This is a genomic window from Acinetobacter tandoii (assembly GCF_008867985.1).
GTDB lineage: Bacteria > Pseudomonadota > Gammaproteobacteria > Pseudomonadales > Moraxellaceae > Acinetobacter > Acinetobacter tandoii.
In genome coordinates this window covers 1-54764 of the sequence record NZ_VXLD01000014.1, presented here as the reverse complement: position 1 = coordinate 54764, position 54764 = coordinate 1, and the positions used below count along the sequence as shown (strand labels likewise).

The 54764-nt window shown below is 39.6% G+C and carries 70 protein-coding genes and 2 pseudogenes (1 of these 72 running past the window's edge); 21 read left to right on the top strand and 51 right to left on the bottom strand.

All coding sequences use genetic code 11. The annotated features are described in order from the left end of the window. Positions 1–4, bottom strand: the start of a protein-coding gene (locus tag F4W09_RS15085) for an aminotransferase-like domain-containing protein (RefSeq protein WP_151505265.1). Its footprint begins 1439 nt before the window's first position; the window shows 4 of its 1443 coding nt (coding positions 1–4); the start codon lies at positions 2–4; its stop codon lies beyond the left edge, outside the window. A 140-nt stretch (positions 5–144) separates the two neighbouring features. Here F4W09_RS15085 and F4W09_RS15080 point away from each other — a divergent pair, with 140 nt between their 5' ends. Next, positions 145–1008 (top strand): DMT family transporter, encoded by an 864-nt coding sequence (locus F4W09_RS15080; RefSeq protein ID WP_151505264.1) that lies wholly within the window; start codon positions 145–147, stop codon positions 1006–1008. A 33-nt stretch (positions 1009–1041) separates the two neighbouring features. On the opposite strand, the gene F4W09_RS15075 is transcribed toward F4W09_RS15080, so the two are convergent. The 3 genes from F4W09_RS15075 to F4W09_RS15065 form a co-directional block, all read right to left on the bottom strand. Further along, positions 1042–1632: a uracil-DNA glycosylase family protein gene (locus F4W09_RS15075; RefSeq protein ID WP_151505263.1), complete on the bottom strand. Its 591-nt coding sequence runs from the start codon at positions 1630–1632 to the stop codon at positions 1042–1044. Between the two features lie 292 nt (positions 1633–1924). Then, positions 1925–4222: a YadA-like family protein gene (locus F4W09_RS15070; protein ID WP_151505262.1), complete on the bottom strand. Its 2298-nt coding sequence runs from the start codon at positions 4220–4222 to the stop codon at positions 1925–1927. 683 nt (positions 4223–4905) lie between these two features. Beyond that, a complete protein-coding gene (locus F4W09_RS15065) occupies positions 4906–5778 on the bottom strand; it encodes a hypothetical protein (protein WP_151505261.1) in 873 nt (290 codons plus the stop codon). A gap of 798 nt (positions 5779–6576) precedes the next feature. Here F4W09_RS15065 and F4W09_RS15055 point away from each other — a divergent pair. After that, positions 6577–6906 carry a hypothetical protein gene (locus tag F4W09_RS15055; RefSeq protein WP_151505259.1) on the top strand — a complete coding sequence of 110 codons (330 nt, stop codon included), beginning with the start codon at positions 6577–6579 and terminating at the stop codon, positions 6904–6906. Between the two features lie 74 nt (positions 6907–6980). Here the strand turns inward: F4W09_RS15055 and F4W09_RS15050 are convergent, their stop codons facing one another. Next, on the bottom strand, positions 6981–7745 hold the full coding sequence (locus F4W09_RS15050; protein ID WP_151505258.1) for a COG4705 family protein: 765 nt from the start codon (positions 7743–7745) through the stop codon (positions 6981–6983). Positions 7746–8018: 273 nt separating this feature from the next. Between F4W09_RS15050 and F4W09_RS15045 the strand changes: the two genes are divergently transcribed. Together F4W09_RS15045 and F4W09_RS17350 are read left to right on the top strand one after the other, a co-directional pair. Then, the gene (locus tag F4W09_RS15045) at positions 8019–8414 is read left to right on the top strand and encodes a hypothetical protein (RefSeq protein WP_151505257.1); all 396 of its coding nucleotides are present in this window, start codon (positions 8019–8021) and stop codon (positions 8412–8414) included. 206 nt (positions 8415–8620) lie between these two features. Further along, positions 8621–8782 (top strand): hypothetical protein, encoded by a 162-nt coding sequence (locus F4W09_RS17350; RefSeq protein WP_244948583.1) that lies wholly within the window; start codon positions 8621–8623, stop codon positions 8780–8782. Positions 8783–8897: 115 nt separating this feature from the next. Here the strand turns inward: F4W09_RS17350 and F4W09_RS17175 are convergent, their stop codons facing one another. Then, positions 8898–9059, bottom strand: a complete 162-nt coding sequence (locus F4W09_RS17175) for a hypothetical protein (protein WP_171492447.1) — start codon at positions 9057–9059, stop codon at positions 8898–8900. A gap of 58 nt (positions 9060–9117) precedes the next feature. Here F4W09_RS17175 and F4W09_RS15035 point away from each other — a divergent pair, with 58 nt between their 5' ends. The 4 genes from F4W09_RS15035 (at position 9118) to F4W09_RS15020 (ending at position 12050) form a co-directional block, all read left to right on the top strand. Further along, a complete protein-coding gene (locus tag F4W09_RS15035) occupies positions 9118–9762 on the top strand; it encodes an SOS response-associated peptidase (protein ID WP_151505256.1) in 645 nt (214 codons plus the stop codon). 128 nt (positions 9763–9890) lie between these two features. Then, positions 9891–10517, top strand: coding sequence for a LexA family protein (locus F4W09_RS15030; protein ID WP_151505255.1), 627 nt, complete (start codon positions 9891–9893; stop codon positions 10515–10517). Positions 10518–10532: 15 nt separating this feature from the next. Further along, on the top strand, positions 10533–11828 hold the full coding sequence (locus F4W09_RS15025) for a Y-family DNA polymerase (protein ID WP_151505254.1): 1296 nt from the start codon (positions 10533–10535) through the stop codon (positions 11826–11828). 3 nt (positions 11829–11831) lie between these two features. Then, the gene (locus F4W09_RS15020) at positions 11832–12050 is read left to right on the top strand and encodes a hypothetical protein (protein ID WP_151505253.1); all 219 of its coding nucleotides are present in this window, start codon (positions 11832–11834) and stop codon (positions 12048–12050) included. A 191-nt stretch (positions 12051–12241) separates the two neighbouring features. On the opposite strand, the gene F4W09_RS15015 is transcribed toward F4W09_RS15020, so the two are convergent. From F4W09_RS15015 to F4W09_RS14810, 42 genes are all read right to left on the bottom strand, one after another. Then, complete coding sequence (locus F4W09_RS15015) at positions 12242–12853, bottom strand: hypothetical protein (protein ID WP_151505252.1); 612 nt, start codon at positions 12851–12853, stop codon at positions 12242–12244. Next, the gene (locus F4W09_RS15010; protein ID WP_151505251.1) at positions 12832–13971 is read right to left on the bottom strand and encodes a hypothetical protein; all 1140 of its coding nucleotides are present in this window, start codon (positions 13969–13971) and stop codon (positions 12832–12834) included. The genes F4W09_RS15015 and F4W09_RS15010 overlap by 22 nt, the downstream gene beginning before the upstream one ends. A gap of 223 nt (positions 13972–14194) precedes the next feature. Further along, positions 14195–14740, bottom strand: a complete 546-nt coding sequence (locus tag F4W09_RS15005; RefSeq protein WP_151505250.1) for a glycoside hydrolase family 108 protein — start codon at positions 14738–14740, stop codon at positions 14195–14197. Between the two features lie 57 nt (positions 14741–14797). Then, positions 14798–15190 (bottom strand): hypothetical protein, encoded by a 393-nt coding sequence (locus F4W09_RS15000; protein ID WP_151505249.1) that lies wholly within the window; start codon positions 15188–15190, stop codon positions 14798–14800. 60 nt (positions 15191–15250) lie between these two features. Continuing rightward, entirely contained in the window at positions 15251–15481 is a 231-nt protein-coding gene (locus F4W09_RS14995) for a hypothetical protein (protein ID WP_151505248.1), read from the bottom strand. Beyond that, complete coding sequence (locus F4W09_RS14990; RefSeq protein ID WP_151505247.1) at positions 15474–17375, bottom strand: hypothetical protein; 1902 nt, start codon at positions 17373–17375, stop codon at positions 15474–15476. Before F4W09_RS14990 ends, F4W09_RS14995 begins: the two co-directional genes overlap by 8 nt. A gap of 14 nt (positions 17376–17389) precedes the next feature. Next, entirely contained in the window at positions 17390–17791 is a 402-nt protein-coding gene (locus tag F4W09_RS14985; RefSeq protein WP_151505246.1) for a hypothetical protein, read from the bottom strand. Then, positions 17788–18081: a carboxypeptidase regulatory-like domain-containing protein gene (locus F4W09_RS14980; RefSeq protein WP_151505245.1), complete on the bottom strand. Its 294-nt coding sequence runs from the start codon at positions 18079–18081 to the stop codon at positions 17788–17790. The genes F4W09_RS14985 and F4W09_RS14980 overlap by 4 nt, the downstream gene beginning before the upstream one ends. After that, positions 18081–19325: a hypothetical protein gene (locus F4W09_RS14975; protein ID WP_151505244.1), complete on the bottom strand. Its 1245-nt coding sequence runs from the start codon at positions 19323–19325 to the stop codon at positions 18081–18083. The genes F4W09_RS14980 and F4W09_RS14975 overlap by 1 nt, the downstream gene beginning before the upstream one ends. 54 nt (positions 19326–19379) lie before the next feature. Further along, positions 19380–20996, bottom strand: a complete 1617-nt coding sequence (locus F4W09_RS14970; RefSeq protein ID WP_151505243.1) for a hypothetical protein — start codon at positions 20994–20996, stop codon at positions 19380–19382. A 3-nt stretch (positions 20997–20999) separates the two neighbouring features. Continuing rightward, complete coding sequence (locus F4W09_RS14965) at positions 21000–22967, bottom strand: hypothetical protein (protein ID WP_151505242.1); 1968 nt, start codon at positions 22965–22967, stop codon at positions 21000–21002. After that, entirely contained in the window at positions 22957–23376 is a 420-nt protein-coding gene (locus F4W09_RS14960; protein ID WP_151505241.1) for a hypothetical protein, read from the bottom strand. The genes F4W09_RS14965 and F4W09_RS14960 overlap by 11 nt, the downstream gene beginning before the upstream one ends. A 5-nt stretch (positions 23377–23381) precedes the next feature. Next, complete coding sequence (locus F4W09_RS14955) at positions 23382–26873, bottom strand: tape measure protein (RefSeq protein WP_151505240.1); 3492 nt, start codon at positions 26871–26873, stop codon at positions 23382–23384. A 73-nt stretch (positions 26874–26946) separates the two neighbouring features. Beyond that, complete coding sequence (locus F4W09_RS14950) at positions 26947–27363, bottom strand: hypothetical protein (RefSeq protein ID WP_151505239.1); 417 nt, start codon at positions 27361–27363, stop codon at positions 26947–26949. Further along, positions 27360–28439, bottom strand: coding sequence for a hypothetical protein (locus tag F4W09_RS14945; RefSeq protein ID WP_151505238.1), 1080 nt, complete (start codon positions 28437–28439; stop codon positions 27360–27362). Before F4W09_RS14945 ends, F4W09_RS14950 begins: the two co-directional genes overlap by 4 nt. Positions 28440–28513: 74 nt before the next feature. After that, positions 28514–29107 (bottom strand): hypothetical protein, encoded by a 594-nt coding sequence (locus F4W09_RS14940; protein WP_151505237.1) that lies wholly within the window; start codon positions 29105–29107, stop codon positions 28514–28516. Positions 29108–29175: 68 nt separating this feature from the next. Then, the gene (locus F4W09_RS14935) at positions 29176–29913 is read right to left on the bottom strand and encodes a phage tail tube protein (RefSeq protein WP_151505236.1); all 738 of its coding nucleotides are present in this window, start codon (positions 29911–29913) and stop codon (positions 29176–29178) included. Continuing rightward, positions 29906–30094 (bottom strand): hypothetical protein, encoded by a 189-nt coding sequence (locus F4W09_RS14930; protein ID WP_151505235.1) that lies wholly within the window; start codon positions 30092–30094, stop codon positions 29906–29908. The genes F4W09_RS14935 and F4W09_RS14930 overlap by 8 nt, the downstream gene beginning before the upstream one ends. A gap of 8 nt (positions 30095–30102) precedes the next feature. Next, on the bottom strand, positions 30103–30534 hold the full coding sequence (locus F4W09_RS14925) for a phage tail terminator protein (RefSeq protein ID WP_016166760.1): 432 nt from the start codon (positions 30532–30534) through the stop codon (positions 30103–30105). After that, complete coding sequence (locus F4W09_RS14920; protein ID WP_151505234.1) at positions 30527–31072, bottom strand: phage virion morphogenesis protein; 546 nt, start codon at positions 31070–31072, stop codon at positions 30527–30529. The genes F4W09_RS14925 and F4W09_RS14920 overlap by 8 nt, the downstream gene beginning before the upstream one ends. A gap of 7 nt (positions 31073–31079) precedes the next feature. Then, entirely contained in the window at positions 31080–31517 is a 438-nt protein-coding gene (locus F4W09_RS14915) for a gp436 family protein (protein WP_151505233.1), read from the bottom strand. An 11-nt stretch (positions 31518–31528) separates the two neighbouring features. After that, positions 31529–31888, bottom strand: a complete 360-nt coding sequence (locus F4W09_RS14910; protein WP_151505232.1) for a hypothetical protein — start codon at positions 31886–31888, stop codon at positions 31529–31531. Positions 31889–31898: 10 nt separating this feature from the next. After that, on the bottom strand, positions 31899–32972 hold the full coding sequence (locus F4W09_RS14905) for a major capsid protein (protein ID WP_151505231.1): 1074 nt from the start codon (positions 32970–32972) through the stop codon (positions 31899–31901). Between the two features lie 6 nt (positions 32973–32978). Further along, the gene (locus tag F4W09_RS14900; protein ID WP_151505230.1) at positions 32979–33362 is read right to left on the bottom strand and encodes a hypothetical protein; all 384 of its coding nucleotides are present in this window, start codon (positions 33360–33362) and stop codon (positions 32979–32981) included. Continuing rightward, a complete protein-coding gene (locus tag F4W09_RS14895; protein WP_151505229.1) occupies positions 33359–34315 on the bottom strand; it encodes a hypothetical protein in 957 nt (318 codons plus the stop codon). Before F4W09_RS14895 ends, F4W09_RS14900 begins: the two co-directional genes overlap by 4 nt. 53 nt (positions 34316–34368) lie before the next feature. Beyond that, entirely contained in the window at positions 34369–34800 is a 432-nt protein-coding gene (locus F4W09_RS14890; protein ID WP_151505228.1) for a hypothetical protein, read from the bottom strand. Then, on the bottom strand, positions 34801–36006 hold the full coding sequence (locus tag F4W09_RS14885; protein WP_151505227.1) for a phage head morphogenesis protein: 1206 nt from the start codon (positions 36004–36006) through the stop codon (positions 34801–34803). Then, positions 36003–37463: a phage portal protein family protein gene (locus F4W09_RS14880; protein ID WP_151505226.1), complete on the bottom strand. Its 1461-nt coding sequence runs from the start codon at positions 37461–37463 to the stop codon at positions 36003–36005. Before F4W09_RS14880 ends, F4W09_RS14885 begins: the two co-directional genes overlap by 4 nt. A gap of 11 nt (positions 37464–37474) precedes the next feature. Then, positions 37475–38881, bottom strand: a complete 1407-nt coding sequence (gene terL / locus F4W09_RS14875) for a phage terminase large subunit (RefSeq protein ID WP_151505225.1) — start codon at positions 38879–38881, stop codon at positions 37475–37477. Next, complete coding sequence (locus tag F4W09_RS14870) at positions 38871–39335, bottom strand: DUF2280 domain-containing protein (RefSeq protein ID WP_151505224.1); 465 nt, start codon at positions 39333–39335, stop codon at positions 38871–38873. Before F4W09_RS14870 ends, terL begins: the two co-directional genes overlap by 11 nt. Before the next feature lie 58 nt (positions 39336–39393). Further along, positions 39394–40035: a putative metallopeptidase gene (locus F4W09_RS14865; protein WP_151505223.1), complete on the bottom strand. Its 642-nt coding sequence runs from the start codon at positions 40033–40035 to the stop codon at positions 39394–39396. Next, positions 39995–40471: a hypothetical protein gene (locus F4W09_RS14860; RefSeq protein ID WP_151505222.1), complete on the bottom strand. Its 477-nt coding sequence runs from the start codon at positions 40469–40471 to the stop codon at positions 39995–39997. The genes F4W09_RS14865 and F4W09_RS14860 overlap by 41 nt, the downstream gene beginning before the upstream one ends. A 47-nt stretch (positions 40472–40518) precedes the next feature. Continuing rightward, positions 40519–41274: a hypothetical protein gene (locus tag F4W09_RS14855; protein WP_151505221.1), complete on the bottom strand. Its 756-nt coding sequence runs from the start codon at positions 41272–41274 to the stop codon at positions 40519–40521. Between the two features lie 315 nt (positions 41275–41589). Beyond that, the gene (locus F4W09_RS14850) at positions 41590–42189 is read right to left on the bottom strand and encodes a hypothetical protein (RefSeq protein ID WP_151505220.1); all 600 of its coding nucleotides are present in this window, start codon (positions 42187–42189) and stop codon (positions 41590–41592) included. A 155-nt stretch (positions 42190–42344) separates the two neighbouring features. Beyond that, positions 42345–43103 carry a hypothetical protein gene (locus F4W09_RS14845; RefSeq protein ID WP_244948582.1) on the bottom strand — a complete coding sequence of 253 codons (759 nt, stop codon included), beginning with the start codon at positions 43101–43103 and terminating at the stop codon, positions 42345–42347. Between the two features lie 50 nt (positions 43104–43153). Next, a complete protein-coding gene (locus F4W09_RS14840) occupies positions 43154–43552 on the bottom strand; it encodes an antiterminator Q family protein (protein ID WP_151505218.1) in 399 nt (132 codons plus the stop codon). A gap of 9 nt (positions 43553–43561) precedes the next feature. Then, positions 43562–43975 (bottom strand): DUF1064 domain-containing protein, encoded by a 414-nt coding sequence (locus F4W09_RS14835; RefSeq protein ID WP_151505217.1) that lies wholly within the window; start codon positions 43973–43975, stop codon positions 43562–43564. Then, on the bottom strand, positions 43972–44925 hold the full coding sequence (locus F4W09_RS14830; RefSeq protein WP_151505216.1) for a helix-turn-helix domain-containing protein: 954 nt from the start codon (positions 44923–44925) through the stop codon (positions 43972–43974). The genes F4W09_RS14835 and F4W09_RS14830 overlap by 4 nt, the downstream gene beginning before the upstream one ends. After that, the gene (locus tag F4W09_RS14825; protein WP_151505215.1) at positions 44922–45230 is read right to left on the bottom strand and encodes a hypothetical protein; all 309 of its coding nucleotides are present in this window, start codon (positions 45228–45230) and stop codon (positions 44922–44924) included. Before F4W09_RS14825 ends, F4W09_RS14830 begins: the two co-directional genes overlap by 4 nt. After that, on the bottom strand, positions 45227–45487 hold the full coding sequence (locus F4W09_RS14820; RefSeq protein ID WP_151505214.1) for a hypothetical protein: 261 nt from the start codon (positions 45485–45487) through the stop codon (positions 45227–45229). The genes F4W09_RS14825 and F4W09_RS14820 overlap by 4 nt, the downstream gene beginning before the upstream one ends. A gap of 47 nt (positions 45488–45534) precedes the next feature. After that, positions 45535–46035, bottom strand: coding sequence for a phage regulatory CII family protein (locus F4W09_RS14815; protein WP_151505213.1), 501 nt, complete (start codon positions 46033–46035; stop codon positions 45535–45537). A 57-nt stretch (positions 46036–46092) separates the two neighbouring features. Next, entirely contained in the window at positions 46093–46323 is a 231-nt protein-coding gene (locus F4W09_RS14810) for a Cro/CI family transcriptional regulator (RefSeq protein ID WP_151505212.1), read from the bottom strand. Positions 46324–46448: 125 nt separating this feature from the next. Here F4W09_RS14810 and F4W09_RS14805 point away from each other — a divergent pair, with 125 nt between their 5' ends. The 4 genes from F4W09_RS14805 (at position 46449) to F4W09_RS17170 (ending at position 48483) form a co-directional block, all read left to right on the top strand. After that, complete coding sequence (locus tag F4W09_RS14805) at positions 46449–47138, top strand: LexA family protein (RefSeq protein WP_151505211.1); 690 nt, start codon at positions 46449–46451, stop codon at positions 47136–47138. Between the two features lie 77 nt (positions 47139–47215). Continuing rightward, positions 47216–47740 (top strand): SPFH domain-containing protein, encoded by a 525-nt coding sequence (locus F4W09_RS14800; RefSeq protein WP_151505210.1) that lies wholly within the window; start codon positions 47216–47218, stop codon positions 47738–47740. 116 nt (positions 47741–47856) lie between these two features. After that, on the top strand, positions 47857–48195 hold the full coding sequence (locus F4W09_RS14795) for a hypothetical protein (RefSeq protein WP_244948581.1): 339 nt from the start codon (positions 47857–47859) through the stop codon (positions 48193–48195). 114 nt (positions 48196–48309) lie between these two features. After that, the gene (locus F4W09_RS17170; protein ID WP_171492446.1) at positions 48310–48483 is read left to right on the top strand and encodes a hypothetical protein; all 174 of its coding nucleotides are present in this window, start codon (positions 48310–48312) and stop codon (positions 48481–48483) included. On the opposite strand, the gene F4W09_RS14790 is transcribed toward F4W09_RS17170, so the two are convergent. Beyond that, entirely contained in the window at positions 48480–48659 is a 180-nt protein-coding gene (locus F4W09_RS14790) for a hypothetical protein (protein ID WP_151505209.1), read from the bottom strand. The genes F4W09_RS17170 and F4W09_RS14790 overlap by 4 nt on opposite strands. Before the next feature lie 217 nt (positions 48660–48876). Between F4W09_RS14790 and F4W09_RS14785 the strand changes: the two genes are divergently transcribed. From F4W09_RS14785 to F4W09_RS14750, 9 genes are read left to right on the top strand one after another with little or no spacing between them, the layout of a single operon-like run. Then, a complete protein-coding gene (locus F4W09_RS14785) occupies positions 48877–49107 on the top strand; it encodes a hypothetical protein (protein WP_151505208.1) in 231 nt (76 codons plus the stop codon). Next, entirely contained in the window at positions 49104–49394 is a 291-nt protein-coding gene (locus F4W09_RS14780) for a hypothetical protein (protein ID WP_151505207.1), read from the top strand. Before F4W09_RS14785 ends, F4W09_RS14780 begins: the two co-directional genes overlap by 4 nt. Positions 49395–49406: 12 nt before the next feature. After that, positions 49407–50162, top strand: a complete 756-nt coding sequence (locus F4W09_RS14775) for an ERF family protein (RefSeq protein WP_151505206.1) — start codon at positions 49407–49409, stop codon at positions 50160–50162. Between the two features lie 20 nt (positions 50163–50182). Beyond that, on the top strand, positions 50183–51358 hold the full coding sequence (locus F4W09_RS14770; RefSeq protein WP_151505205.1) for a hypothetical protein: 1176 nt from the start codon (positions 50183–50185) through the stop codon (positions 51356–51358). Further along, complete coding sequence (locus tag F4W09_RS17165; RefSeq protein ID WP_171492445.1) at positions 51355–51501, top strand: hypothetical protein; 147 nt, start codon at positions 51355–51357, stop codon at positions 51499–51501. Before F4W09_RS14770 ends, F4W09_RS17165 begins: the two co-directional genes overlap by 4 nt. Beyond that, positions 51498–51740, top strand: coding sequence for a hypothetical protein (locus F4W09_RS14765; RefSeq protein WP_151505204.1), 243 nt, complete (start codon positions 51498–51500; stop codon positions 51738–51740). Before F4W09_RS17165 ends, F4W09_RS14765 begins: the two co-directional genes overlap by 4 nt. A gap of 3 nt (positions 51741–51743) precedes the next feature. Next, positions 51744–52355, top strand: coding sequence for an HNH endonuclease signature motif containing protein (locus F4W09_RS14760; protein ID WP_151505203.1), 612 nt, complete (start codon positions 51744–51746; stop codon positions 52353–52355). After that, entirely contained in the window at positions 52343–52549 is a 207-nt protein-coding gene (locus F4W09_RS14755) for a hypothetical protein (protein WP_151505202.1), read from the top strand. Before F4W09_RS14760 ends, F4W09_RS14755 begins: the two co-directional genes overlap by 13 nt. A 2-nt stretch (positions 52550–52551) precedes the next feature. Then, positions 52552–53682 carry a phage integrase Arm DNA-binding domain-containing protein gene (locus F4W09_RS14750; RefSeq protein WP_151505201.1) on the top strand — a complete coding sequence of 377 codons (1131 nt, stop codon included), beginning with the start codon at positions 52552–52554 and terminating at the stop codon, positions 53680–53682. A gap of 137 nt (positions 53683–53819) precedes the next feature. On the opposite strand, the pseudogene F4W09_RS14745 reads toward F4W09_RS14750, so the two are convergent. Beyond that, a pseudogene (locus F4W09_RS14745) lies at positions 53820–53954 on the bottom strand (uracil-DNA glycosylase family protein); the annotation flags it as partial. A 201-nt stretch (positions 53955–54155) separates the two neighbouring features. Continuing rightward, a pseudogene (locus F4W09_RS17440) lies at positions 54156–54298 on the bottom strand (transcriptional regulator); the annotation flags it as partial. Positions 54299–54764: the final 466 nt, after the last annotated feature.

Here is a 54764-nt window from a genome sequence, read left to right as displayed (position 1 = left end):
GCATGATAACTAATATTCAACTTAATAGATTTCTGACAGTGGGAATTGTATACCAATACAGTTATTTAAAATTGTACTGGATTGTATCTGTTTAGAGCTTCTCATTTGGCATGTAATTGAATTATAGAAAAATGAGATTTAAGCATGAAGCAAAGTAATATGGGTTGGATACATGGCTTTCTAGGTATGGTCATTTTTGCAGGTTCTATGCCTGCTACACGTCTTGCTGTGGTGGGATTCAGTCCAGAATTTCTCACAGGTGCTCGTGCTGTCATCGCCGCTGGACTCGCAATATTTTGCCTTCTATTATTTAAACAACCCATTCCTAACCTTAAACAAATCAAATCTTTAATTGTAATTGCATTTGGTGTTGTGTTCGGTTTTCCATTTTTTACAGCTCTTGCTTTAGAACACATGACTGCGGCACGTGCCCTTATTTTTGTTGCATTACTCCCTTTAGCAACCGCCATTTTTGCAGTGTTACGTGCAGGCGAAAGACCTTCAAATAAATTTTGGCTTTCTGCAATCATAGGTAGCAGTTTTGTTGCCATCTTTATGTGGTTTCAAGATCAGCAAAGTTTTCATCTTAGCAGTGATCTATATATGCTTATTGCTGTATTGGTTTGTGGTTTAGGCTATGCCGAAGGTGGACAACTCTCAAAACAGCTCGGTGGTTGGCAAGTCATTTGCTGGGCATTGATTATTGCTTTACCTTTAATGTTGCTGTTATTTGGCATTTATTATCCTAAAAATTGGGCATCAATTCCTGTTACAGCATACGCAGGATTGTTCTATGTTTCCCTTTTTAGCATGCTGATTGGTTTTGTTTTTTGGTACAAAGGTTTGGCATTAGGCGGCGTTGCACGTGTTGGGCAAATTCAACTTTTACAACCTTTTTTGGGGCTCATACTTTGTACTCTAGTACTTCATGAATCTATCGATTTTGCCATGATTTTCGTGTGTTTCGCCGTCATTATATGTGTCTTCTATGCCAAAAAGTATGCCTAAGACTCTAGGCTCTAACTTGAAAGATACATCTATTTAAATTAAACCAATTTTTTGGAAAAGCTGTTCATAGGCTTCAGCTTTTTTCTCTAATGCTAATGGGTACGCGCGCGAAGATGATGGCATTCGAGATAAAGTTAACTCCCGATCTGCAAAAAATGTCTGTGAACTTGTCCCAATTATAGGTTTTTCCGTGCCTTCAGGCATGGATAACATAAGCGTGTCTGTCGCTTTATCCCCTGTAGTAACAATGTTTTGACAAAAAGGAATCTTGGCTAATAAGGTCGTTAGATCGGTCGGAGTTTCTATATGCAAAAATTTATCTGAGGCATTATCTTTTAAACGAACAACTTGATATGCCGTATCAAAAATAGCGATCCCTTTTTCAGTTAAGAAATCACGGATTTGCTGCTCATAAAAATTCTTATTTGGAAGATCTAGAAAATACGCTTTGTCTTGAAAAAAGATAAGACCAAAGATTCGCCACATGTCGTTCTGATAATTCGGATAATAAAAATCCATTTTCCAACGTGTTTTCGGTGGCGGAAAACTACCCAGCATCAGTAATTTTGCATTTACTGGTAAAAATGGTTCAAGTGGATGGGTTTCTATTTTAAATTCAGACATTTAGTTCAATATATAAAAGAGATTTTTACTCACCAATCTTAGCATAATTGTATGAAATTTATCGAATGAGCTTTTCAGATTCTTGAGTTCTAAAGAATCATTCACAATATTTTCACAAAATTTTCACAATATCATTTACAAAAATATTTGTTAGATTGACCATTTTGACACGCTTACATCTTAAAAATTAGCACTCATTTTCTTTTAATATGTAAAACAGCAAAATACAGACAAATAAAAAAGGCATGCCTTAATTTGAGGCATGCCTTTTTAATGATTTTAATTAACTAAATTATTTCCAAGTATAAGAAACACCAGCGCCTACTGTCGTTGTGTTTCCATTATTGAAACCTGATGAAAATGCCCCCTTAACAGCCACTCCATTTTCGAAATAGTGACTTGCTCCCACTGCGATTGCGGATTGACTATCAAAGTGCCCCATACCTAGACCTACAGTCGAAGCACCCTGCTCCGCAGGCATCGGAATATTTGCCATTGCAGTTATACCAGCTATCCCTTGTGCAGCAATTTCACGATTTTTACGAACATCATGATTTGTTTGGTCTATACGATTTGAGGTATCTCTAAAGCTATTTTCTAAATCTAAAACCTTAGTATCTGTATAGGCTTTGGCATCTGTTAGTACTTTGGCATTTCCGTCTTTCATCTGCTTCACATTTACAGCATCAGTATCTTCAATACCTGCTGCGACATGGATGATTTGGCGCTCTTTTCCTGATGCTCCTACTGATACAGTATTATCTCGAGAAGATGCAGAATCATTTCCTAAAACTACTGAGTTCTTAGCTGAGGTATTTACGTTATTTCCTATTACAAAGCTATTATTGCTATTGATTGTATTATCATTACCAACTGCGTAGCTTCCATCCCCTTGAACAAGATTTGGATCCCCAAAAGCTCCAGACCTGTTGCCTTTGACATTATTTCCTTTACCTACCACTGTATTTGATTCGCCCTTTGCAGAGGCACCAGATCCTACAACGGTATTGTGATTACCATCTGCTACGGCACCATCACCTAAGGCCGTTGCACCAGTTCCAGTTGCTTTTGCTCCTATTGAAGTTGTATTAGGATCAACATCAAGATATGGACTATTACCACTTTGACTTGTTAACCAGTCTTTTTCAGTTCCGTTATATCCATTATCGACAGCTACTTCATATGCACTCTTACCTTGAGCTCCGGTATCACCCTTAACACCTTGGATACCCTGAGCTCCTGTAGCACCTACATCACCTTTATCGCCCTTGTCACCTTGGATACCCTGAGCTCCAGTATCACCTTTATCACCCTTAACACCTTGGATACCCTGAGCTCCAGTATCACCTTTATCACCCTTAACACCTTGGATACCCTGAGCTCCTGTAGCACCTACATCACCTTTATCGCCCTTGTCACCTTGGATACCTTGAGCTCCTGTAGCACCTACATCACCTTTATCGCCCTTGTCACCTTGAATACCCTGAGCTCCAGTATCGCCTTTATCGCCTTTAACACCTTGGATACCTTGAGCTCCTGTAGCACCTACATCACCTTTATCGCCTTTAACACCTTGGATACCTTGAGCTCCTGTAGCACCTACATCACCTTTATCGCCCTTGTCTCCTTGAATACCTTGAGCTCCTGTAGCGCCTACATCACCTTTGTCGCCCTTAACACCTTGAATACCTTGGGCTCCAGTATCACCTTTATCACCCTTATCACCTTGGATACCCTGAGCTCCTGTAGCACCTACATCACCTTTATCGCCCTTGTCTCCTTTAAGTGAAGCCAGCCATTGTGTTTGAGAACCGACATAACCATTATCAACTGCAATCTCATATGCACTCTTACCATCAGCTCCACCACCTCCTGGTAAAGCATCAAGTTGGCTCTGTAGGTTGGTTAGTTTCGTATTCACTGCAGTAAATGCACTACCAATATTTGTATAGTTTGAACCTTGTATTGTGTATGTTGGTCCAGTAAATACTCCTCCACTAAAACCAGAACCACCACCAAAAACATTTGCTACTGAATTTAGTTGTCCAAAATTGACCGCATCATTGGAAGATGTACCATTTAATAGGTTAGTGATTTTATTACTATTGAAGGAAATTGAACCATTTCCAGGATCATTCCCTAATGTACCTTTAGAGGTAATTCCACCTACCCCAACTTTTAAAGTATCAGTACTAATTGTTACATTTAAATCATCATTCAACAGTTTATTATCGGAAACCAATGTGCCTGAAGGTTGATTTAAACAATAAAGTGTTCCCCAGTATTGTTGGGAAATAATCGTATTATTTAATCCAGCAGTCGCAATACTCGGATTATTGTTAGAGCCTTGTGCGCCACATGTAATCACTTGCTCAGCAAACACTTGTTGCGAAACTAAACTGATTAAAGATAGACCTGTAGCCACAACGAGTGGTTTCAACTTAAATAATTGGATGTTACTGGTTTTTTTTGATGGTTGTTGCACGCTTCCAGTGATCTGATTCCCCTTACCTGAATTTTTGGTATTTTCTGATACAACGACACAGCACCCTAGAGATTTATTCCAAATTTTTTTAAAGATAAGATTCACATTATTTCCTTTTTTGTTGATCTAAGTATAAAAAAGTATACATATTCTTTACTTATATCAACAAAAACATACTTGTAACCTAATAAAAATATTGAATTTAAGGGTTGCCAGTCTTAAAACTTTAGTAGTTATTTTTGAAATCATATTGTTGTTTTATGATCGCTCTTATCTATTACCTACGATTTATGTATAAATAACAAATATCAATAAAAGTTTTATAATTTACGCTATCTTTATGTTTTTTCAATAATTATCGAAACAGTCTTCAAGACTTTGGCAAAATTCCTGCAATATTATTATCGAAAATATAGAAAAGATTGACCGTATTGACGATCATAAAATGCTAAATTTTTGCTAATATCTCACAACAATTAAAACTCTTTTATAAGAATCCAAATATGAAAGATTGGCTCTACTTCCACATTAAATTCCTACTCAGCACTAGTGCCCCCTTTTATGAAAAATCTGATCGTCTCTGAGAATTATAGAATAGATAGGTGACTTTTTTTAACAGATAGTACATGTTGATTAACTTATATAAATTCACTCATTCATATAGAAGAGAATATTAAGCTACTAATTATTTTTTAATTTAAAAATAAGGAATTACCCCATTCAAATATGAACGGGATAATTAAAAACATCGAAACTCAAGAATATCAAAACTAAGATACACCTATCAGTTAAATGCCTAGAGATGCCATCTCCATTGCAGATCTATAACTTGCTGCAACCGTAACTATACAAGTTTTATATGTTGGCTGTTGTTTGACACCGGTAATGTAGGCAATTATGTTAGTAAAATATTTACCTATGTATGAGAGCCCTGGAGCTGCCCCGTAACCAGGTGGTTTTGGAACCAAACTAAAATTAGCTGAACATGTACTAATAGCCTGTACTGCCTGAGATAAAACTACTCCAACCTCCGCATTATAATCCCATGAATTTGCTATAGATGCCCCCCAAATATTGGTTGCAATCGTTTTTGCAGCCTCTTGATCACTAACTGAAGCAACTCTTGCCTGTGCTTGAGTTCCTGATTTGAGCGATGGGGCTACCACATATGAGCTACAATCTGTTTTTTGATTTACATTAAATTTAAGAATCGAATTTTTATTCGCATTAGCATAAATGATTTTAGGATTATTAAATTGTTTTAAGAATACTTGAATCGTTGGATGTAAAGATTTTGAACAGCTAGCATCATTGGTGAAATATTTTAAAGTATTGTTGTTTTTATCAAATGTAGCAGCAAATATTCTTCCATCTTCATAAATCGTTGCTGCTGAATATGCAGTAGAATCTCGCGTTCTTCCTTCATAATACAAAGCATTCGCTGTCTTCAGCTTATATGGAGCTGCATACTCTTCAAAATTATTATAGAAATTAGAATAATCTTGGGCTAGCACTATCTGTAATTGAGACTGCACAGTTGAATCAAGTGCAATACTTTTAACATTTTGAATGGAACTATATGCATTAACTTTAATAGGATTTGCATATGTAGCTGAAATTAACATAAAAAATAGTGCACTAAGCACTGCCATTTTTTTCATCATAAAGACCTTAATAATTCTTGTAATCAAATATTTAAATTATCCAAGATTTAAACACAAGGTAAATTAAAAAATAATTGATACAAAAAGTGTATAAGGAATAATCTATGTCTACTTAAAGAATGATATAAATTAAATTCCTCCTAATTGTGAGTACAATAAGGTCTTAGTTGACTTAAGATGATAAATCAGTAGCTAAGAGAGAATCACTATTTCCAATCATTTAGGTCCTATCTTGAGGGATGGATTTAAGGTTTGATGGCTTTGTAGTGGGAAACTTGGTATTTTTATTTTATATTCCATAAATTAACACTATTTTTTAAATAATTAGAATTTTGGGACCATAATGAATAATTCTGAACGATTAATTACTGCATTTTTCTACTCTATTGGTGGGATCATCCTAGGTCTAGGTCTAGCAATATTTTCCACCCTATATCTAAACTCTACAATCAGTTCATCTAAAATTGTAATTTTTACAGTAATCAGTTGCTTCGCGATAGGTTATTTATTTCCGAATGTAGTTGCCAATATTTTTAGGTGGATTTGGAAAATCTTCGTAAATTAAACTTTATGATCAAAGAGTTAACAATCATTAATTTAAAGAGTGCTATAGATTATAATTCTAGCTACACATAATGTAAATGTTGTAGATTTGAATCTACGGAAAATTTAAAACCTATGTAAAATTTTTTATATTTTCCTAAAGTTTAATTAATAGACAAACATATATTCTACTTTGTATTTGGATATTTAGATCATAAAATTAATAAGTTTTTGATATTATTAGTATTTCTTGTGATTTATTTTATATATTCTAGCTATACACTTAAAAAAGATGTTGAAAGATCAATATTAGCTACTGATAAAATAAAAGTGTGTGGTAAATATTTAGGCATCAAAACTAGCCCTGGAGCTACTCGGGCTGGGCCAAAAGATTATATTACTTTTCAAAACGATGATGGCAGTATCAGTCAATTTCACAGCATTCCTAGATATCAAAATGAATTATTTGATCTAAAGCAAATCTATGCTGATGACCGAATTTGTTATTACTACTCATTAAAATATACTGTTAATGGCAATGATTATTTTATTAGTCGAATTGATATCTTAAGAAACAGATAGCACCCGATTGAGATTTCCTATTAAACATAATGGCGATTATTCGAACTGCCCTCAATTAATCTACACCTCTGGGATCAATGTGCTATTTTTGCTGCTTTCGGCTTAAAGATAACAAGACAAATGATAATAAATGCAAGCAATACAAATGAAGCTCCAAATCTACTGAGATCTAACCCACCATGACTAATAGGCTTATCCAAGAAATCTCCAAGAACAGCCCCTAATGGTCGAGTGAGTACAAATGCTGACCAGAATAGAAAGGTTCTTGACACCTTAGTCCATACATACAGGAAGGTTAATACCAATAATAGTCCACCGAAAATCAATGCTGCGCTTGTATACCCTAAGCCTTGCGTATCTGCAGTCCAGTCCCCCAATGCCGTCCCAAGTGTTTGAGAGAACATAATAGTTAACCAGTAAAATGCCTCACTTTTTGACGATTGGATATTGTTAACCGAAATTGACCCACTGCTACGGTACCAAGTAAATAAAGATGCGAGCAATAATCCTAAAAGGATGAGACTTCCACCAAGATAACCAACGCCTAAAGTTCGGTCGACATAATCGGCTATTGTGGTTCCAAGTGTTGTTGTTGCAATAATCGTTGCCCAGTAGAAAAAAGGACTATATTCTTTTGCCTTAATTTGCGCTGCGACAAAGATCGCAAAAATGATGGTAAAGATGCCTGTACTTATCGCATATCCTAGATTTAAGGACATAGATAAAGCATCCCCCGCTGTTTCACCTAATGTCGTAGCAGCAATTTTAATAATCCAAAAGAGTAATGTGACTTCAGGTACTTTGCTTAGTACCTCGTCAAGATTTCTAGTAGTTGTCATAAGATCTACCTATCTTTTTATTAATAATAATCTTATGGTAAGCGGATTAATTGAATCTTAATGTTTACTATATTTCTAATTATTAAGCTAAGGTGTTCTCAATGAATGATTGGCCCTATATTTACATAAAATTTCTGCTCAGCATTAGTGAGCCATTTTACAAAGAACCAGGTTGGTCATTGGGTTTGAAGAATAATTATGTGGTTTTGAGTAATCTTCATAGCTAAAGTTACTAAGAGAAACTGAGTGTTTGGAATATATCTTGAGTATTAAATGATTAAATCAGCTGAAGAATTTGTTTTACTGCGTAGAAGTGAAGCACCTGACAAATATATGCGTGCAGTCCATGAAGAAGCCACTGACACTGTTTGGATGGATGTTATTTCCAAGTTCCCAGAAATGAAAGAATGGGTAGCGCACAATCGTACAGTACCATTAAATATTTTAAACATTCTTGCACGAGATATGGATGACTCTGTACGAGCAGCTGTCGCTAGTAAGAGAAAGCTTAGTCCTGAGCTATTTGAATTATTATCCAAAGATAAGAGTGAAGTAGTTCGAGAAAGAGTCGCATATAATAAAAAGGCTCCACTTCATATTTTGAAAATGCTTGCAAATGATCAAATAATTTTTGTTCGCGAGGCTGCTTTAAAGCGTATCGAAAATTAACAATTTATTCAAAGAAAATTGATAATTAGTAGGGAAAAGTTGACAGTTGGTGATTAGTAAGTATTATTCAAATACTTTAATACATCTAAATATATGAAATGAAAAAGTTTTATTTAACTATTGTAATTATGATTTCATTTACATGTTCAGCTGCTAATGCTGAATATTATAAAGTTTATGTAAAACGAGACGATAGTAATTTATACATGGATAACTCTACAGGTTTAGTCATCAAGACAAAATATTGTTATGAATATACTTATGGCGATGAAGCAGTATTAATTTATGAAAAATACTCTTATTCCAATCAATTAGTTTTTAAAAATGGACAAAAGTGTGATGTTGATTGGATTGCCGTAAAACAGTAAATCCTAAACCCTCACTTGAGGGCTTTCTTAAAAAAGCTCTCACAGCCTTGTATGAACACCTTATTAACCTGCATCTTTGAATCGCCTTTATCATCATCGCATTAATCAATGCTTTTTAACTGGTTGTACTTCGCATACAAATAGCCATGGCATTGCTCGCTTCCATCTGCGAAGCCAACCGTGGATCAATATTTCGAGTTTGTGATGCATTCGGTGCCCATAACGCAAAAAACATGAATGTAATAATGATTCCTGTAATAATTTTTGTAATATTCATTTTATCGTTATCATAATGTATTGTTTAAGCATAATAATGAGAATAAAGAGACTTTTCCATGTGTTCCAACTATCTACCTATCCGAAAAGATCGGATTCATCTATTGGAATTGTTAGAGCCAACTTTCCAATACAAAGAACACACTTACCCTAACTATGAAGCTCCATTGCTTTTCTCAAAAAAAGAACAATTAGAATGGAGACTTGCGCGATTCGGTTTGGTTGCTCCATGGGTCAAAGATTTAAAAAAAGTCCACAATACGTTTAATGCCCGATCTGAAACTGTGCATGAAAAGCCCAGTTTTCGAAATGCCTGGAAGAAGAACCAATTCTGCCTTATCCCTGCTGATGTGATTTTTGAGCCTAAATATATCGATGGAAAGCCTGAATGGTGGGGAATCTATCGTAAGGATGAAATGCCTTTTACGATAGCTGGGATTTATGAGTACGCTGTTGTAAATGGTCAGGAAATTAGATCGATGAGTATGTTGACAATCAATTCAGATCAGCATCCATTTATGAATCAGTTTCATGCACCAGACGATGAAAAACGGTCAATCATTGTAATCCCAAAACAGCTAAGAAAAGACTGGCTACAATGCAATCATGAAGATGCACCTGACTTTTTCTTGGATATGCCTTTAGGTGAGTTTGATGCAATGCCTAAGTCTTCAATGAAAGATTTTCGACCAAATGCACTATGAGTGACGACAAGTTTTGACTTGTTGCTGTTTATCCACAACTTTTTAAATTTGAATTTTAATCCCTGTTAGTAATATCCTATTTAAACAAATTCTACTTCCAAACACGCCTCGTAGCGTAGGAGTATCACATGTCTAAGAAGTTGCCTATCTACTTCTCGGATGATGCATGGTTGAGCTTACAAGCTCTCATGGGTCAAGACGGGAAACCAAGCCCCACCATCAATACTGTTCTAGAACAAATCGCTGTTCAAAATGAACTTGTTGAGAAATTAGGGCTTACTGCAGTACTACCAAAATCAAAAGTCTCCATTCCAGTCTCTTTGGAGCGTATTCCTGCTGGTCCAGCCTTCAGTACAAAAGACGAACAAGACAAAGCACTCGATCTCAATGAATTCCTGATTCAGAACCCTATTTCTACATTCATAGCTTATGTAGATAGTGAATCCATGCTCGATGCAGGTTTTGAGATCAATGACGCTTTCATTGTCGATCGCAGCATAGAAGCAAAGCATTACGACATCGTAATTGCATTAATCGATAATAGTGCTTCGACTATTAAACGGTTAATGATTACAAGCAAGATGTCTAAGTCTGAAATCAAAGAGATTTTCGGAGATGAAGAGTATCCCCTTCCAGATCTTTGGTTAAAAGCTGAGAATCCTAAATACAATCACATCATTCCCAGCGACAATCAGACGATATCTGTTTGGGGAGTTGTGACTTTTAACTTAAAGCGTATTCATCACCGCTCATAAAAAAGAAAAACAAAAATGAAAAGTGAAAATGAAATATTCGCGTTAGTCGACGTGAATAATTGCTACGTCTCGTGTGAACGTGTGTTTAATCCTGCCCTAAATGATCGCCCAACCATTGTGCTCAGTAATAACGACGGCTGTGCCGTGGCCAGGAGCCAAGAAGCAAAAGACTTGGGTATCAAGATGGGGGTTCCTGTATTTCAAATTCAGGATCTGATCAAACAACATAACATTCAGGTTCTCTCGAGTAATTTCTCCTTATATGGTGAAATGTCCAGACGCTTTATGGAGCTTCTCGGGAGTTATGTTGCATCTGGAGAGCAAGAAGTCTATTCAATTGACGAATGCTTCTTAAAGCTCACCGCATATGAGCACTTATTTGACCTCACAGAATATGCGCAAGATATGAGAACTAAAGCATTCCAGTGGTTAGGCCTACCCTGCTGTATTGGAATTGGTCGCTCTAAAACCGAAGCCAAGATTGCCAATCATCTCGCCAAGAAGAACAAGTATTTTGGTGGCGTGTGTAATTTAGTTCATATGGACCCGTGCTCTGCTGAGACTTTACTGGCTGAAGTTGATGTATCTGAAGTTTGGGGCGTCGGCAGACAGAACTGTAAGAAGCTCAATGCTATGGGCATCCAGTCTGTTCTAGATCTGATTAATGCCAATAATAAAGAAATAAAAAAACAGTTCAGTATCGTGATGGAAAAGACAGTGCTTGAGTTGCAGGGTTTGTCTTGTATCGACTTAACTGATGATGCAGTAGCGAAGAAACAAATCATCAGTAGTCGTTCGTATGGCAGCCCTGTGTATGAAGTGGATGATCTCAAAGCATCAGTACGACTCTATGTAGCCAGAGCAGTAAAGCGAATGCGAGATGATGGTTCAATCTGCAAGATGATTGGGGTTTATATTCAAACCAGTCGATTTGATAAGACTCAGCGTTACTCGCCCTATATCGTCGTTCAGATGCATGAGCATACAGACGACTTGTTACTTATCACCAAGGCTGCGATGAAAGGTATCGATCAGATTTTTAAGAAGGGTTTTAAGTATAAAAAGGCAGGAATCGTGCTGCTCGAAATCACAGATAAATCCAAGTTTGTGCCCGACTTATTTACCGACTATTCGCATAAGCAAGAGCGCGAAAAACTATCCGATGCAATTGAAGCCATCAGTGAACGGTTTGGGAAGAACCTCGTCACGCTTGGCATTGCTAATAATCAAGAAGCCACATGGCACATGAATCAAAACCTTAGATCACCATCGTATTTAACAAAATGGTCTGACTTACCAAGAGTAGGATAAAACATGCACTTATTTAAACTAACTGATGAACAACTTACACAGATCCTAATCCCGAAACGCTTTGTGCCACCTACTCCCTCTGTGCTTGAGCGAAAGGGCATGGTTTATGTTTTTGATAGCGAGGATAAGTTTGAACTGACTTATGATGAGCTGGTGGAGATCATTAGCAAAGCGAGGATGGCTGGACCTAAGTTGATACCAGTTTTAGGGACAGTGAATTAAATATTTATCGTGTGTTCAATATTCATAGGATATTTAGGTTGGGAAACTATAGATTTAAATATTATATGCTGAACAAATAATTAAATGTATGACTGTAATGAAAATGCCGTTCACTAAAAATTAAGGTTTAGAAACCTGAAAATGGGGTAAAAAACCTGATAGATCTTTTACCCCATAAACTACATCAATAATTAATTTTTATTTATTTTTTCTAGGGCTCTTTTGACGTCTCCAGCCTCTATAAAATCAATAATAGATTTATTTAATAAAATATTACTGAGAAATTTTTTTATTAATCTTGACTGATTATTATTAAATAAAGTTAATGAGTTATGTTCATTTACTTCCATTAATAATCTTGAAAGCCACTTATCAAAAGCCACACCTTTAAAAAATTCTGGGTTTAAAACTAAGTTTAAAATTAAAGCGGGTGTGTAAAATACATATGCCTCAGGTGTAATGAAGTAAAATCCATGTGCGTACTTATTCAAATACTCAAATGGTACAACTCCCCATGTTCGATAATGATTAATAACTCGTTGCTCTTCATTAATTGCTAAAATTAAATCATTTTTTTCACCAACCAATAAGTCACTGTTTTTTATTTCATTGAGTAGATTGCTCTTCGAAAAATAATCTACAGCATTCAAATCATAAGGCTGTTGATGAGGATACCTTCTCAAGTAACTAGTATCTGCAAAGTCCTCTTCTAAGAGAGTAAATCTATCTTCCAAATGAACATCATCAAAAGCATCATGCAGCTCTTGAATAAAAATTTGGTCTACTTGAGATAATTTGTACATTTTAAAGCCCCATTTCTACCATCTTGCTCTTGCTGAACATGTCCTGGATCTAGAGGAACCCAGCAAGAATTTTCATTTACTCTAGCTTGGACAAACTCATTAAAAGCGTTAATTCTTATAAATAATGCTGTATTGTCCATTTCAGGCAAACACTTACCTAAACGAGCAGTTTCTACTTTGGCTAATTTGGTTCTCTGAGTAATTACTGGGTAATCTTCTTTGGTGCATACCCAGCATTGTCCTGATTTACTCATTATACCACTTGGGCATTTCGCATTATTCTCCAATTGATCAACAATCGACTGTTGAGTGACTTGATCATTTGCAGCATCCGCAAGTATCTGCGCAGCAGCATCCATTGTCGCCACTTGAGCATCCAGACTTCCGGCATCAGCATTTTCAATTATTTTTTGTGCAACGGTTTGGAGAGGTAAAGTTTTTTTCTCTTCTTCAAAATCAGGATTAGGAGCAAATGATTTAATGGTAGCTACTTGCGTGCTGTTTGATGCTGAAGAATAGGAATACCAAACAAAATGACATTTATAAATATCATCATAAGAAGTCTTTTCAATTGTATGCGAAACATACTTAAGCAGTCTTGTATCCGCTGGTTGAGCAAACTTAAAACAAGACTCATTAGGATTGTTAGCAATCGTATGGTCATAAGTATTTGTTCTCCACATAAATGGAGTTGGACAATCACTTTTAGTGCAATCATTTTTATAAACAATTTGGTTATTCGCAGGATCTAAAATCCAATCTACTGCCCCTAGTATCTGATCCACTGCAATTGTTAATGCAATATTAGCTGCTCCACCTCTGAGAACCTTTGCTACCTGAGAGGCGTCTGCTGTAAGTACAAATGATGATGTGCGTAAGCCATTAACGGCTTCATAAAATGCTGATGCTCCCAAAGGAATTGGATTAGATGATAAGTTCCATCCCCCAAAAGGTACTGTCATTGAATGCGTAGATATTGATCGAGAAAATGCTTGCTGCGTACTATTTGATGTTAGTTCTGTACTTTGATTGTTTGTGGTTGAAGTGACATCAGATGAACCATTCTCCCCACATCCAACCAGCCCCAGCATTATTGCTAATAAAATTATCTTTTTCATGTAATACCCAAGTTATTATTTGAATGATTAATATAATTAAATATATGAATTAATTCCATAATTTATTAAAATTAAAATTCACTATTAATATTTTCTACTAAATTTAGTGTTTTACTTTAGTTTTATTAAGATCAAACCAGTAGTTTTCTAAACTTACTTGGTTTGATCATTTACACCTAAAAAAATAATACTGCATACAGAACGACTAATCATGTCCTGGCTTTCAGATCACCACCCGGTTCAATACCCATCCATAAAAGTACTTCTCTTGAGATGGATTGCGCTCAGTAATTTCAATATAGCGGTTACCTTGCAATATATTCAGAACTCGCAATAAAGCGGTCTCTCCATCTTTACCGCGCTTGGCCAAGTAGGTTTTTAAAGCTGATAACGTTGCTGGACCATACACCCCATCAACCGCCAAATCCGCCCAGCCTTCTTTACCTTGGTTATTCAACAAATTGAGTGCACGTTGTAAAAGTGGTTTAGCAAAGGCAACACCACAGTTCACGCCTGTATCAAGCAACTCTTCGGCTACTTTTGAGTTGATAGTATTTATCTGGTCAAAGCGAGGCGAAGTCCAGTATTGTTTTCTATAAATGGATTTTGCTAACTCAATAGGCAAATCCTTCATCTGCGCTTTATAGCCATTCGCTCGTGCTACCACCTCAGTAATGCCATATTTGGTCGCACCACCACGATCGGTTGGATCGTTAACGTAACCACCTTCGCGCTGGATCAATTCATTTAAAAACTGTTCGATGTTCATTCCACTTTCCTCTAGGCAATAAAAAACCGCCTTTCGGCGGCATTGGTTGAATTGATGTTATTTCGTCAGGTTGTCTTTCGATTTCTTCAGCTCTTTCATGACTTCTATAATGGTTTTTCCTTCTTGTTTCTCGATGTAATTGAAAATCCAGCGCACAATGGCCCAACCAGGTAATCCACATACAAAGAAGAAGCCACCGAGCGTAATCATCCCCCAAATGTCAGTCACCCATGAATGCAGGGAAAATTTAACAATGATGAATGATCCACCCGCCAGACTGGAGACCACTGTGCAGATTAAACCCACTGCCCATTCTTGTGGTGAGCGTGGCATACGTGTCATTAAGACGACTGCAGCAACCAAAGCCACAGCTAAGGTCACCATAATTGCTGCACCATAAAATTTCAAAAGTGCTGTTAATCCAAAACTACTTGTAGAGACAGGCTCCATATATTTCCCCAAATTTTTGACATAAAAAAACCGCTTAATGCGGCACTTACTTCTTTTCACTCAAACTTCAATATTCATGACTTCACCTGTTGGTGCACTCCTTACAATTAATTGCCCACGTACAAACACCCGATTGCCCACTTCAAATGAGGTTGATGCTGAACAAGCCACCAAACCTGATCCATCAATGACCAATACCTTATAGTTGGGATGCTTCGCAGTCTGAACAGTACCCACAAACTCTGAATCCCTTGGAATAAGATCCAGCAGACGTTTATATGCATTACTCATGATTAGCTCGCTCCACGATGACAGTCTGAGTGACCTTACTGTAAGTAAATGAGTAACTGACCGAATCTACAATGCCCCACCACTCTGCATTAAATGCCAGGACATCTGCAGGTTTGCATTGACCAATTTCTTGAGCTAAAGGCATAGTAAATGTATGCATCTCGACCATTCCTGCTTTGGCCAATGCCGACTTAGCATAAGCTCCCATCACCGATGCGGAAGTGAACAGATTGTTGTTAACCGTCTCTACCATTACATCGCCACTGGTGCCTGTGCGTTTCACCAGCCCTGTAGCACCTGTTTTGTCATTGGTGAGGCTAATGCCGTTATAATCTGGATATGTCTCATAATCCGTAGATAACTCAGTGACAATTGATTCAGGCAACAGAATGTCATAGTCATTCATGTTCATCGAATCCCAGAAAGTTTTCTTATAAAGAGGCTTGACCGAAATCGCCTGACTATTCGCTTCGCTATATACAAAACCACCTGCAGCTGCAGCAATTTCTTGAATGGCTTTGATCGGCGTCAATCCTGAATAACTAAAGCTTTCAGTAGGTACAATCCAACCCAATGCATCGATCAATTGCCAATTCAATCCAAGATCCGGATAAGCTGATCGATCAATCTCAGCCTGAACCAATTGCACTGACGTACGTTCATTTTCCTGAAGGAACGCCCGAGGCGGTGAAGATGGTGAATCCAGCAAAGCTGATGGACTACGCCCCGTCAAAGTATAAGTTTCTTTGGCAAACTGCCGTGATCGAGTGCGGTTCTCAAGCAACATCAAATGCTCAAAGCCATTCACTACAATTTTCAGGATAACGGGCTGTCCTGCAATTGGATCTAACTTTGACAATTCCGAGGCAGGAATCATCAAGCTATAGGACCAACACCAACTCTGCCGATCGGTACGGTAGTTACCGCTTAGCACATTAATGTTTTGCCCATTATCAAAGCGCGTTACGCTAATTTCATTCACGATATACCACCATGGTTTTGGAGCTATTGCAGGTATGCAGTCGTCTACGCCAAAATTCAGAATGACGTTGTGTGCATCAACATCAATACACAAGCAGTTAAAATCTAGATCACCACTCCCTAGATATTGCGGAACTTGAGGTTCTGGCCAAGGCTCAATTACATGTTTGCGGTAATAAGTGGGCCGAGCCTTTTCCCAGAGAATAGAATCCTGAGTGACAAGCTCTAAACCTTTATCCCAGTCAAATAAAAATTGATGCTCGAAAACCTGTGCAACTTCATGACTGAATGTCAGCTGCTTACGCTTGCGAATGAGCTCATCCCATCCTGTGAAGTGCTGAATCCTTAGCTTGGCTGATTCTTCAAAAACCAAGCTTTGATTGATGAAGGACTTTTGATTCTCTTGCCAATACAAATAACCTGAACTACTTAACCCTGTGCCTTGTTCAAAGGCTTTTTGCACTGCTACCCTAAGTGCAAGCCCTGCCTGAAAGTTACTCTCAGCAGAATGACTAATGGTCAACCCTGAGTCATAAAAAAAGACACTGTGATGTGCCTTAAAGTTTGGTTTTGACCATGATATTTCAGGTGTAGTCAAACATGGAATTGCTCTCTGATATTCAGCAACCCAGTAAGTTTCAATACCAAGTGTATGATTAATATCGTTGATGCCAGATATGCTGGCTCGAATAGACGTATCAATTACAGCAAGCAAGGCACCTCGATTATCAATATTCCCCCAATTTCTACCGCTGATTTCAGCCTGAATATTGGTATTGATCGTAGCGAGTAAAACACCTAATTGTGGCTCAACATCAGCATAATTTAATACAACGTTATGGCTATCGATTGGTGTAAGTGGTTGCTCAAAATCAAGTACGACATTATGCGCGTCTGGTGGCGTGTAAGACATTGACCACCTCTAAATCAGTAGGGTTTCAGAATGATGCTGTCGAGTTTTTGATGAGAGCCCAGTGCAATATCAGCGCTATTTAAAACAATATCTGTGCCTGACATACCAATTGTGAAATCTGCATAAGGTTCATCATCTCCATTGTATAAACGAGCCCAGATAGCAGTTCCTGCTTTAGCTGCCAGAGCTGTGTCAGTTGGATAGAGCTCAATCCCATCAACTAATACTTGCTTGATGCAAGGCTCGGGCAATGATAATGTACATAATGCATTTGCAGGATTTGCTGCGATTTCAGTGCTCTCAGGTTTAGTGTCGCTGTAATACACGAAATATGCGGAACCACTACCTGTATCCAAAAAATCAGCATGTGCTTGCAGGGCTAAAATTCCTGCTTTTTTTGATATTTGTACTGTCATTTCGGCACCACCAAGTCCGCAATCACTGCGTTAAATGTATTCAATGGGTGATGAGCAATAATTGTGAATTTAGTTGCTTTGAGATGATCAAATTCGAAATTACCATATTGATCAGTAGATCTATTCATAATTACTCGTCCAGTTGAGCGCTCAATAAGGCGAACATCACAAGGGTAAGGTATATTTAATTCACGGATCTGTCCTTTAATTGAAAGACCTTTAAGATTATCGAGTAGATTTGATTCAATGCCATTGCATACTGCTGCTTTAACTTTTAATCCAATTAACATTACAGATCTCCAATCTTAACCACCAGTTGACCCTGGGTACCTGCGCTAGAGGTAATATTTACGACTAAATATACAGATCCATCTTTTTCAAACTGCTGTAGATGTGAATATGGTTTATTTTGGTAAAGCCAGTAAATATTCGGTATTTCACCACGCAAAACATTATTATTATCTTCCATAATGTAGACTGGGCCAAAGGGTGCTACTGATGTTAACGAGTAAGCTCCAACCATATTAGTGCTACCCGTAACACCCATTTGGTAAAGTGAAATGACCCCGCCTGTTGTGTAGTTTGATGATTGAGCATAGTTTTTAAATAAAATTAAAGACCCTGATGCTCGCAAAGATGTGAGGCCGGAAGGAAACCCCATACCCGCATTATTTGCTCTGTAATCAACATGGCAACTCAAAAAAACATTACTCAAGTCAGATAATAGTAATGACCGATGATAACCAAATCCATAACAAGCAAAGTTTGCAGTATCGTTTAATGTTGTCGTTGGGAAAATATAAAAATAATTTGCTGTACCTACTAAAATCCAATTTCTATTTCCTGTTGCTGGTGAGCTAATTAGAGATGGTTGCTGATTGAATGCACTAATATTGGCATAATGCCACTTCGCCCACCCATTAAACCCTGTGGTACCACTACCCGTACCAACCCAATTTTTATCAGGGTTTGCTGAATCAAATGGTGCTTGGGTTCCAAGCATCGTATCGATATCAGTCATATCTTCCACAATTGCAACTTTGGCAAACTTAGCGTAAGTGGTTGTATAAGCTGGGTCCATTGCATCAACAACACGTAAATATGGACGGCTAGGTAATGAGATGTTTGCAGATCTATACGCGGCTTTTCCAGCAGCACTAAAAGGTTTTAACCAACCAATCGGCGGTAGTGAGCATGTCATGGTACCTGTTGCAGTACTTATACTAGGTGCAGATGCGAGTTGAAATGTAATGGTATTCGCATTTGGCACAGTGAGAATCCGATGCTCACCATTAAACTCAGCCTGATTCGCTCCGGCTATTTTAATCACTTGGTACTGCATAAAATTATGCGCTGCACCAAATGTTGCTGTCACTGTCGTTCCACTGGCAGTTAATGTAGCTACGGTTTGCGAACCAAACCCGTTGACCAGACACGCATCGAGCACATCGATCATGCAGCCAAAATTATTGGTCAACTGGGGTGCATTGTTATTGGTATGCACATAGAACTTAAGATCTGTACTTGCAACCATATTCTTTTATCCAATAAAAAGACCGCTTAAGCGGCCATATTCTGTTAATTCACTTTAGACATTGCGATTAATATCGCCTCGGAACATGATCTGAAATTGATCCGAGATTGTTGTCGGCTCAGACTGCTTCACCGTGCGAATGCACCAAACTGGGAATGTTGCTGCTTTGGTATTGAAACGCAGTACATTGCCTGATACCCAACCTGTTCCCCAACCTTCTTTCTTGATGGTGAAATAAGGAGAACCAGTAACTGGGTTGATCGGAGAGCAATCTACATTAATTGAACCCGTTCCAATTTGGCCCGCATCCTCACCAATAATTCTGAAGTTAGTGGTGTCGGTAAACACAATCGCCCAGCATTCCTGAATCGCACCTTTATTGGTGACTTGAATCGGATAAAGCGCATCATTGTAATTGGCTGAAAGACTTGCGCCTGTTGCTGTATCGACCCATGTGTTATTCCACACAGACTGGACAAATTTATTGGTATAGCGCGACTGCATATCATTGATGACTAAAGCGGATCCAACCACTGTGTTCTCTGCTTGATAGTTGTGCGTCAAAGGCTTGGTAAATGTCACTTGGCCATTAATCTGCACATCATTAATCAAGCCCATATCCTGATAGCGATGCTTTGCCGAGATTGGAGCAACCAAAGCACCCAAGGCAAAATCACCACCCAGAGTCACACGCCCATAATCATAATCCACCGTATATAAATCAAAGGGCACTTTGCTTCCATGGGCATCCTGCAACTCGCACCACGAAATACGCTGATCATTCAAGTTGTAAGTTTGCCCTGCAACATGGCTTGGCAACTCTTGAAGCTTGGTTGCACTGATAATCCCGAGATCCCCCACACGAAAAATGGGTACTCGCCCATCTGGTGGCAAGCGCGTTGCAGAGAGTCCTAGGATATCGGCATCCAGTGGAATATAGGTATATGCCACTGCATTGAAACGCACGCTATCCGCAGCAATCCAGAATGGCACATTGATATAATGATCTGTGCCTTCAATAAATTCCAATTCAGGCAAATACCATTCTTCAGCTTCGATTTCAGCACGATTGGCTTCTGTAATCTTGGTTTTGGTATAGAAATAAATATCGACAAAACCAGTTTCATAGTTAATCGAACCGTGAGCCTGTGTCGTCTCAATCAGACCAGCTTCATTCGCAGTCAGGGTTAACTGCCCTCCGCTGATTGCGCCTACAACAACGGTCAGAGAACCAGGACGAATCGGAATCGTTGGTGTTCTAAAACTGACATGGTGAATGGGCAAAAGATCAGTTGTAGTCGTGAGCGATTGGAGTGTGAGCGTGTTATCCGCTCCTGGTGTCCAGCTATCAACAGTGACAACACCTGTACCATATTGAATAGATCCACTCTGTGTTGCACTGCCTGTGGTCGGATCTACATTACGGTAAATTAAACCACTGCGGTCAATAAAGGTGTCTGCACCCGCTTTAAAGCGTACTGAACCAGTAAGAATCTGTTCATCAAAGCCATTAGTGAGATCAAACTTAAGGTTTGATGCCGTCACTTGTTTAGAGCCTGTAGTTTCACTTGCAGTATCTCGGTAACGCACAGTGATATCAGTCGTTCCATAGGCTTTATAGGTTTCTTGCGTCGCAATAACTTTGTCAGTCTGTGGTAAATAGAAGCCCATCTTTTACCCCGCTAAATAGTAAGATTGAGATTTGAAATTTTGCGAGTAGCGTGTGTAGGTTGAATGTGGCGTGATCTCCACAGCACCTGTGGTGTAGTTAATCGTACCCATGACATTACCCAGTCGATCGACCAAATTCCCCAAGGTTCCGCTTACTGGCACATCCGTGATCAAGACAGAACCGCCCGCCTGTAAAAGCTGATTGGTTAATGGAATATCAAGTTCAACACTGTTAGGTTGAATGGCTGCACCTGCACCAATAGTAAAAACCAGCTTGTTATTCGCATCAGGAACAACATCAGTAACCACTTGCGACTCAGGTTCACCATAATCAAACACGAAGTTAAATACGGTGCCTTTCTGCGGAAGCTTATTCGGTATCAACTTTCCAGTACCTGCGGCATAGTTAATGCTTCCGATCGCATCCCCTGTAAATTGCCCTTGCGCATTGCTAGTTGCGGTTTTAGTCACTCCATCAAGTAACCATGTGGCAGTGACACTGCCAGACTTAACCCCTTCTTGCCCTAAATCAAATTCAATCGCTGCAGGTAATACAGCAAGATTTGATCGAGCAAAAGTGGTAATCGGCGAACCCCATTGCAATAGAATCGGTGTTCCGACATCAGGTAAAGCGCCTGTGGTTAACAGCCATGATCCCGTCTGATAGTTAACTGTACCGCTACCGACTGCACTGTTTGCCCCAACCAAACGCCCTGTGCCATTGTCTTTTAAGACATAGAACTTACCTTGCGCCATATAAGAAATCGAAAGTGCGCCAGGTGCAGGAATCGGAAGTAGTACTCCTGTCCAGTTGGTTCCTTGGTTATTCTGAGTCACGGGCAAAGCATAGGACTCAAAAGGTTGGTTGGGTGCTGCAGCAGGTGTAAAGGTGATATTCAATACCTGATTACCTGTACCAATAGCATTGGTCCACACAATCTGACCTGTTTGATAATCAATACTTCCCACTTGGGTGCCTGCTGCCGTGCGAAGTGTACCGCCACTGTCCGTGATTAATTGGCTGAACAAACTAAACGACATACTACCCGGCATAACGCTAGAGCCGAGAAAGAGGCTTTGTGCTGTATTCACGTTTGTTGTGAATTGAACTGTAATCGTTCCATCACTCCCTGCAACCAGTGCGGTATTTTCACTGACTGCATTCAAGTCCAGCAAGGGCGTTTCGACTTGGGAAGATGGGATGAGCTGAGCATAGATACTTTCAGCATTGACGGTAAAGCTGCCCACATTGACATCTTCAACCAGATCCACACTGGCATAGTAACGACCACTATCCGCGACGATCGTGTCCCGAATGATGGTTGCTGGCTTGGTATTGTTGTACCACTGTGTCGCGGACACACCAATGAAATCTCGGCTGAGTGGGTCATTGAATGAATAAGTTGCGATCTTGAACTCAACATTGCTGTTATTCACTCGGACCGTGCCAATGCGCGTTTCAACTGCAGTTAGGCGTAGAAACTGAGTGACTTCATTTGCTGTACCTTCATTCACAACAAGTACGATCGTATCACCGACATTGTTTTCAGTTTCAGACTTATCCATGGCCACTTGAATTGACTTCATACCCATGTAAGCCGCGTCAAGTAAAGATCCAACCGCCTGTGCACCTTTGGCCAAATAATTCTCTACACGGTTTTGAGCAGCTGCTCGTTCATCTGTCCATGATTCTGTACTGAACAGTAAAGCCGATACATTCGGATCTGCTGGATTCTCTGAAATGAATGCTGTAGCTCCCATGAGTGGATCTGTATCTTCATTGGTTAGACCAGGAAAGATCTTGCGCATCGAGACATCACCCATGGTACGGTCAAGTTCGGAGATATCGGGGAATAGGTTATTGCTCTCCCCGTCCACCACAATTTGACCTGAGTATTTACCCCCACCATCTTCTGTGTCAGTCAAACGCTGCGACTTATAAATGACCAGATTATTAGTTTCAATTGGCATGGTTTAGCTCCGTAAATCGCATAGTGACACTGTAAAATTCATTCTCAGAAGCGGCAGGAATGCCCTTAACTGGTTTGGCCTCAATCGCATTTTCAGCATGGTTAAAAATGACATTGAACTCGCGTTGATCACTGGCATATTCAAACTTCAGGGTGAATTCTTCGCCTTGAACCGCCGACCAATCCTTCAGAATTGAAAGAACTGATCGTTTCACCCAGCCCATGCCATCGGCTGCAGGTTGTAAGGTAATCGGACGCCCTGATTTCTTTTTGCCTTCTTGAATAATCAGCGTGCCATCTACAGCTCGCTCTTGCGTCTGTTCAATCGGCTTCCAATCAAATTCATCCGACCATAAAAAACCGTCTTCTAATGAGACGGTTTGGTTTGTTAATTTACGTGTTAGTTTCATTGCATTCACATCGCTCGTTTAAGTTGTTCAAGCTCACTCAAAAATTCATCAAAACTTCCTTGGCCGCTCTCTGCAACAGGTACACTGATGGTTTTGCCATTAATGGTGATGTTGTTCTGTACGACTCTCTCCTTAGATTGCTCTACGTTGGTTGTCGGTACCGCAACATTCACTTCAGGTGCCAAAGCATTAACAGCCGTGCTCTTGGTACCTGCTGTTGCAGATCCTTGACCTGACATATATCGCGCCAGTAACTCATTCACTTTTTGGGTACCGAATGCAGAGGTTTGACCATTGTTTAACAACTTCTCAAATGCCTTAGCGGTGTATTCATCACCGCGTGCACGTGCATCCCTTGCCTTATTCTTATCAATCTCTAAACCTTGATTCAGAATGTTCTTGGCAATCTTGGCTGCTTCAGCTTCGTCGTAACCCATACCAGACAACTTAGATTGAATATCGGAAACGTTATAAGTCGTAAAGTCAGCACCTACACGTTGAGTCTTATTCTCCTTCTCAGCTTTGGATCGAGCATCCATCATCTCATTCCATGCTTCGATTGAACTTTTGGCTTCTTCACGGATTGCCCGTCCCATCTCACGGTAGGCACTAATAGCTCCTCCCGAGACCCGCTGAGAATGGCTTTCAACAGCCCTATTCATTTCATCATAGGTCTGTACAGTCACGTTTCCAGTTTCATCAACTTCAACATTCAATCCTAATTGAGCTGCCTTAGCTTTAGCTGCGGATATGGTTACTTGATCCCCAGAAGCAACTGCAGCTTGCATTGTCCGTTCATAAGCTTGTTTCAATTGATCAGCAGTAGCCTTACCACTTGATTGAATCGTATTGAAATCTGCTAAGGCAGACTGGGCAGCAAGTTTAAGTTGCTCCTTGGTTTTAATACCCAAGCGCTCAAAAGCTTGCTCGACTGGATCTAAATCATCAGGTAATTGCTGAGTAACACGGCGAATTGCCTCTATACCCAGTTCTACTTGCTTAGTGGAAAAAACACCTTGTTTCTCAAACTCTAAAAGTTTAGCTTTAGCTGCATCCACTTCCGCTGGGTTCTTAGCTGTTTCCAGCCATTTAACCCAAGCCAAATACGTTGCTTCACCAGCCTCTTTACCCTTAACTCCCATCAGCTCTAGGCTTTTTGCAAAACTATCAAGTGATGATTGCTTAGAAGAAAATCCATCTGACACGCGGTTAAAGACGTTGTCTAAATCGAGTCCTAATGCATCAGCCGCTTTACGACCTGCAGCCAACTTTCCTTCTAAAGAAGCAACCGATTCAACACTGGTTACCATAGCACTTACAATGACTTTGCCTGTGCTATCAAACTCAGCCTTTAAGCCCTGAGTAGCAAGTTGAGCATTCAGAACTTTCAGTTGAGCCATACCTGCAGCATCAGCTGATTGAATCATTGCTATGGCAATGGCTTGTGCAGACTCAATCTTGGCATCAGTGATTTTTTGACTTTCAGCCTGATAGGCTTTTTCCTTAGCATCAAGCTCAGCCAAGCCTTTCGTGGCCAGATCAATAGATGCTTGGTTACCAGACTTACGAGCATCAAATAGTTGTTGCTCTAAGCGAAGACGCTCATCACTGATAGCTTTGTAATCAGATTGATGTTTTTCCTCTTGGGCTTTTAGCTCATCAAGTTTTTTCTGATTATCCGCTATGAGTTCCTGATTCTTTTGTTCCTCAGATTTCTTGACGTTATCAATTGAGCTTAGTGTTTGAGACTCAAAGTTCTTTATCCCATCAAAGCCTTTGTCAAAATACTCCTGTGACTTAGCTCTCATTGCCTCCATGTTGGCAATCGCTTGGTCTTTAACGTCACCCCAGGTGAATATAGATCTCAGTTCATACCAAGCTGAAGCCAAACCATACAAGGTGCCAGTGAATAAATTCACCACAATGCCAATAGACTTAAATCCATCACTCAACAATCCAACGGCGATATTGAGTAAATCAATAAACTTCTGAAATCCACTGACCTGTTGTCCAGCTGGGTACAGTCCATCAGTGAATCCTAATACGGCAGAAAGGGCATCGCTAAATAAGTCGTTTGTTGCTTCACCAACCTCAAGCACAGTATTAAATAAGCTTTTAATGGTGTTGTAGATGCTGACTAATGCGATTTTAAGTGAATCTAAAGTAGCTTGATCGTAGATGCTCGAGTAATAATCGCCAAAACGTATAAGCCCTTGTCCAATATCATCAATGATTGGTTTCAAAAGACCCATATTATCGGCAAGGGTGGACAACCATTGCGCTACAGTAGCAGATGCTCCATTTGCCTGATCCATTTCACCGATCAAGATCTGCCAAGAAGTGGCAATCTTTTGCAACGCATTCGAAATCGTGGTTGGGAACTGGTTGTATGTTTCTTGGATTGATGCAGATTGAGACTGAATTGCCTTGATGACGCGCTCTGATGAAAGCTCACCATTCTCAGCCATCTTACGCAGCTCACCTGTGGTAACTCCCAAACCCTTAGCTAATGCTTCCGCCAGTCCATAGCCGTTTTCCATGATGGAGTTAAACTCTTCACCACGAAGTACGCCACCTTGCATAGCCTGAATAAATTGCTGTACAGCTGCTTCACTTGCTTCTGCTGATCCACCACCAATTTGAATTGCCTGTGTAACGGTTTTGGTTAAATCAAGGGCTTGTTGTTGCGACATCCCCATATCTTTACTGATCGTATTGATACGTACGAATAAACTACCTGTAGCCTCAAGAGTTGAATTAGTCATCAAGGCAACTTGATGGACACCAGCCATTGCCTGATTAAAGTTTCCACCCTCTCGGGTAGCAATATTTATTCTTACTGAGAGGTTTGTATAAGTATCAGCTGCTTGAGCTAATTCTCGAATACCAAGACCCACACCCAAAGCGCCCATTGCTCCAACTAATGCAGTAACAGCAAACTTAGCGGCACCAAACCCTTTTGAAAGTGCTTCTACCTTAGAGTTTGACTTTTCTGCCTGATTACCAGCATCAGCAACCGCACCGTTAAAGCCATCGAACGCTTGATCAACCTGCTGAACTTCTTTTTCAAGTTGATCAACTTCAGCCTGAGCACGATCAATGTCCGCTGGCGTAGCTTTGGTGTCCGCAAAGTCTTGTAATTTCTGTTTTGCTTCAGCGAGATCTGAATTAACTACATCAATCGCTTTTTCAGACTTACGACCAAAATCAGCAAAGTTATTTGCAGCTTCACTTGCATGCTCACCTGCACCATTAATAATTTCAGTTGCCTTAGTCAGTGATTGATTTAGACTTTCGACTAATTCTTTAGTGCCTTTAGGAACAATGTTTTCTAGCTCTCTTGAAATAGACTCCGAAGCCTTTCTAACCTCTTCAGCTTCACGCTTAATTTCCTCAAAGACCTTAACAGTTACATCTTGGGCTTGCTTGGTATTGGCGACATAATCCTTGGTGTCTGCATCCATCACCAACTTAAACGTTAAATTCTTTCCAGACATAGAAACCTCAAATTATGGACAATAAAAAACCGACTCGCTTGAGTCGGTTACGAATTTCAAAACTGTTCTTTATTCAATCTAATAATTTTGACCAATTAGTAGCCAGAAATTGATCATTCTTACTTTCAACTACTCCTGAAGTTGTTATTCGCATATTTTCAGCTGTTAAAACCAGCTCAGGAATCTCGTCATTAAACTCAAAAATGAACTGATATTTCCCATTCCCCAAATCGTTAACATCGTATTGTGTAATATAGAATTGTCCACAATACAAATCATTGGTAATGCTGAATTTATCTATTGATGCATTTTCAAAGGTGACTAATGCCTTTTCAAGTGAGTACCGCTCTAATTCAAAGTCAAAATCAGAAAAAATGTGGATGTATAAAATAACGTCGAATTTCCATAACTCTGGATTCCAGTCTAACAAGAACCCATACAATCTTGAGTCATGTAAAACACCTAAATACTTATCAAATTTGTCAGTCATGGTGCTTCTCCACATCCGCCAAAATAACGCCCTCTAATGCAACGCCCATCAGGTAATTGGTTGTTAACATGGTAATGCCAATGTACTGGACTGCCCGTTTTCTCCATACAACCATGTGAACCAGCATTAGGGTCAGGATTTCGACCATGTCTTTCATAGTGTGTAATTTTATTGAATTTTACACCTGCAGGTGGATTACATCCTGGCAGACAATTTTCATCTTTACTAGGGTTACAATTATTTGCATTAGCCTCTAAGTCATCAACAATTTCTTGCTCTATCTCTTCATCATTTGCAGCATCCGCAAGTTTCTGTGCGGCTGCCGCCATTGTGGCCACTTGAGCATCTAGACTTCCAGCATCTGCATTTTCAATTACTTTTTGAGCAACGGTTTCTAGAAGTAGATATTCTTCTTTTTTTAAAGAAGGATCATAAGCTGGGTTTTTATTTCTATAAATATTACCAAGCATTGATGTTTGATCATAAAAGCAATATCTATCGTTGGACTTTGCTATCTCCTCAGCATTGGCAATCTTACCTGCTAAACGTGTAGTACCAGCTATCAAATTCTCACAAGCTTGCAATGCTGTTAGACCAAATGCTGATTGGCCATTACTCATTTTTGAACCCGTAGAGTAATAATATTGGACAGTAGGATCTTTAGGATCTAAAGGCTTAACTGTATATTTAATTCGATTATTCGCAGGATCCATCACCCAATCAACAGCCCCGAGCAACTCCTCAACTGCTACTGAAAGTGCATAACCAGCAACTCCTTTCCCTAATACTTTAGCTACCTGAGAAGCATCAGCTGTAAGTACGGCTGATGAGGTGAGTGCGTCCTTAGTACCTTCGTATAATGCTGATGCCCCCAAAGCCTTTGGATTAAATAAATGCCACCCATCAAAAGGCACTGTCATTGAATACGTAGATATTGATCGAGCAGATGCTTGTTGAATGTTATTTGATGTTAGTTCTGTACTTTGATTGTTTGTAGGTGAAGCGACATCAGACGACCCGTTCTCCCCACATCCAACAAGCCCCAGCATTATTGCTAATAAAATTATCTTTTTCATGTTATCCCCTCTAATTTTCAGGAATAATATTTTAATTAAAGGTAAAAATAAATAGCAGGAAATTAAAGATTTTTTTATTCCTTCAATTCATCAATAAAACTTTTGAATTGCTTCGCTGCCGCATGATGAGCCATACGGATGATATTAGATTGAGTGGCAATATTCTGCTTTTCACGCTTCACTACTGCTTCGGTATAAAGCTTAAATGCTCCATAGGTCATATTCATGATGCTTTCATGGCTATGACCATTCGATACCAACAACTGAAATGAATCAAACCAAGTGGAGCTCTGATCGTCTACTTCAGTACGCTTCTTACGGCGTTTCGATTTCTGCTCTTTATCAATGAAATATGCCTGATTGGCTTTTAGGCCTGTTTGCAGTAGTTGAATAAATACTTCCTGATCTTGTGCCGTATTTAAGATCGCTTGATGATCTAGATCAGTAATAAGCTGAAGGATTACTACACATTCAATCAAATGCTCTTGAATCACATTCTTTAAAATTTCATCTGAATAATCACTCACATTTCCCAGCATATTCTTAATGGGATCAGCTGCACCTACCCATAAATCAAACTGGCGCATGAGGATCTGACGTACCTCAAGTGAGACATCATCTATCTCAAGGCTTAAGCTACGGTTCGCTGCAATGAAGAAATCATTCATGATGGAATCCTAAAAAACAGGCACAAAAAAAAGACGCTCATGCGCCTAGTATTTTGTGCCTGTAAAACTTATGCTACGGAAAATCGATCAATACAACCGAATGGACCAGCTTGTGGATCATTCGCTTTGGATGAATCTGCTAAACACTCACCTTCAACATCGAATGATGCAAAGTCTTCATTGATCAAGTCAAATTCAGTATCTGGTGAGAACTGAACTCGCCACAATTCAACAGAAAGCTTGTCACCCGAGTAAGTATCAATCCCTTTGAATAGTAAGGCGTACTCACGCCCAAAATGGGTTGCCATAGCTGTTCGCTCTACCACACCTGCACTACCTGACCAAGTTACAGGTCCCGCAGGTTCTACAAGAAATTCGACTGTGCCAAATACCGCATCTAAACTGTAAGTGGATGGATCGATATTCGTACTTCCAGTTTTGAAAGCAACCCCAGTTAAATTGCGATGACCAAGGCTGATCATGTGACCCGCCTGAACAGTTCCCAGTGATTGATCTGCAAGGGCTTGAACTGTCGTTTTGGCTGTTTCACCACTAAACAAAATATTCTTGTTTTGCTTATTAAGCTCTTCAAGAGATCCACTAAATGTCACACCAGTAGCTTTACGCAAAATTGCATCTTTTGCGCGTGTCCCATCTATAGCAGTGAAATGATCAGTTGAGTCAGATGAAATCGCAATTTTCATATTGGGTGCATTACCCATCGTCAAATAAGGCCCCACTACGCCATTAGTAATTAATGCGGCAAGCATCTCACCTTGCAGTGAAATTAGATCAGGTTTAGCCATCTACTTTAGCCTCTTTTGCTGTTTTGGTTTGTACAGCAGGCTTAGTCTCAGAAGCTTCCTTCACTTCTTCAATCACACCACGCTGCAGTAAGTCTTGGATCTGTGCGGCGGTCAAACCACCCACTATATCCCCAGTACGAAAACGCCCGACAGTTTGCCGGGCTTTGTATTGCTTAGTCATATGGTTTCCTATACGAATGTTTTTGATTCAAACACCAAAGTGATATACACACAGGTAGTCGAGTAATCCTCCTCAATCGCAACCAAGTCTAGCGGTCTTGCACTTGACGCTGGATTCCAACCACATAGAAGCTCTAGAACCTTTTGCGTCAATATCCCAGCTCGATCCAGTGCTTCAGCTCCATTACTCAACTGTGATGCAGCATGCCGCTCAACAACAGTTACTTCCCATTGCTTGGCAAGCATGTTGGTCGATGATCGTCCCGCATCATCTACTTTACGTACACGGCGGTAATACACCTGGGCGTTTGGAGTTACCTGTGTCATTTCAGTGATTTTGGCTGAATTAGCTGGTGTATAAATCATCTTAAAGTCGGCAATTTCGCTGAGTTTTTCGGCAATTTCAGAACGAACAGCAAAGAAGTTTTCTGCATCACTCATGGGTTAAATGCTCCACAATTATATCCATCACCTCATTTTCATCGGACTCGGTGAGCCCCAAGAAAGGACGGCGAGGCATATTGACCTTGTATGGTTTACCCATAGTTTCCTGCATAAAATTAGAACGAGATTGACGTACAAATCGATTCCCAACAGTACCGCCACGCCCTTGTCGAAAGTAAGTCCTTCTCATACGGGCTTCATGATGGATCTCACCACCAAAATGATGAATTGCGGCATATTCAACATCTGTCCCAATCTCAACACCATTCGGCAGAACGTTATGAGTAATTGAATTCATCAAGCGTGATGTATCTCGAAGCGTGGTCCCGCCTTGACGAGCCACCCGACCTGAAATACGCCACTTACCCTCTAAGCCTTCGCCCACCATCCAACGGCGTCGAATGTTGTTTGAGACTGTAGAACCTATCGCCTCAAACAATTGCTGCTTAGTTTGATCAAGCCCTGAGAATCGCTCCAGCGCTTGAACTATTAAGGATTCACCATCTGCCTGAATGGTGATACCAACACCAGACATAAGCACCTCACTTGATGCTAGGCATCTTGTCTAAAGTTGCATCCCCAAATACACCTCCACGATATGTACTACCGATCGGCATCGTTGCTGGTGCATTCGCAGGCTTTTCTTCAGTGACTTGGTTTTGGTCGTTAAGAATATTGAGAACAGCCTTTCCATCAGCAATTCGCTTGAGATAGTTAATCTCTGCTTCATAGCGATTTTCAACTTCTTCGGTAGGATGCTGAAAATACAAACGATATCGCACAATATTGCATGCGACTCGCTTTAACGTACTTGGGATGTTAGGTAATGGCAGCTTGTATTTCACCGCCACATAACTATCAATCTCCTCAGTAGCATCACGAATGGCTTCGTCAATTGAATTCGTGGTTGATAGCATGGATTCCAGCTGCTCAACCTCATTACCAAACCGAGCGATTAAATCCTCACGCGTTGCATACATGGATCACCTACTTATTTTTCAGTTGGCGTTGCAGCCTTCTTAACCTCGGCAGTAGCTTTTTTCAAAGCCGCTTCTGAAGCATTCAGGGATTTCTCCAAACCTTCAACCTTCGCTTTCAGCTCTGCATTTTCTTGTTCAGCCTTATCCTTAGCTTCAATCAGCTTAAGTTCATTCGCTTTCAGCTCTGCAACTTCTGCAGCAAGATTTGCCAACTGTGCTGCGGTACCACCCGCCTTAGGTTCCTCAGGCTCTTGATATTCTTCAATAGCCCCAGTTGCTAAAAGGGCCTGAAGTTGTTTAGCTTCAAGCCCTTTAATTTCTTGTCCTGGTCTAAAATGACCGATGGACTGTTTTGCAATGTACTTCGTCATTATTTATTCCTTATACAAAGCCACGACCACCAACAAGACCATTCTTGTTATTCGGTACAGCTAACGGTGAAGATTCAGCAAGCAATTGAATGCTAGATGGGTTCTTTTCTTGCCATTGGCTTAAATAGAACTCTAAAGCCTGACCAAATGCCTCCACGTTCTGCAAGGCACAGTGAGCAATCCAGCCATTTGCATCAGAAATCAATCCAAAGAAATCTTCAGGAATAAAACGCTCTACACTGCCACCCATATTGTGCTTGGCATCATAGGTCCAAATTTCAATGTTATCGACCGTGCCACGGAACTGCGGCTTATCAGAATGATCAAAAGTCGGGGTGATTGGAACACTAATACCCGCGTACGGCGCAATGAATTTTTCTTTGAATTCCGCATCCTTAATCAAGGTATTGAATACCTTGGAGGTAGTTAATGCCATATTCGGAGAAACACCTGCGTGTTCAACAGACAGGTCAATCATGGTTTGAATGTCTTGTACTGCAGTTGCACCTACTTGCCCCCATTTGATCAATGGAGTGAAGTTACAAGCTGGGTTACGCTCATAGTCAACTTCATACATTGGGAAGTCGGCAGAGGCGAATGTGGTTTTACCGTAAAGCAGTACATCTCGTGCGATCAGCAATTTTCGATTTTCAATTGACTGGCGTAGGTAAAGTGCTTTCTGAGCTTGGTCAATCAAAAGTAAGTCAGCATCAGAAAGACGATTTGAGCCTGTAGCAATCACACCAAATCGACGTAATTGAGCGATCAAAGCCGTATTTTGAGACTTGCTAGGAGTGATCGTCATCATCGGCTTTAAATAAGCCGGCTTAACAGATTTCACTTTACCAGACTCACCAACTTTGATCTGGCGACCAGCAGCTGTAGGTGTGACAAACGGGGCTAGTGGGGTTGCCGTATTCAATTCACCTACTGGAACAACATCTTCTGTATATGACACACGCTGAGGGAAGAAGCGGTCCATCAACCATGTATCTACACGTTGAGTGGTATCCGTCAACAAAACCAGTTGAGGCACGTCCAGTAATTCAACTGGCATATTTTGGAATGTAAATGATTGACTCATTAAGGGTTACTCCGCGACTTTGCGCAATTCAAGTTTGTTCTTTAATGCCTGTGCACGAACGCCATCTACCTGAGCTGCGGTGAGTTCTGTGCCATTCACTGTAACTACATCCACATCGAAGGGACCCTGCACATAGATCGGCATTTCGAGTCCGTTATTAACGTGATATGTAGATTGTTCTGCCGTAAAGTCAGTGACAACAATGGCTTCCCATACACTTAACGCATTACCCGTAAATGTTGGGTGCGTTACTACGTTATTTGCATCAACATGTACGAGATCACCGCGTTTATATGCGGTGCCCGTAGTGGGTTTGGCATTTTCTGTTCGTACACCATCACCAACAATCAATTGTTTGCTGACGAGTGTTTCTGTAATTGTTTGACTCATGACTTATGAGCTCCTTGTTGTGCTGCAGCAAATTGTGCAAATGCTTGATCTAATGCAGAGCCTTGTGGCTGACCTTGCCCTGCTTGTCCACCCTGACCACCAGTAGCTTGGTGGCTAAACAAGTACTGTAAGTGAGCTGGAACGGTGTTAGTTTGCTGTTGTTGTTGACCTGCAGGAGGCTGACTACTTGCCGAGAATTGGCGAAGTTGTTTTGCTGAAAATGCAAAAGCAGAGTCATCTAACGTTTTCATTTCCGCAATATCTTCAGCACTAAATTCTTTGCCTAAATCTTTTGCTAAAGCAGTAATCTCGGCTTCACGCTTTGCTGCTGCGAATTGTTTGTTTTGGGTTTCAAGCTCTTGAATGCGGGCTTTCGCCTGTTCGAGTTCGGTCACATCCGTTTCCTCTTTGGTTGGGTTAGGGTTAGATTTGCCTGAGAAGGCTTTGATTGATGTATTGCGGTCAGCTCCTGTTGAACAGATCGTGAACTCACGAATCCGGTTTTGACGGAATACAGTGACTGGACCCTCAAAAGTCTGGCCATTCACTACCACTTGTTTACCTTGAGCCACTTCTTCTATAGATCCAGGATCAATCATCATGGACATTTGAAATGGAAACCCATCGTCAGAATCCTGTACGATTTCTTGTGCCTTGGTATTAGTTAGGAAGTCTCCCGATACATTGATTTTTCCATTGGTATCGACTTCTCGTACCACACCGATTCGACTTGAACTAAAGTGTTCTTCAAGCAACGCTGTAGGCCGATCAATCTCAATACCATCAAGGTCGAATACAACTCCTGAACGTCCCCAGTACCAATGACCATCGACTCGCCCACCAGCATAAGCGGTACCATTGAATTTCCGCTTTTGCCCTTCTTCTGCTTTAGGCACCTCAATTGCTGATGCATTGAATAGGTACTTCAAGCGTTCTTCATTTTGTTCTGGCATTTTCATGCTCCATAAAAAAACCGCCTATAAAGGCGGTTTTGAATGATTGTGTTTTAAATGCTTCGAATTAACGCTAGCAACTTATCTTCAGTTTCTTTGGTGTGATCGTAAAATGTTGAGTTTTCATTTTTAAGAGCTGATGTCAGCGTATCGATAATTCGCAATTTTTCTTCAAGTGAATAATTTTTTTTAATGCTCGTAGTTAAAGCTCCACCATCCGCTGACACATTACTGCCGTTCGGCACTAAGCTTAATGGTTGGTTATAGTTCGACATATCGGAGCTTTGATTCAAGGCGTTTGAACCAAAATTGCAACCCAATGGATGGCATCCATCTTTATCAACCTTTAGACCACCAGTGAGAAGCATGCGCAAATTAAATCGGTCTTCTTTTGAATCAGCAACGATTGAAACAATGTTCATCCCCGTTAAGCTCATGCCATCTTTATATAAGACGCTCATTCCATTTTTTAAAATCAATTTCATCTAATTCACCAATGCTCTTAACACATAAATCAACTTCCCATCTGAGGGTGCAACTGAAACCACCTCAAACGACAACCCCATCTCAAACAACACGCCTTGCCCTGCATTGAGTTTTTCAAGATCAATACCTAAGCCTTTTGCATTCTCAATTTGAATCACAATGTTTGATTGAACACCTGTAAGCAATAACGGCGAATCCAAGGTGATAACTTTGCCCACTTCAAGCGAAGCAGCATAAGCCAGTGTTGTGGATCCTCTGACCACATCCACGGCGTTTGCAGATACAGCCTGAATCTTAGCCATATCCTCTTTGACCCAACGCTTAAGCACTTCCTCTGCCAATGAGATAGCTGGCTTCTGAACATAAGCAGTTAATGCAGCATCATTACCCTGTACATAATCCACCAGCGTCCTGATCGCACTTGGTCTAAGTGTTGGATCAAGTGGTACTACTGTGTCTGCAATCGTATTGAATAGATCCCGACTGGAATCATTCATTGGAGATAACAGGCTCATCAACTTCTTGCTTGCAGTCCATTCAGCCTGAATCGCTTGCTTCTGCTCGAGTAGATATTGCTTATCTAAGATTGAGTCAGCAATCTTTTGATCGACGACTGATTCCATTTCACCGAATGTCAGTGGACTCGTAGACCAACCCATATCCTCTGCAATTTGTGGTAGATCTTCATCAGAAGTAATACCGAGCTTCTTCGCTTCTTTCTCAGTCAATGCAGTTACGGTGCACCGGCACATGAATCCCCACGGCGGGTAATACAGCAACCAAAACGGATCATCGATGTGTCTGATGATTCGATTCAAAGCCAAATGGCTAGGACGCACTCGCGTATCATCAATCGCTGAGTACATTAAATAAGGTCGTTTCGCCTTATTCTTTTGCTGTTGCTGCCAACGTCCATGACCATAAGCCGTCTGGATGTTTGTACGGAATACATTCTTAAGATAGTACTTACTCAGCACGATCTCATTTTCTTCAATCAACTTCTGAAAGTCGTTGAATGTTCCACCCTCTGCCAAGGTCTTGTTGAGCAATTTAATGACTGTCTCGATCTGCTCAATCCCAGACAGAAAACTCACTGTAGTTGCCAATTGCCGAGTATTGAGATCCATTGAATAGAATTCATCAGGCAATACGATTTTACGAGACTGAGCGAAATGCAGAGCCTCTAAAAAAGTGATTGGTTTCATTTATCCCCACTTGCCGTGACATACCCCAGCACATCAGCTGCATACAATGCCATTTCTAGATTGGCCGTAAATTGGCTCTCATTTGCACCTGGCATCAGCCGCATAAGATTGAATGCCAAAGCCTCAGGCGTCTCGCTTGACTGAATCAGCTCATTCACTTGCTTCTGATCCAGTAAATCAATCGATCGCTGCCCATCGGTAAGCTCTTCAACTTCCTGCTGCTCTGGTGAGAGTTTCTTGGTGCTGGCGGCAAAGCTAAAGGCTCTGTGTGGGAGAGCTTTGAACTGTGACGGTACTGTGATTTGAGGAGCATCCACAACATCACCTTCCTGCAATCCATACTCTCGCATGAAGTACTGATTCGTCAGGTTGGCGCCTGCGTTCTTCAGGTGAGCATCTCGTTCAGCCTGTTCTTTATTAAGTGGCTTTGCTTCTTCACCAATAATGACTTTATGTTCTGGCCAGTTATTCAGCCAACACAACGCGTTAACAACCGCTTGTAATGTTGGGGTGGTGAGTCGAATATCTGACTTCAGTTTGTCAGCGCGAACGTTTTCGTGAACTTTACCTAAAGCATAGCCACTGGTGCCATCAGATTGACTGGTAAGGGTTTGTCCCAATACGATCTTCTGAATTTGTTGTGCGAGCGTTTTATTAAACGTCTCAAAGGCTGATCCAGCAGTACCACTTGCGCCAGTTGTACCTAAAACCTGTACATCATCTTTAGCATCAATTGATAGGACACTCTGAGCATGTGCATTAAGCAGTGCCTGATTCATATCATCAATTTCTGAATCTTCGCATTTACCAAGAAGAATTGGTGTGCCAAAACGCTCCAGAAATTTAGCCCAAAACTTGAACCCATTTTGCTTAAAGAAAAACACCCAATAAAGTGTAGCTAATAATGCTTTGCCATAGGGTTGTTCATAAGAAGCTTTGCGGCGAGTAAGGAAAAATTTAAAAATTTTATCAACCTCTAACTCCTGAGAACTACCCTCTTTTCGTAGAAGTAAGCGACCATCATTCTTAGGCTCAAACCATTGCATTGGCTTTTCACCAATCCATTGCAGCCCGATATAACCTTCTTCCTTTAACTCATACACAGCTTCTTGAACGGAGTAACCAAAGAACAATGCATTCAATGCACCAGATGCAATTTCAAAGTACCACTCATCCAACTGTTGTTTTAAGTGAACAGCCTCTGGCGTATCACTTGGCTCAATTCGATATGGCGTAGCCAATAATGCATCAATCCGTGTCTCTACAGCTTGTGCAATTTCATCATCATCAAGAAGCACTCGCAATCTATGACGAGTAATACCCGCCTTACGAAGCACTTCATCATTATCTGGTTGTCTGCCAAAATGTGAAAAGAAGTTTGAAATAGCTTCTTGAGTGTAAAGTTTACCGCGTGACAAAGACTTCTTTGACGCTTTGTCTTTTTTAGGCTTTGCCATGTGATTTCCTTTTAATATGTACGACTACCTGCACCTGCAGGTTTTTTACCAATTCTTGCTTCATTCAAATCATTGAAAGCATCACTGCAACCATCCACTTGGTCGTCATGAGTACCATTTGGAAAGTTTCGTAATTCTTCAATGAGTGCTTTATTCCAGTCACCGCTAAGCATCTTCACATTGCCTATGTTGACCTGTGCTGCAAATGGCTGTGCCCTGGTAATCTTGTCACCTGATACCGTTTCAGCTTTGACGTTAAATCCGCTGAGCTTTGTAATGAAGTTTTTAGCTTGAGCTTTACCCGCTTGACCAGGATCTTGAGGAAGTCTGATGCCTACTGATCGACCATCCATTTTTGCTGTCTGAATGATCGTATTCTCAACACCATCTGGTCCCCATCGTCCACGAACCATATCCACAATGTAGATGATGTTGTCTTTGGTCTTGAGCATTCTTGGTCCTGCTGTCCAATCCCCTTCATTCTCAGATGCAGCAAGGTCCCATGCCCGAACCTCTTTAATGAACTCCGCAGGAAGGGCTTCTACAATTTCAATTCTGTCGGGCTTAAAAAAACCGCCTGCAGGCGGTGATGGTAATTGTCGATACTGACCAGAGAATACATACGGCGCTGCATCCTCCATGACCTTTAATCGCTCAATGCTATGCTTTTCAGGCCATAATGCCGAGCCATCAGGTTGAATTGCAGGTAGACACAAATGCTCCCATTCTTCACCGTTTCCACCATCAAGTAACCAACCTGCTAAGTCCTGCTCATGCAGACGCTGCATAATTACGATGATCGGGGTATCTGGAGAGTTGGTTCTAGACTCTAATGTGTTTTGAAACCATTCAATTACATTGCCCCGAATTGTGTCTGAGCTTGCTTCACTGGCTTTATGTGGATCATCGATGATAATCGCACCACCAAACTCTTTTCGAATCTTCCCCGCACCAAAACCCGTAATTGTACCGCCTGTCCCCTGTGCATAGCAGACACCACCAGCAACAGTTCTCCAGTCATCCTTTGCTTTACTGTCGTCTCTAAGCTCAAAGTCTGGAAACACTCGCTTAAAAGCTGTTTCTTGAACCAAATTTCGCGTCTGAAATGCATTGTTTGCTGCCAGCGTTGCTGAGTAGCTGATATGAATAAACTCGCAATCAGGCACTTTGCCAAAACACCAGGCCATAAAATTAATTACAGCCAATTCAGTCTTGGAGTATCGCGGAGGTATGTTGATGATTAACCGTTTTGTCTCACCTCGAAACACCTTCATTAGAGCATCACAAACGACTCGATGGTGCCAGTTGTGCATCCACTTGTATTTACGGCGCTCCTTGAACATGTATCGAGAAAAGAAGTACAAATCTTCTTGAGCTTCAATGCGTATTGCAAGTTCACGTGCTGGGTCAGTACTCATCTAAAACCTGCTCCCTTGCTTTAAGGTAGCTTTCTGTTGATATGCTGGAATTTACAGTCTCGATTGGTTTGCCATCTTTGCCTGTAATTTCCTGCTTGGTCACACGACCATCTGTCTCTTGAAAGGCTTGTTTCAGCAAGTTTTGTTTTGCTCGTTTATTTTTTCCAGAATCTTCATACATTTTCTGGAGCTCATTCAAACGAAATGCTTTATTCGCAATAGCAATATCTTCAATATTATTACGGAAATCTTTGCGTGTACGCTCAAACAAATCTTTCAACTTCTTACTAAGATTGCGACCCGCAACTTTCGTTGGATCGTATAAAGCTACCTGCTGCCTTGTGATTTCAATCTTATATTCTTGCTTTACAGCTTCTACTACTTGTTGAGGGGTTTCAAAGCATGCAAGAGACTGAACTATAAACATTTTTACAGGCTCTTTTAGTGCCGCCATAAACACCCCTTTGTATAGCTACGTATAGCAAGATAGGCAAAAAAAAGAGCCATAAGGCTCAATTAATTAAACAAGTCCCACAACACGCTGCAATATTCTTCTCTGATACAAACGGCGCTTGTTTAGCAACCTCAACAAGCCTTTGGACGTTCTCGTTTGCTCCCCAGCGTTTGACCACACCAATGAACTCTTCCACATCATGGCCAGCCAAATAATGCTTGGGTAATCCAGTATGGTCGCTATAGATAATTTCACCATCTTCGTCACGCTCGACACCGATATGGTAAAGCTCATGCTCGATCAATGCGCAGAAGTCACGGTCATTCGAGTTTTCACAAAAGCTCGCATCTATAGTGATTAGATAGACAGGCACATAACCAAACCAATCTCGCATTTGTTGTTCCTGGCGTGCTTTCTTCCATCCACCTTGGTTAAACATTACTTTTTCACATTGGCCCAACACCATGCGCTTTTTAGCCATGCATGCAGATGATGCCCAAGTAAAAGCTAGGAAGGTTTCATCATCATGAAGCAGCTCAGCAATATGGTCATGGTCTGGATTGTGAAGTTCACCACCAAGCGTTAAGAAATTTTTAATCACCCAGTCTTTTAACTCAACGGCGGGTGCCAAGCGTATTGCTTCTTCTTCCTCCGCCTGATCAATCAGATCCGTTGGCGGGAATGGTCTGATTTGGTCCATTGAATGATTCTCTCTTTAAGTTTTTGAGCCATTGAGATGCAAATTTAGCTTCTATCTGTAATGGGCCAAATTCATCAATCTTATATCTATTGGCAGACTCTAATCGAACAACGGTAAAACCCATATCGGCAGCATGATCATATCGATCCATGCTCCAAGCTTTATTCGCTAATTTTCCACGGCGCCCGCCTGACCAAGGACCACCAGATATTTCAACTAAGATTCGATGCTCAATTAAATGAAAATCAAACCGCCAGTGCTTAGTGGATTTGAAATGAAATTTCTTTTCATACTTGATACCTAAGGCATCTAAGGCCTGCTGAAATTCTTCTTCTGCTTCCAGATATGTATCTTTGGCCTTAGGCAATGGTTTAGACCTTGGCTTGGTTTTGGGTGGGCGCTTTTTGGTTTTCCAAAAGTAGTCTTTTTCGTTCATAAATTACGCCCAATAAAAAAAACCACCCGAAGGTGGTTTGATTAATCTTAAAAACTATCCAATTGCTCAGAAGTTTTACTCAATCTAAACTCAATCATATTTTTCTTGCATTGTTGAACCCTACTGAAAAATTGCATATAAGCCGAACCCTCCCAATCAATAGCAATTTTATGTGCAAAGCAATTTTCAATGTATTCACTTCTTATCCAATCATCCATAAAATTAAGATCATCAATAATCTTAATTTCAAGCTCTGACTGTTTATTCAGAAGCAATAAAAGTTTAAATTTTAGTATTGAGATGCCCTGAAGCTTTAGATCAATTGCGTCTAATGTCTGTACATGGTTTTCCCATTGTTTATCAATGTCTCCTAACGCCAATTCATCGCGCATTACATAGCTATTTATTAATTTTATAAAAGAGTAAACTTCGCCCAGATACCCGGAGCTCAGGTTATCAAAACTTTGAACCCACTCATGCATGTACCTAAAATTCAATTCTTTATGTTGTATTTCTCTTTGACTTTGAATTAAATCAAGATTCATCTGAAAAGTTTTTTCTGTATTATCTCTTGCTGCATCAATACTTGTTAAAATTTGCTGAACAGTTATCTCAAACGACTTACTGGTAAGATCAAAGCTTTTTTTCCCATACCACCAAGCAAGAAATACCCCTATTAGGGCAAGTATTACACCCATAAATGCAGCTAATGCGAAAGAATAAATGGCGGTAGTATCTGTAGAGGCAAATAAATATCTTGTATTTTCGCTTGTTTGAACAATTTTCTGAGGGAGTGTGCTCATATCATTACTATTGAATATTAATTAAATAAAATTAATCCATTGTAATTTAAATATTTAATATTAAAAATATAAAACCCCGCCAATAATGCATATTTAGCGGGGTCTTATGTGCCGTAATACGTTCGGCTAGTCTTTAACTTCTTTCAAACAATTTCGGCACACTTTGATTTCTTCATCGTCAATCGTGTAATCAATCTCTGTCGCACCGTGTAACCCAAACAAACACATCAATAATCGAAGCATGGTCTTTCTCCAAGCAACAAAAAAGCCCCCATAAGGAGACTTTCAGTTAAAAACTGGCGTTTATTTATTCATTCATCCAAGTCCAGCCATAGCAGCCAACTTCACAACTGAATCAAGAGCAGCAACTGCTGAAGGCAATAAAGATAGGTAAGCGCCTAATTTATCTTTATTAGGGCTGCCTGTTTCAACTTCTTCAGTAATTTTTGTGATTGCTTTTGCAACCAATGCGCTATCTATTGGATCAAGTTCTAAATCGAGAATATCCGACTTAACTTGACTTAAAGCTTCTTTGTATTCAGATGAAGAATAAGTATTTGTCGAGTTATCTACACTTTGCTGATAAACGCGAGCATTACCTGAAGCATGAATGTTGTTTACTGTAGATGATGTTCTTGGATCAGGAATAGCATTTATATTTACAACCTTCATCTGATAATGCGCGGGAATCCCATGGAAAGCATTGTAATAATTAGGCTCTAAAACTTTATATCGCTCAATAACACCATTTTGAATTTTACGCTCAACAAAATACCCAATTTCAACTGGAAAATCAGCATTCAAAGTGTGTACAGCTTTACCACCCTGCACACTTGATTTAACACCCTCTTTAATTATATTCCCATTCCGATCATAGATTGACACCAAATCAGTCATTAACTCTGCAAAAGGCATTGTTTTTCCTTATTATATGAAATGAATAATTATTATACATAAAAACAAAAAAGCCCACCTTTCGATGAGCTTTTAAATCAACCAAGTGCGCTATTTACACTTCGGTCACTTATAACACAAATATGCCATGTTGCTGCGCGCAATTCAATAGGTATTTAATCAATTGTTAGCTTAGTTTGAAGTTTTTTATCAAGTTCGATATCCGTCTTCGCTCCTAATTCCTTGCGAAGCAAATGAACTATTAAATTAGCATTAGTATTTGATTCATTTATTAATGTCGTTAACAATGGTTTAATTGATGCAGATTTAGTTTTTATATCATCTGCAATTTCACTCATATTCTTTATATATTCATCACTTTCTTCAAGTTTTTCATCAAAATATTTATTAATACGAGGTATACGATCTTCTCCATCGCCGTGAATCTTTATTCTTTCCATTTCCATAGCAGCATTGTTAAAAAGCTCCATGGCTCTACTATGTCTATTGAATAAATTATCAATCTCTCCTTTTCTAGCAATCAAAGGATTAATCTCAGCACGTAATTCTTGTATTTTTTCAGCAAACTGTTCTAGAAAATTCAGTATTTTTTCTTTTGTTTTCGTTTCGCAGATAAAAGCTGTCTTGTCGACAGATTTACTAAAATTCAAGATTAGAGTTTGTTGAGTTTCCCAATGCTTTTCAAGGTCAGATAAGAGTAGTTGAAACCCAGTTATCATTAATGAATATGATTCAACTAATTCTAAATAAACATCTCTTCTAGTCTCGGCTAATCTTGCTACCTTTTGGAGATGCAATGAAGTTAACCAAGAAGCAAAAACACCAACCCCTAAAGCAAGCCCTCCATAAATTGCAGCTATTTTAGTTGCACTAGCCTGTATTTCTGCTGCATGAATTGTTGCTGCAATAGCCATAAGCTCATGTTCCACTTATTTTTCTCATAATGCATTTAATGCTGTTTATCTTACACGCATTCACAAAGAACATCTAAACGACTATCCAACCAAGTCTCCGCTGCCAACAGATACTTATCAATGTTACGTCGATCCACCTTTGTTTGACTCGCCAAAACAGCAACTGGATAACCTTTTAAGTAATAGAACTCAATCCACTGAAACAAATCAGGACGCGAAAACTTTAACTGAGTAACCAGATGATCAATAGCAATCAAAGCATCATCATCCAACACAATCTTTACACCTGAACTTTTCTGCCCCTCTTTTAAGCGCATCAACCCCAATGACGGCGATTGATAGCTCAACTCACTTGGATTGTAGTGTGCATTTCTCGCCCATTTCCCCCATTGCTCAAGTTCATTCTGCATCATTCGTAGTGTTGGCTTAATTTCCGTAACCGCATTCATGCTCTATCCTCAAACTTCTCTTACGTCTATGTTGTGCACTGTTTTCATCAAGTGTTTCTTGTTGCGATAACTCGCTAATTTTCTTGTCGCTACCGATTTCACATCCTCCACTACAAACTCTCCAGTACTGCGGTAATACGTGAAATCAGCAAAGTATCTCAAAGCTGGTTTTGCTCGTTTCTCTCCTTCAATTTTGGTTTTAGGTGCCAATTCAAATTTGGTGTGGTGCTTTAGATCTCGGATCTCACCACGTTGCTGCATTGCCTTAAGTTCGATATACCGTCGATGCTCCTTTTTGCTGTCAAAGGTCATTCCATCTAGTTCAACCTTTTCTGCTTTAAACTTGTTGCCTTTGCTCTTTCCCTTCGGTTGCTTAGGCTGTGGAAACATTTCGCGGTAATGGGCAATGCTGATTGAACTCATGCCACCTCCTTCAAGTTGCCACTGAAACCAACCTGTTTCAGGTAGGACTCCCATTTTTTGGCTTGGGTTGGATCTTCGAGTTTTACGGCGATGCGTGCTGCGAGTTTTTCAAAGGACTCACCTGGTTCGCTGTACTTGCTTGAAAATTCAGGATGGTGAGCGAGTTTCTGTGCGAAAGTGGCTATCTGTTTTTCAGTCAGGTGTTTTGGGTTATTGGCTGTAGGTGTTTTACTGTATCCCGCTTTGGTCTCTTGGGAGTACTTGCTTCGATATGCGTTCAGCAACCAATCGGCAAAGTGAAAGTTCATGAGTTCATCGCAAAGGGATTTGTCTTGGTTGTAAATCTCGAATGCGCGTTTTTCCCGTTCCGCCCATTTCGCTGTCAGGATGGTTTTTGGATCGATGCTGTCATCGGCCAAAGAAATTTCTTCTCGAAGTTTTTTGAAGCAAAGCCAATCTTTTTTATTTTTAGATTCATCTGGAAGATTCTTTGGTAGATTCCGTGTCCCATTGTTGGGACTGTTAGGTGGGATTGTTGGGACTGTTTCAAGGGAACAATGGAACTGTTCCGTTGTTGGTACTGTTCCGTTATTGGGACTGTTTAAATCGGGGCTTTCCTGATTAAAGTGTTCCGTTGTTGGTACTGTTTTATTTTCTCGTCCAGAAACACCACACAAGCGGTATACCTTAACTTGTTTGGTTGCTCCTTTACGCTCCCCTGTATCTTGAATTAAGCCATCTTCAATAAGTTCAGCAATAATCTTCAATACGGTTTTACGGTCAAGTGTGGTGTCGTCTTTTAAACGGTTAACACTTGGGTAGCAGGTGTGGTCTTCTCCAGCACGATCAGCAAGTGACAAAAGCACCAATCGTTTTAGTGGTTTTAAGCTACCATTTTTGCGATCAGGAAATTGAACACCCCATGCCCATTTGGTTGCATCTAGGCTCACGCTTCACCTTCCTTTTCAATAATCTGTATAAACCGACCAAACATCATGATTCGCTCGGCACGTAACAGGCTTGCAATGATCTCTCCTGCATACCAAGCCGAGATTCGATGTTCGGTCATCAGCATTTCTATTAATTCATCACGCATAACCGCTGCATTGGATTCGTCTCGGTTAATTTTGCGTAAGTTGGCTTTTCGGATCTCTAGCAAACCCTCTAATGTGCGAAGTGCTGGCTCATACCATGACTGGACGCCCTGAACATGTTTATGCTCAGGCTGTTTTTTCAGTACCTTGTTGGTAATCATGGAACCTCCGCTATTGAGTGTTCAGCTTCAGTTAGACGGCGTTTTGTCATAAGTTCCGTGGTTGAAGCACTACGGACAAATCTTTTATTTATTGTCAAAACCCCCATGCCGATAAAAACATCCACTGTGTTTTCATAAACCTCTGTCACGTGGTAAAGCGCATCAAAATCAAGTGGAATACCCTCAAGTACAACGACATCCCCGATTAAAAAATCTTCATTGTGCTCAATTACTTGTTGTGCTAAATTTGTTTGCATATATTCACTCCGCAAGTGTCGAATATCTAAAAGCCTGATCTAGACCATCAGGCTTTTTCTTTTTCAAAATTTGCTGTGTATTTCTTCATTTGTTTAAGTGCTGCTTGATCAACAGCAGCAATCAGCTCTGTTAAACCTTGAGTAAGTTGATGGATCTCTTCGTACTCAGCAGGTGTAATCACCCCATCTTCATAAGCCTCATACACAACATGGTTAGCTTTTCCGCTCTTAATGTTGTGTTGCATCATTGCTTCAAAAATTGATAACTCATGATGCTTGCATGGATCGCAGTTCACTGGAACCAAGGCGTAGCCCAATTGATGTGCCCATACTTTTAGAAGTTCAGGGCTTTGCGTGAACATCATGATGGTTTCGAGTTTCTTAAGACTCGGTAAGTGATTTGGCATTCTTACATTGCCGTAGTTGCAAATTGTGTTATGCGAGTCACCAGTAACCTGTGCAATTTCTTTTGGTGAAATGCCTTTAGTCTGGTTAATCATTTTAAAAAGTGCTGTTTGTGCTTCACTGCTTAGTGATATTTCTTGCATTGTGAAATCCTTGTTTTATTTCACGTTTATTTAAAAGATTGACCGAAACATAATTGGTTATGCGGTGAGTTGTTTAAATTCATTCAATGATGGGCAAAGCTCGACTGCTTTAAATTTTCCATTGGTTGCAGCTTGAGCTCGCATAGCTACGATTCCAGACATATTTTTTGTACCGCGAACCCAGCCAGAAACTGCAGGTTGCTTTACACCAAGGGCTGTAGCTGTGTTTTCTTGACCACCAAAGTGATTAACAAGTTTCTGGAAAATATTGTTTGTGTTTTCGCTCATAGTTATATCCTCAAACGATATAACCAATATTATAACTATAGTTATTTATAGTCAATAACTATAGTTATTTGCACTTATATAACTAAGGTTATATATTTGTTATCAAGATTTCGGGGTTGTGAAAGATGGAATTAAAAGACAGGCTCAAGCAGTCAAGAAAGCGTGCAGGGAAAACTCAAGCAGAAGTTGCGGAAGCTGTGAAAATGTCTCAGCCTGCTTATCAAGCTTTAGAGTCTGGGCGCAATCAGAAATCATCCTTCCTTCCAATGATTGCAAGTTTTTTAAATGTGGATGTGCTCTGGTTGACAACTGGCAATGGAACAGAAGATACAAAACCAAGTGATAAACCAGACAATATTCAGCTAGAAAGTAATGTTTCTATTCTCGACGCTCCCTTACAAGCTATCCCTTTACTTGATTATGTTCAGGCTGGACTCTTTCATGAGGTTGGTTACGATGGCTTAAATCCGTTAGGGACTAGCTGGACAACATATAAGAGTGCGCGTCCTGAATGCGTATTTTCTCTAAAGGTAGAAGGTTCGAGCATGTCTCCGGAATTTCAACCGGGTGATGAAATTGTGGTAGATGGTTCACTTGAAGCAAAACCAGGTGCCCTTGTGATTGCTCAAGAAATAAAGCATGGCGAAGCAAGAACAACTTTTAAAAAGTATCGTGTGATTGGGATTAATGAGTTTGGGGTTGATATTATTGAACTTGTTCCATTGAATCCAGACTTCCCAACGCTTAACTCGAATCAGATAGATATATCAATAATTGGCGTTGTTGTGGCTCACAATAGGAAATTTAAATACTGAAGATGCAAAAATTTCAAATTTATGGGTCGTGAATTTTGGCGAGCTGGTTAATTACATAGATATAGAGGGTTTCAACTGTGAAGTACGCTTTGCTTGGATTAATTCTTGTTGTGGTAATCGCATTCTACGCTATGAGTCAGAGTAACAAGTCTGATGCAGAGCGATTAAAGCAAGCTGAGATCGCTCATCAACAAAAGCTTGAGCAAGACAAGATTAATGAGGAAAGATTGGCTGCGGAGTCTAAGCAACGCTTACTTGAAGCTGAAAAGATTAAAACAATAAAGGCTGAACAAGAGAAAATTAAAAGTGAGGCTCAAGCCAAAGAGTATGTTCAAAAAGCCGAAGCAGAAAAAGCTGCCGTGATTAAAAAGGCAGAAGATGGGGTGAGAGCGAGATTGATTGACCCTGATTCCGCAAAATTCAGAAACCAGAACGGCAACTGCGGCGAAGTAAACGCAAAAAATAAACTTGGTGGTTATACTGGTTATAGTAGATACATATATGATCCCAAAGAAGATCATGCTGTTGTAGAAAGTGATGCGAGCACTTCAATCATTACACCGGATATCATGAATGCCCTCTGGAGTGGTAGCTGTAGTTAGAATTTTAAGGATTCTAGGTTACCTAAAAAGCTTGGGAATTTTCCATTGTTATGTGTAATTTGACCACCAAAAAATATACTTAAAAATGATAACTTAAAACTTAATTGGCAATCATTATGAAAATAAAAACATACTTAACACTAGCTCTTCTTGCAATCTTGAGTGGATGCTCAAAACAAGAATCCGCTCCTCCAGTGACCGACACTGATACATCTGCAAGATTTGAGAAGTTAGATGCAATTATTAATGGATATTTAGATAAATTAGATGATCCTAAAACTGCTATGACTGAACGTAAACAAATTCTGTGTATTGATTATCCAAATGTTTACAATAAAGAGTATGCTCCTCTTTTGCGTAAACATTTCCCAAACGAATTTACTCAAGCCAAGCTAGATAAAGATTTAAAAATTGCTCTGGACTACTACAAAGGCAAAGACAATATTCAATGTTAGGATTAAGTAATGTGACGTTGATATTATTGAGTTTGTTTTTAGATGCATCAATGAAGTTAAATAAAAACTGCGAACCCTACGCAGCTCCTTAGAACAGATCGGGTGGAGATAAATATGGCTACAATTGAAGAAAAGCGTTTAGCGATCGAGTTAGCAGAAAAGATAATTCAAACTCGTATCAGCTCGAAAAACCCAGCTTACTACAAAGAAAACTCCAAATCTGGAGACACTCAATACTGGAAGGAAACTTATTTAGAATGCTTAGAAATTGTTAAGCAATCAGATTAGTTTGGGTTTTCAGCAAGCTTTCTCGTCAGTTGCTCCCACTCACTCTTGGTGAATTTCTTTTCATGAAAAACGAAAGCTTCCGCAATATTTATGTATTCTTGAATTAGCACATGATCCTGCATGCCTGATGCAATATAGGTTTTATAAAGATCAGCCCTAAACTCAACTATTGTCATATCAAACCCCGCATAAACCCATCCCAGTGATGGGTTTTCTTTTGTCTATTAAATCATAAAAATTATTAAAATTATATTTAAATATAACTATAGGTATATTTTCATTAATTTTCTATTGACTATAAAAATAACTATAGTTATATTTATTTCACCAGATAACAAAAAAGCACACCGACCTCGAAATCAAATGTGCTTTTACTCATAGAGTGAGATAAGTATGAATCAAACATCCAAAACTATCAAGAAGAGTCCTGCGACGACTCCCCTTTATCAACCGCCTACTCCTGAAAACACGGTGCAGTACAAATCATCAGGTCTTGCACCTGCTGCGCTAATCGCAATTGTTATTGGTGCTGCAATCATTTCAGGTTTCACAAGCTGTTCTGCCGATCGTCACCAAACTGCTGCTCAAACTGAACACCTTGTTAAAGCAGGAGTTAAGCCATGAATGCAAACTCTAAAGTGGAAACAATAGAAGTTATCAACTTCGGGAAGTTTAAAGGCACTGCCCTTGTTGATCTTAACCATGGATACGTTAATTGGTTGCTTAGCTTAGACAACCTTGATGAGGCTTTGCGCAAAAGCTTAGAAGCATTGCCATGGGTTCAAGAAGCTAATGAACGTGAACGCGCTTTCCAAAAACGCAAAGCTTTAGCAATTGGCTTGCAGTCTTCACACATCCCGTTACGAGACCGTCGTTCGTATAAAAAACGTATGGGCTGGGTTGGTGCTTAAGGAGTAACGGATATGACAAATACAAATCAACAAAACACAAATGCTGTAGAGCAACCAGTGAATGTATTGCAGCTTATTCAACTTGAACTTAAAGCGCCTAAAAGCAAGCGTAATACTTTTGGTAACTATAACTACCGTAACTGTGAAGATATTCTGGAAGCAGTTAAGCCCCTACTGCAAAAATACAATGCGTCACTGGTCATTACAGACGAAGTTCAGGAAGTTGGACCTGTTGTAGTCGTAACAGCAAAAGTTATCTTTACCGATGCCAATGGCAAAGAAACGATGGTTCAAGCCCATGCAGGTGTAGAGATCAGTAAGAAAGGTATGGACGTTGCTCAAACTTTTGGTGCATCTAGTTCTTATGCACGTAAGTATGCTCTAAATGGCTTATTCCTGATTGATGACACCAAAGACTATGACTCTGATGAATATCATCATCAGGTCAACAATAATGCTCGAAATAACTCGCAGCAGAACAACAACCAGACTCAACAGGCAAACCGTAGTGCTGACAATCAGCAAAGATCTAACCAGCAAAATGGTAATGGCCAACAACAAAAGCCTATTGGTGAACGCTATAACGATGCCCTTGTAGCAATTCGTGATGCGAAAAAACCTCAAACGCTAGATAAAGCAATTAATACTTTTGCCAATACACAATACAACGAAGCGATACGGCGTGCATGCCGCGCTCGGGCAGATCAAATGGGTTGGGATGAAGTTCCTCCTCAACAAAATCAGCAGCAACAAGCACTACGTCATTAATAGTATAGAAGGATAAGAACATGAATATTTTAAATGGTACTGAAGCTTTTGCTGCAATGATGGCCGGTCGAAACATTATGTGTCGCGTAGCAGGTGAACTCATTGAGTTCGATGATTTAGATCAGTTCCCTGCTACTGTTTTTGCTAAACCTGGTTACGAGTTTTGCATCAAGATTGATGAAATTACTATCAATGATTTCACATTCTTAAAACCTTATTCTCTAGACGAGTTAGAAGAAGGACAAGACATATTTCTCATTGGAAATACTGGCAGTATTGTTAAAGGTCAATTCATTCCTGAATATGAAGAATTGGTATTGGCTGTTAAAAATGGTTCTGTGCAACGAGATCTCGCTAATGCTGAATTACAAGCTAAAGCGTTTCAAAGCTTGTTAGGTGTCGAAAATGAATTGGTTATAAAGGTTGTAGATTTTCATACATACATGAAACCAACTGTTAAAACCAAAAAAGCATCCCGTAAAAAGGATGAGACACCATCAGAAAAAGTAGAAACGCTCCAGCATTCAGATGAAATGCCAAGTGATTTCCCAAGTAAAAAAATCGAAACTGACCCATTGAAAATAGTTGAGTCATTCACTTCTCAGATTAATGAGTGTGTAAAAGTTGAATCTGTTTTAGCACTTCGCTACTCATTCTCTGCAAACGGATATCTGGATCGAGAACATATTCACCATCTATTTGCCTTAGTTGAAGCTAAGTTAATTGAATTAGATCCAGAGCAGTATGCTCCAAAAAACGAGATTACTGATTTAAGTGTTGAAGCACTTAAAAAGTTACAACAAGATGCAGAGAATCTAATAAAAGATGGCCAAGGTCATAGTAAGACTAGTGATCAAGATCCCCTTATTTTAAGTGACCTACTTGAGCGCGCTGCAATTGCTAAAACTCCAGCTGAAGCTAATGCACTTATTAAATACACAAGCACCTGGACAGAAGAGCAACGCAAACCATTGATTGATGCAATTCACGTACGCTTGGTTGAGCTTAATCCACCAGTTGAGGACGCATCTTTATCAGTCCGTATTTCGAAAGCTATGGATCTTACTGAATTAGATGCCCTTGAGATTGATGTATCAGCATGCGACCAATTTGTTCAGCCTCAGCTGATGGAATTGGTACACAAACGTCGTGCTGAGTTAGATCCTTTCTTCAACCCATTGGGGAATGCATCATGAAATTCAAATACTCAACAATCACCCGAACACTCACAGTGTTCGGGGCAAAGATGGACCACATTTTCCACAATGTCAGTGTCGGTGAAATTGAAGAACTTGTGATTGATGCGAAGTTTAAAGAAGCGCTTTGGAGAACAAAATGACTAATACTCCTATGGATTTAAATGCTGTCTTATTCGCTCAACTTGATCGCCTAAGCAATCCAGAGTTAAAAGGCAGCGCACTTGAAGCTGAAATCCAAAAAGCTGAAGCGATTGAGAAAATTAGCGAACAAGTCATCAAGAATAACAACATGCGTCTCAATGCCGCAAAGCTTGTAGCCGAATATCGTGGAATTAAGAATGCAGATCCTGCCCTTATTCCACAATCTTTGATTGGGTGAGCTATGCCAAAAGGTACTGCAATTAAATACACCACAGAGCAGTTAGATTTTATTAAATCTAACTGTTTGTTAGGGCGAAGAGAATTAACTCAGAAAGTTAATGAAGTGTTTAATACCACATTCACAGTCGACCAGATCAGCTCTTTGTGTAAACGTAATAAATGGAATACGGGTAGAACTGGTTGTTTTGAAAAGGGTTCAAAACCTTGGAATACAGGTACCAAGGGTATCTGTAAGCCAAACTCAGGAAATTTTAAAGCTGGGCAGATAGCTTGGAACAAGAAGCCAATTGGCTATGAGCGTATTTGCTCAAAGGATGGTTATGTCTTGATTAAAACCGCAGAGCCAAACGTATTTGATTTAAAGCATCGGGTTATTTGGGAAAATACACATGGACCGATTCCTAAGAATCAAGTTCTAGCATTTAAGAACCAGGACAAAACAGATTGCAGATTAGAAAACCTAATTCTGATGAGTAGAGCTGACATGGTTCGTTATAACCAAAGTTATCAGAAGTTGGCCAATCCTGAAAATAATGAATCTTGCCTACTTATGGCCAAGATTAAAAATAGAAAGTATGAACTTATTAAGGAGGTGACTTTATGGCCTGTCTAATTAAAGTCTCGGAATTTATCAAACGAGTATACGGTGGGGATGATGCAACTCCACCAGCTCGCCAGACGATCACCCGTTCATGCCGACGAGGTGAACTGCCTGCCGAACAAAAGGGTAAAATTTGGTATATCGATTGGGAAACTTACCAAAACCAAACTGGAGATGATTTGGTGAATAGGGTATTAAGAGGTTAAAAATGGCACGATCTCGTTATAAAGGTAATAAAGATCTACCTGCCAATCTGTATAGGGATAATGGTAACGCTTGGCGTTATCGACACCCTATAACAGGAAAATATCACAGTATGGGCACTGATAAAAATAAAGCATTTCAAGCAGCAAGGAAATTAAATTCCTTGCTTATTCAGGAAGATGATCTTGTTGTAAAAGTGACAGGAAAAATTATTTCATTTAGAGAGTTTTCTGAAAAATATTTGTCTGAAAAAAGACGAAAAGATGGTCGTCCGATAGCTGAGAATACTAAAAGCAATTATCAGATCCATTTAAATAGACTGTATCGATATTGGGGTGAAAAATCTTTAGATTCTATTACCTTAAAAATGGTTAATGATTATTTAGATGAATTGACTGCATCAAATAGTAAATCGGTCCGAAGTTTATTATGCAATATATTCGATGTCGCAGTTAGTAAAGGTCTATGCCCTGATAATCCTGCAAGAATTACATTACGACGTTATGTACCCAAACAGAGAAAACGGCATACCCTTGAAGGACTGGATATTATAAGAAGGCACTCCCCTTTATGGATGCAAAATGCTATTGATTTATCAATGCTTACCACACAAAGACGTTCTGATATTGTTAAATTAAAATGGGCTGATATTTATGATGGTTATATTCATATTGCTCAACAAAAAACTACAGATGATCCATTAGATGAATTTGAAATAATGGAAGGTGCTGGGTATGTCAGGATTAAAATTGATTCTGAATTACAGAAAGTTTTAGACAGATGTAAATCAGATAATGTCTTAAGCCCTTTCGTTATTCATCAAATACCCAAAAGAAAAACTAAGAATGATAATAAGGAACATTGGACTCAAATATTACCTTTGTACCTATCAGAAGAGTTTTTACGGATAGTTAAATTATCAAATGCCTATCCTAATTTACAAGGAAGACAAATCCCAACGTTTCATGAAATTCGAGCTTTTGCTATTTTTTTACATAAAAAATCTGGTAAAAGTGCTCAGGCTTTAGCTGGACATTCATCAGTGAAAATGACTGAACATTATGAGGCGGGACATGAAATTATTTGGAATGATGTTGATGTCGGAATTACTTTACCATTTGCCAATGTGACATAAACTAGATTCACAATTGGGATTTATAAGTGCTTGTTTTCTATATGTTCTATAAGTCCCAATTGTTCACATTGAGACCCCTATCTTTTACCCACTAAAGACTTTTATTTCAATAACTTGCATCAATAATATGATATAACGTTCTGATAATTCGGATAATAAAAATCCATTTTCCAACGTGTTTTCGGTGGTGGAAAACTGCCCAGCATCAGTAATTTTGCATTTGCTGGTAAAAATGGTTCGAGTGGGTGAGTTTCTATTTTAAATTCAGACATTTAGTTCAATATAAAAAAGAGATTTTTACTCACCAATCTTAGCATAATTGTATGAAATTTATCGAATGAGCTTTTCAGATTTTTGAGTTATAAAAAATCATTCACAATATTTTCACAAAATATTCGAAATATCATTTACAAACATATTTGTTTGATTGATCATTTTGACACGCTAAAATTCTTTAATTTTTTGCTAGTATCAGCTCGACCATCTCCCTTTGGCATCAGTAGGTACTCTTGTTCATAAGCTGAAACTAAGTCACCAAGCTGATGAATAGATGCGACTCATCATCACCAACGGTATCTAAAAGCCCATCTAAAGCTTCAACGAGTGTATTAAACTCGGATCTTATTCCCATCAATAAAGGAATTTATCTAAAATAAAAGCTATTGTTAATAAAAATATGAATGCAAAACATGAAAAATATATTAAATATTGAACATAAAATAATTTAGGGTATTGCTTCAGCATTTTTTCGAACTCCCCTTTATTTATTGAATAATAAAAATCTTTTCCATACAGCTTTTTAAAGTTAACTCCTTTTTTTATATTTAGTGTTTCTCTCCAAAAAATGATAGGTAACACACTAATAAAAAACAATTAAATGGTTCTAGTGGAAGCTTGAAATACCTCTCATCATTAAAAACAATTTTACATATTCCTTTTAAGTTATAGGAAATATAAAAGTATTGAATTAAATAAAGTAATAAGAAAAAGATTAGAAACAAGAAACTGAAAAATATTAAAGGAATCTCTGTAAGTAACCTGAATCGCGGATAAGAAATTGACTTGAAAAAGAGAAGGACTAG

What these genes read in the sequence shown, in the direction of transcription:
- F4W09_RS15080 (WP_151505264.1), top strand. Translation starts at nt 145, where the DNA reads ATGAAGCAAAGTAATATGGGTTGGATACATGGCTTTCTAGGTATGGTC.
- F4W09_RS15075 (WP_151505263.1), bottom strand. Translation starts at nt 1,632, where the DNA reads ATGTCTGAATTTAAAATAGAAACCCATCCACTTGAACCATTTTTACCA.
- F4W09_RS15065 (WP_151505261.1), bottom strand. Translation starts at nt 5,778, where the DNA reads ATGAAAAAAATGGCAGTGCTTAGTGCACTATTTTTTATGTTAATTTCA.
- F4W09_RS15050 (WP_151505258.1), bottom strand. Translation starts at nt 7,745, where the DNA reads ATGACAACTACTAGAAATCTTGACGAGGTACTAAGCAAAGTACCTGAA.
- F4W09_RS15045 (WP_151505257.1), top strand. Translation starts at nt 8,019, where the DNA reads ATGATTAAATCAGCTGAAGAATTTGTTTTACTGCGTAGAAGTGAAGCA.
- F4W09_RS17350 (WP_244948583.1), top strand. Translation starts at nt 8,621, where the DNA reads ATGGATAACTCTACAGGTTTAGTCATCAAGACAAAATATTGTTATGAA.
- F4W09_RS17175 (WP_171492447.1), bottom strand. Translation starts at nt 9,059, where the DNA reads ATGAATATTACAAAAATTATTACAGGAATCATTATTACATTCATGTTT.
- F4W09_RS15035 (WP_151505256.1), top strand. Translation starts at nt 9,118, where the DNA reads ATGTGTTCCAACTATCTACCTATCCGAAAAGATCGGATTCATCTATTG.
- F4W09_RS15030 (WP_151505255.1), top strand. Translation starts at nt 9,891, where the DNA reads ATGTCTAAGAAGTTGCCTATCTACTTCTCGGATGATGCATGGTTGAGC.
- F4W09_RS15025 (WP_151505254.1), top strand. Translation starts at nt 10,533, where the DNA reads ATGAAAAGTGAAAATGAAATATTCGCGTTAGTCGACGTGAATAATTGC.
- F4W09_RS15020 (WP_151505253.1), top strand. Translation starts at nt 11,832, where the DNA reads ATGCACTTATTTAAACTAACTGATGAACAACTTACACAGATCCTAATC.
- F4W09_RS15015 (WP_151505252.1), bottom strand. Translation starts at nt 12,853, where the DNA reads ATGTACAAATTATCTCAAGTAGACCAAATTTTTATTCAAGAGCTGCAT.
- F4W09_RS15010 (WP_151505251.1), bottom strand. Translation starts at nt 13,971, where the DNA reads ATGAAAAAGATAATTTTATTAGCAATAATGCTGGGGCTGGTTGGATGT.
- F4W09_RS15005 (WP_151505250.1), bottom strand. Translation starts at nt 14,740, where the DNA reads ATGAACATCGAACAGTTTTTAAATGAATTGATCCAGCGCGAAGGTGGT.
- F4W09_RS15000 (WP_151505249.1), bottom strand. Translation starts at nt 15,190, where the DNA reads ATGGAGCCTGTCTCTACAAGTAGTTTTGGATTAACAGCACTTTTGAAA.
- F4W09_RS14995 (WP_151505248.1), bottom strand. Translation starts at nt 15,481, where the DNA reads ATGAGTAATGCATATAAACGTCTGCTGGATCTTATTCCAAGGGATTCA.
- F4W09_RS14990 (WP_151505247.1), bottom strand. Translation starts at nt 17,375, where the DNA reads ATGTCTTACACGCCACCAGACGCGCATAATGTCGTACTTGATTTTGAG.
- F4W09_RS14985 (WP_151505246.1), bottom strand. Translation starts at nt 17,791, where the DNA reads ATGACAGTACAAATATCAAAAAAAGCAGGAATTTTAGCCCTGCAAGCA.
- F4W09_RS14980 (WP_151505245.1), bottom strand. Translation starts at nt 18,081, where the DNA reads ATGTTAATTGGATTAAAAGTTAAAGCAGCAGTATGCAATGGCATTGAA.
- F4W09_RS14975 (WP_151505244.1), bottom strand. Translation starts at nt 19,325, where the DNA reads ATGGTTGCAAGTACAGATCTTAAGTTCTATGTGCATACCAATAACAAT.
- F4W09_RS14970 (WP_151505243.1), bottom strand. Translation starts at nt 20,996, where the DNA reads ATGGGCTTCTATTTACCACAGACTGACAAAGTTATTGCGACGCAAGAA.
- F4W09_RS14965 (WP_151505242.1), bottom strand. Translation starts at nt 22,967, where the DNA reads ATGCCAATTGAAACTAATAATCTGGTCATTTATAAGTCGCAGCGTTTG.
- F4W09_RS14960 (WP_151505241.1), bottom strand. Translation starts at nt 23,376, where the DNA reads ATGAAACTAACACGTAAATTAACAAACCAAACCGTCTCATTAGAAGAC.
- F4W09_RS14955 (WP_151505240.1), bottom strand. Translation starts at nt 26,873, where the DNA reads ATGTCTGGAAAGAATTTAACGTTTAAGTTGGTGATGGATGCAGACACC.
- F4W09_RS14950 (WP_151505239.1), bottom strand. Translation starts at nt 27,363, where the DNA reads ATGACTGACAAATTTGATAAGTATTTAGGTGTTTTACATGACTCAAGA.
- F4W09_RS14945 (WP_151505238.1), bottom strand. Translation starts at nt 28,439, where the DNA reads ATGAAAAAGATAATTTTATTAGCAATAATGCTGGGGCTTGTTGGATGT.
- F4W09_RS14940 (WP_151505237.1), bottom strand. Translation starts at nt 29,107, where the DNA reads ATGAATGATTTCTTCATTGCAGCGAACCGTAGCTTAAGCCTTGAGATA.
- F4W09_RS14935 (WP_151505236.1), bottom strand. Translation starts at nt 29,913, where the DNA reads ATGGCTAAACCTGATCTAATTTCACTGCAAGGTGAGATGCTTGCCGCA.
- F4W09_RS14930 (WP_151505235.1), bottom strand. Translation starts at nt 30,094, where the DNA reads ATGACTAAGCAATACAAAGCCCGGCAAACTGTCGGGCGTTTTCGTACT.
- F4W09_RS14925 (WP_016166760.1), bottom strand. Translation starts at nt 30,534, where the DNA reads ATGAGTGATGCAGAAAACTTCTTTGCTGTTCGTTCTGAAATTGCCGAA.
- F4W09_RS14920 (WP_151505234.1), bottom strand. Translation starts at nt 31,072, where the DNA reads ATGTCTGGTGTTGGTATCACCATTCAGGCAGATGGTGAATCCTTAATA.
- F4W09_RS14915 (WP_151505233.1), bottom strand. Translation starts at nt 31,517, where the DNA reads ATGTATGCAACGCGTGAGGATTTAATCGCTCGGTTTGGTAATGAGGTT.
- F4W09_RS14910 (WP_151505232.1), bottom strand. Translation starts at nt 31,888, where the DNA reads ATGACGAAGTACATTGCAAAACAGTCCATCGGTCATTTTAGACCAGGA.
- F4W09_RS14905 (WP_151505231.1), bottom strand. Translation starts at nt 32,972, where the DNA reads ATGAGTCAATCATTTACATTCCAAAATATGCCAGTTGAATTACTGGAC.
- F4W09_RS14900 (WP_151505230.1), bottom strand. Translation starts at nt 33,362, where the DNA reads ATGAGTCAAACAATTACAGAAACACTCGTCAGCAAACAATTGATTGTT.
- F4W09_RS14895 (WP_151505229.1), bottom strand. Translation starts at nt 34,315, where the DNA reads ATGCCAGAACAAAATGAAGAACGCTTGAAGTACCTATTCAATGCATCA.
- F4W09_RS14890 (WP_151505228.1), bottom strand. Translation starts at nt 34,800, where the DNA reads ATGAAATTGATTTTAAAAAATGGAATGAGCGTCTTATATAAAGATGGC.
- F4W09_RS14885 (WP_151505227.1), bottom strand. Translation starts at nt 36,006, where the DNA reads ATGAAACCAATCACTTTTTTAGAGGCTCTGCATTTCGCTCAGTCTCGT.
- F4W09_RS14880 (WP_151505226.1), bottom strand. Translation starts at nt 37,463, where the DNA reads ATGGCAAAGCCTAAAAAAGACAAAGCGTCAAAGAAGTCTTTGTCACGC.
- terL (WP_151505225.1), bottom strand. Translation starts at nt 38,881, where the DNA reads ATGAGTACTGACCCAGCACGTGAACTTGCAATACGCATTGAAGCTCAA.
- F4W09_RS14870 (WP_151505224.1), bottom strand. Translation starts at nt 39,335, where the DNA reads ATGGCGGCACTAAAAGAGCCTGTAAAAATGTTTATAGTTCAGTCTCTT.
- F4W09_RS14865 (WP_151505223.1), bottom strand. Translation starts at nt 40,035, where the DNA reads ATGGACCAAATCAGACCATTCCCGCCAACGGATCTGATTGATCAGGCG.
- F4W09_RS14860 (WP_151505222.1), bottom strand. Translation starts at nt 40,471, where the DNA reads ATGAACGAAAAAGACTACTTTTGGAAAACCAAAAAGCGCCCACCCAAA.
- F4W09_RS14855 (WP_151505221.1), bottom strand. Translation starts at nt 41,274, where the DNA reads ATGAGCACACTCCCTCAGAAAATTGTTCAAACAAGCGAAAATACAAGA.
- F4W09_RS14850 (WP_151505220.1), bottom strand. Translation starts at nt 42,189, where the DNA reads ATGCCTTTTGCAGAGTTAATGACTGATTTGGTGTCAATCTATGATCGG.
- F4W09_RS14845 (WP_244948582.1), bottom strand. Translation starts at nt 43,103, where the DNA reads ATGGCTATTGCAGCAACAATTCATGCAGCAGAAATACAGGCTAGTGCA.
- F4W09_RS14840 (WP_151505218.1), bottom strand. Translation starts at nt 43,552, where the DNA reads ATGAATGCGGTTACGGAAATTAAGCCAACACTACGAATGATGCAGAAT.
- F4W09_RS14835 (WP_151505217.1), bottom strand. Translation starts at nt 43,975, where the DNA reads ATGAGTTCAATCAGCATTGCCCATTACCGCGAAATGTTTCCACAGCCT.
- F4W09_RS14825 (WP_151505215.1), bottom strand. Translation starts at nt 45,230, where the DNA reads ATGATTACCAACAAGGTACTGAAAAAACAGCCTGAGCATAAACATGTT.
- F4W09_RS14820 (WP_151505214.1), bottom strand. Translation starts at nt 45,487, where the DNA reads ATGCAAACAAATTTAGCACAACAAGTAATTGAGCACAATGAAGATTTT.
- F4W09_RS14815 (WP_151505213.1), bottom strand. Translation starts at nt 46,035, where the DNA reads ATGCAAGAAATATCACTAAGCAGTGAAGCACAAACAGCACTTTTTAAA.
- F4W09_RS14810 (WP_151505212.1), bottom strand. Translation starts at nt 46,323, where the DNA reads ATGAGCGAAAACACAAACAATATTTTCCAGAAACTTGTTAATCACTTT.
- F4W09_RS14805 (WP_151505211.1), top strand. Translation starts at nt 46,449, where the DNA reads ATGGAATTAAAAGACAGGCTCAAGCAGTCAAGAAAGCGTGCAGGGAAA.
- F4W09_RS14795 (WP_244948581.1), top strand. Translation starts at nt 47,857, where the DNA reads ATGAAAATAAAAACATACTTAACACTAGCTCTTCTTGCAATCTTGAGT.
- F4W09_RS17170 (WP_171492446.1), top strand. Translation starts at nt 48,310, where the DNA reads ATGGCTACAATTGAAGAAAAGCGTTTAGCGATCGAGTTAGCAGAAAAG.
- F4W09_RS14790 (WP_151505209.1), bottom strand. Translation starts at nt 48,659, where the DNA reads ATGACAATAGTTGAGTTTAGGGCTGATCTTTATAAAACCTATATTGCA.
- F4W09_RS14785 (WP_151505208.1), top strand. Translation starts at nt 48,877, where the DNA reads ATGAATCAAACATCCAAAACTATCAAGAAGAGTCCTGCGACGACTCCC.
- F4W09_RS14780 (WP_151505207.1), top strand. Translation starts at nt 49,104, where the DNA reads ATGAATGCAAACTCTAAAGTGGAAACAATAGAAGTTATCAACTTCGGG.
- F4W09_RS14775 (WP_151505206.1), top strand. Translation starts at nt 49,407, where the DNA reads ATGACAAATACAAATCAACAAAACACAAATGCTGTAGAGCAACCAGTG.
- F4W09_RS14770 (WP_151505205.1), top strand. Translation starts at nt 50,183, where the DNA reads ATGAATATTTTAAATGGTACTGAAGCTTTTGCTGCAATGATGGCCGGT.
- F4W09_RS17165 (WP_171492445.1), top strand. Translation starts at nt 51,355, where the DNA reads ATGAAATTCAAATACTCAACAATCACCCGAACACTCACAGTGTTCGGG.
- F4W09_RS14765 (WP_151505204.1), top strand. Translation starts at nt 51,498, where the DNA reads ATGACTAATACTCCTATGGATTTAAATGCTGTCTTATTCGCTCAACTT.
- F4W09_RS14760 (WP_151505203.1), top strand. Translation starts at nt 51,744, where the DNA reads ATGCCAAAAGGTACTGCAATTAAATACACCACAGAGCAGTTAGATTTT.
- F4W09_RS14755 (WP_151505202.1), top strand. Translation starts at nt 52,343, where the DNA reads ATGGCCTGTCTAATTAAAGTCTCGGAATTTATCAAACGAGTATACGGT.
- F4W09_RS14750 (WP_151505201.1), top strand. Translation starts at nt 52,552, where the DNA reads ATGGCACGATCTCGTTATAAAGGTAATAAAGATCTACCTGCCAATCTG.